The 57,671-nt window shown below is 62.0% G+C and carries 39 protein-coding genes and 1 pseudogene (1 of these 40 running past the window's edge); 9 read left to right on the top strand and 31 right to left on the bottom strand.

Annotation, left to right across the window (positions count from 1 at the left end):
• From AB6O04_RS17035 to AB6O04_RS17015, 5 genes are all read right to left on the bottom strand, one after another.
• A protein-coding gene (locus AB6O04_RS17035) for a diguanylate cyclase (protein ID WP_368565400.1) crosses the window boundary here: on the bottom strand, positions 1-1,261 show its 5' portion. It extends 299 nt beyond the left edge of the window; only the first 1,261 of its 1,560 coding nucleotides appear in the window; the start codon lies at positions 1,259-1,261; the stop codon falls past the left edge of the window.
• Positions 1,258-4,353: an ESPR-type extended signal peptide-containing protein gene (locus AB6O04_RS17030; RefSeq protein WP_368565398.1), complete on the bottom strand. Its 3,096-nt coding sequence runs from the start codon at positions 4,351-4,353 to the stop codon at positions 1,258-1,260. The genes AB6O04_RS17035 and AB6O04_RS17030 overlap by 4 nt, the downstream gene beginning before the upstream one ends.
• 682 nt (positions 4,354-5,035) lie before the next feature.
• Positions 5,036-5,731: a response regulator transcription factor gene (locus AB6O04_RS17025; RefSeq protein ID WP_368565397.1), complete on the bottom strand. Its 696-nt coding sequence runs from the start codon at positions 5,729-5,731 to the stop codon at positions 5,036-5,038.
• A 137-nt stretch (positions 5,732-5,868) separates the two neighbouring features.
• Positions 5,869-6,024: a hypothetical protein gene (locus AB6O04_RS17020; RefSeq protein WP_368565396.1), complete on the bottom strand. Its 156-nt coding sequence runs from the start codon at positions 6,022-6,024 to the stop codon at positions 5,869-5,871.
• Positions 6,025-6,161: 137 nt separating this feature from the next.
• The gene (locus AB6O04_RS17015; RefSeq protein WP_368565394.1) at positions 6,162-7,769 is read right to left on the bottom strand and encodes a hypothetical protein; all 1,608 of its coding nucleotides are present in this window, start codon (positions 7,767-7,769) and stop codon (positions 6,162-6,164) included.
• 4 nt (positions 7,770-7,773) lie between these two features.
• Between AB6O04_RS17015 and AB6O04_RS17010 the strand changes: the two genes are divergently transcribed.
• Entirely contained in the window at positions 7,774-8,523 is a 750-nt protein-coding gene (locus AB6O04_RS17010; protein ID WP_368565392.1) for a hypothetical protein, read from the top strand.
• Positions 8,524-8,565: 42 nt separating this feature from the next.
• On the opposite strand, the gene AB6O04_RS17005 is transcribed toward AB6O04_RS17010, so the two are convergent.
• From AB6O04_RS17005 to AB6O04_RS16990, 4 genes are all read right to left on the bottom strand, one after another.
• The gene (locus AB6O04_RS17005) at positions 8,566-9,330 is read right to left on the bottom strand and encodes an FkbM family methyltransferase (protein WP_368565391.1); all 765 of its coding nucleotides are present in this window, start codon (positions 9,328-9,330) and stop codon (positions 8,566-8,568) included.
• 634 nt (positions 9,331-9,964) lie between these two features.
• Positions 9,965-10,228 carry a hypothetical protein gene (locus tag AB6O04_RS17000; RefSeq protein WP_368565390.1) on the bottom strand — a complete coding sequence of 88 codons (264 nt, stop codon included), beginning with the start codon at positions 10,226-10,228 and terminating at the stop codon, positions 9,965-9,967.
• Positions 10,229-10,244: 16 nt separating this feature from the next.
• Positions 10,245-10,580 (bottom strand): hypothetical protein, encoded by a 336-nt coding sequence (locus AB6O04_RS16995; RefSeq protein ID WP_368565388.1) that lies wholly within the window; start codon positions 10,578-10,580, stop codon positions 10,245-10,247.
• Between the two features lie 405 nt (positions 10,581-10,985).
• Positions 10,986-12,044 carry a YeiH family protein gene (locus AB6O04_RS16990; protein ID WP_368565386.1) on the bottom strand — a complete coding sequence of 353 codons (1,059 nt, stop codon included), beginning with the start codon at positions 12,042-12,044 and terminating at the stop codon, positions 10,986-10,988.
• 96 nt (positions 12,045-12,140) lie between these two features.
• Between AB6O04_RS16990 and AB6O04_RS16985 the strand changes: the two genes are divergently transcribed.
• On the top strand, positions 12,141-13,034 hold the full coding sequence (locus AB6O04_RS16985; protein WP_368565384.1) for a LysR family transcriptional regulator: 894 nt from the start codon (positions 12,141-12,143) through the stop codon (positions 13,032-13,034).
• A gap of 476 nt (positions 13,035-13,510) precedes the next feature.
• Here AB6O04_RS16985 and AB6O04_RS16980 read toward each other — a convergent pair whose 3' ends face one another.
• Positions 13,511-15,100: a phosphoethanolamine transferase gene (locus AB6O04_RS16980; protein WP_368565424.1), complete on the bottom strand. Its 1,590-nt coding sequence runs from the start codon at positions 15,098-15,100 to the stop codon at positions 13,511-13,513.
• Between the two features lie 77 nt (positions 15,101-15,177).
• A complete protein-coding gene (locus AB6O04_RS16975) occupies positions 15,178-16,023 on the bottom strand; it encodes a phosphatase PAP2 family protein (protein ID WP_368565383.1) in 846 nt (281 codons plus the stop codon).
• A gap of 284 nt (positions 16,024-16,307) precedes the next feature.
• Between AB6O04_RS16975 and AB6O04_RS16970 the strand changes: the two genes are divergently transcribed.
• On the top strand, positions 16,308-17,036 hold the full coding sequence (locus AB6O04_RS16970) for a response regulator transcription factor (protein ID WP_368565382.1): 729 nt from the start codon (positions 16,308-16,310) through the stop codon (positions 17,034-17,036).
• On the top strand, positions 17,029-18,300 hold the full coding sequence (locus tag AB6O04_RS16965; RefSeq protein WP_368565381.1) for a sensor histidine kinase: 1,272 nt from the start codon (positions 17,029-17,031) through the stop codon (positions 18,298-18,300). Before AB6O04_RS16970 ends, AB6O04_RS16965 begins: the two co-directional genes overlap by 8 nt.
• 361 nt (positions 18,301-18,661) lie before the next feature.
• On the opposite strand, the gene AB6O04_RS16960 is transcribed toward AB6O04_RS16965, so the two are convergent.
• Positions 18,662-19,009 (bottom strand): hypothetical protein, encoded by a 348-nt coding sequence (locus tag AB6O04_RS16960; protein ID WP_368565380.1) that lies wholly within the window; start codon positions 19,007-19,009, stop codon positions 18,662-18,664.
• Positions 19,010-19,055: 46 nt separating this feature from the next.
• Positions 19,056-19,328, bottom strand: coding sequence for a hypothetical protein (locus tag AB6O04_RS16955; protein WP_368565378.1), 273 nt, complete (start codon positions 19,326-19,328; stop codon positions 19,056-19,058).
• 284 nt (positions 19,329-19,612) lie between these two features.
• Between AB6O04_RS16955 and AB6O04_RS16950 the strand changes: the two genes are divergently transcribed.
• From AB6O04_RS16950 to AB6O04_RS16930, 5 genes are all read left to right on the top strand, one after another.
• Positions 19,613-20,263 (top strand): methyltransferase, encoded by a 651-nt coding sequence (locus tag AB6O04_RS16950; protein WP_368565377.1) that lies wholly within the window; start codon positions 19,613-19,615, stop codon positions 20,261-20,263.
• 7 nt (positions 20,264-20,270) lie between these two features.
• Positions 20,271-20,627: a YkgJ family cysteine cluster protein gene (locus AB6O04_RS16945; protein ID WP_368565376.1), complete on the top strand. Its 357-nt coding sequence runs from the start codon at positions 20,271-20,273 to the stop codon at positions 20,625-20,627.
• Between the two features lie 23 nt (positions 20,628-20,650).
• Positions 20,651-20,875: a hypothetical protein gene (locus tag AB6O04_RS16940; RefSeq protein ID WP_368565374.1), complete on the top strand. Its 225-nt coding sequence runs from the start codon at positions 20,651-20,653 to the stop codon at positions 20,873-20,875.
• Positions 20,876-21,297: 422 nt separating this feature from the next.
• A complete protein-coding gene (locus AB6O04_RS16935) occupies positions 21,298-22,251 on the top strand; it encodes an ABC transporter ATP-binding protein (protein WP_368565372.1) in 954 nt (317 codons plus the stop codon).
• Complete coding sequence (locus AB6O04_RS16930; protein WP_368565371.1) at positions 22,248-23,009, top strand: ABC transporter permease; 762 nt, start codon at positions 22,248-22,250, stop codon at positions 23,007-23,009. The genes AB6O04_RS16935 and AB6O04_RS16930 overlap by 4 nt, the downstream gene beginning before the upstream one ends.
• Positions 23,010-23,328: 319 nt before the next feature.
• On the opposite strand, the gene AB6O04_RS16925 is transcribed toward AB6O04_RS16930, so the two are convergent.
• The 18 genes and pseudogenes from AB6O04_RS16925 to AB6O04_RS16840 all read right to left on the bottom strand — a co-directional run.
• Entirely contained in the window at positions 23,329-24,342 is a 1,014-nt protein-coding gene (locus AB6O04_RS16925) for an OmpA family protein (RefSeq protein WP_368565370.1), read from the bottom strand.
• Positions 24,343-24,354: 12 nt separating this feature from the next.
• Positions 24,355-27,756, bottom strand: a complete 3,402-nt coding sequence (locus AB6O04_RS16920) for a hypothetical protein (RefSeq protein WP_368565369.1) — start codon at positions 27,754-27,756, stop codon at positions 24,355-24,357.
• Positions 27,753-37,316 (bottom strand): SdrD B-like domain-containing protein, encoded by a 9,564-nt coding sequence (locus AB6O04_RS16915; protein WP_368565368.1) that lies wholly within the window; start codon positions 37,314-37,316, stop codon positions 27,753-27,755. Before AB6O04_RS16915 ends, AB6O04_RS16920 begins: the two co-directional genes overlap by 4 nt.
• Positions 37,317-38,053: 737 nt before the next feature.
• Entirely contained in the window at positions 38,054-38,770 is a 717-nt protein-coding gene (locus tag AB6O04_RS16910; RefSeq protein ID WP_368565367.1) for a response regulator transcription factor, read from the bottom strand.
• Between the two features lie 585 nt (positions 38,771-39,355).
• Complete coding sequence (locus AB6O04_RS16905) at positions 39,356-40,150, bottom strand: WecB/TagA/CpsF family glycosyltransferase (protein WP_368565366.1); 795 nt, start codon at positions 40,148-40,150, stop codon at positions 39,356-39,358.
• Positions 40,137-40,925, bottom strand: coding sequence for a polysaccharide pyruvyl transferase family protein (locus tag AB6O04_RS16900; protein WP_368565365.1), 789 nt, complete (start codon positions 40,923-40,925; stop codon positions 40,137-40,139). Before AB6O04_RS16900 ends, AB6O04_RS16905 begins: the two co-directional genes overlap by 14 nt.
• Before the next feature lie 197 nt (positions 40,926-41,122).
• The gene (locus AB6O04_RS16895; RefSeq protein WP_368565364.1) at positions 41,123-42,340 is read right to left on the bottom strand and encodes a glycosyltransferase family 1 protein; all 1,218 of its coding nucleotides are present in this window, start codon (positions 42,338-42,340) and stop codon (positions 41,123-41,125) included.
• Positions 42,337-43,851 carry a lipopolysaccharide biosynthesis protein gene (locus AB6O04_RS16890; RefSeq protein WP_368565363.1) on the bottom strand — a complete coding sequence of 505 codons (1,515 nt, stop codon included), beginning with the start codon at positions 43,849-43,851 and terminating at the stop codon, positions 42,337-42,339. Before AB6O04_RS16890 ends, AB6O04_RS16895 begins: the two co-directional genes overlap by 4 nt.
• On the bottom strand, positions 43,852-44,874 hold the full coding sequence (locus tag AB6O04_RS16885) for a glycosyltransferase (RefSeq protein WP_368565362.1): 1,023 nt from the start codon (positions 44,872-44,874) through the stop codon (positions 43,852-43,854). It lies immediately after the preceding gene.
• 17 nt (positions 44,875-44,891) lie between these two features.
• On the bottom strand, positions 44,892-46,028 hold the full coding sequence (locus AB6O04_RS16880; RefSeq protein WP_368565361.1) for a glycosyltransferase family 4 protein: 1,137 nt from the start codon (positions 46,026-46,028) through the stop codon (positions 44,892-44,894).
• Between the two features lie 49 nt (positions 46,029-46,077).
• Positions 46,078-47,160: an acyltransferase family protein gene (locus AB6O04_RS16875; protein WP_368565359.1), complete on the bottom strand. Its 1,083-nt coding sequence runs from the start codon at positions 47,158-47,160 to the stop codon at positions 46,078-46,080.
• 18 nt (positions 47,161-47,178) lie between these two features.
• On the bottom strand, positions 47,179-48,519 hold the full coding sequence (locus AB6O04_RS16870) for a polysaccharide biosynthesis protein GumE (protein ID WP_368565358.1): 1,341 nt from the start codon (positions 48,517-48,519) through the stop codon (positions 47,179-47,181).
• Between the two features lie 9 nt (positions 48,520-48,528).
• Positions 48,529-49,977, bottom strand: coding sequence for an undecaprenyl-phosphate glucose phosphotransferase (locus tag AB6O04_RS16865; RefSeq protein ID WP_368565357.1), 1,449 nt, complete (start codon positions 49,975-49,977; stop codon positions 48,529-48,531).
• Positions 49,978-50,547: 570 nt separating this feature from the next.
• Positions 50,548-52,002 (bottom strand): GumC family protein, encoded by a 1,455-nt coding sequence (locus tag AB6O04_RS16860; protein ID WP_368565356.1) that lies wholly within the window; start codon positions 52,000-52,002, stop codon positions 50,548-50,550.
• Entirely contained in the window at positions 51,981-52,676 is a 696-nt protein-coding gene (locus tag AB6O04_RS16855) for a polysaccharide biosynthesis/export family protein (RefSeq protein ID WP_368565355.1), read from the bottom strand. Before AB6O04_RS16855 ends, AB6O04_RS16860 begins: the two co-directional genes overlap by 22 nt.
• A gap of 500 nt (positions 52,677-53,176) precedes the next feature.
• On the bottom strand, positions 53,177-55,768 hold the full coding sequence (locus AB6O04_RS16850) for an exo 1,3/1,4-beta-D-glucan glucohydrolase (protein ID WP_368565354.1): 2,592 nt from the start codon (positions 55,766-55,768) through the stop codon (positions 53,177-53,179).
• A gap of 109 nt (positions 55,769-55,877) precedes the next feature.
• Positions 55,878-57,305, bottom strand: a complete 1,428-nt coding sequence (locus tag AB6O04_RS16845) for a sugar porter family MFS transporter (RefSeq protein ID WP_368565353.1) — start codon at positions 57,303-57,305, stop codon at positions 55,878-55,880.
• 186 nt (positions 57,306-57,491) lie between these two features.
• A pseudogene (locus AB6O04_RS16840) lies at positions 57,492-57,671 on the bottom strand (xylose isomerase); the annotation flags it as partial.

Genomic DNA, 57,671 nt, shown 5'->3' with positions numbered 1-57,671 from the left:
CCTCCATGCTCACGTCGATATGACCACCCATAGGCGTGTACTTGGAGGCGTTGTCGAGCAGATTGCTGAAGATCTGCCTTAAGCGCACCTTACTGCCTCGAACAAATATAGGTCTCGAGGACAATCTAGCGTCAATCGTTTGCGAACGCTCCATCATGCCGGGAATACCAGTTTCCACTGCCTTCTCCAGAACGGCACCTACGTCCACCTCACTGAGTTCCATACGCAGCTTACCTGTACTGATCCTCGATACATCGAGTAGATCTTCGATCAAGTAAACCAAATGCTGAACTTCATCCTCGATAATCTTCTTCAGCTTATTTGGCGGCGCTTCCTCGATATACCCTAAACTCAACATGTCCGCCGCCAATTGAATAGCGGTCAACGGACTACGCAGTTCATGGGCCACCATTGCCAAGAACTTGATCTCATTGTCGCGCGCATCATCCGCAAGATCCTTGAGTTGGTGAGCAGCAAGGGCGGTCATGACCAACTGTTCGTTGGCCTGCTTCAGCTGTGCCATGCTCGGCTGCCCCGATAGCTTAGGTCGGCTCGAGGCGATTAGTTCATGAGTTGGCTCATGGAAACCGACACGACTACCTCCGAGCCGTTTGACTACATACATGGCCTCGTCCGCGTGCTCGATCAGCTGCGGTCCTGTAGACGCATCCAAGGGGAAAATGGAGATACCGATGCTGGCGGTCAGACTCAGAACATGCCCACCCACTTGGGTAGGAATTGCCAAAGCTTCCAGCATTTTCAGCGCTATATCGGCCGCATCGCCTGGCTGAGAAAGTTCACTGAGCAAAACGACAAACTCATCGCCGCCATGCCGGCTTACCGTATCCGTGCTGCGGACCATGGATTCGAGCCGGCGCGCCGCCAGCTGCAGCGCTGCATCGCCCGCCGCATGGCCTAGCGAATCGTTTATCAATTTGAGGTGGTCGATGTCCACGAAGAGCACAGCCATCTGCGCGTTGTGACGCGTCGCCATTCCGATTGCATTCTCAAGCCGTTCCAGCGTCAGCGCGCGGTTAGGCGTGTTCGTCAAGACGTCTCTTTGACTGGAAACAATCAAGCCAGCAAGGCTTTCTTTCGCTGTCTCGGCTACCTTGCGCGCATCAAGCGCTGCAATCAACAGCTTCTCATTGGCGTTCCGCAACCCGTGGGCGTGGCTTGTGCTCTCCTCTTCGTGGAGAGCGGCCAACTCTTGTCGCAGCCTCGATAAGTCAGCGCGGACTGCCTCGGCCTGCGCGGTCAAGACCGCCAACCTGTCGGAAGCGAGTTCTTGCTCCCTCTTCGGCCGTTTGATACTGCGCGCTCAGCGGCTTGCGCACCGGCACCAAATGCCACCGCATATTCGCCTCTTGCGACCGTACTGGTGAGTGCCCAACCGCTGCTTGTCGGCTTGAGATACAAGCTGCCAACCGCAAGAGCCGATGTGCCATTGCTTGTCGTCAGCGTACCCAAGGCGATGGTGTTATTGCCGGTTACATTGGCCAGCGTGCCGATGGCAATGCCGTTGAGTCCGCTGTCGTAAACCCGCGAGGCAGCGCCGATGGCGATGCCACTCACTGCTTGGCTGACCGCATTGTGGCCGACCACCGTAGCCCTGTCCGCCTCGGCCCGGGAGCGATAGCCCATCGCGACGCTATTCACTCCGTCCGCTCGATTGTCGAAACCAATCGCTATGCCATTCTCGCCAGCAGTCGTATTACCCGATCCGATCGCCGTGCTGTCAGCACCCAGCGCGCTGTTGCCCCAACCAACGGCCGTACTGCCTTGGCCCAGCGCGGTGGCGCCGGTACCGAGCGCGGTCGCACCTTCGCCAAAGGCCAAACTGCCGCTACCTACCGCGACGCTGTAGTCGGCGTCTGCCAAGGATTGATAACCATAGGCACTGCTTTCCACGCCGTTGGCCGAACTGTAGGCGCCGGCGGCGGTGCTGGACTCGCCCGCGGCCGAACTCATCGCGCCGCTTGCCGTGGATTGATTGCCGAGCGCCGTGGCGCTGGCGCCCATTGCCACCGCGTCCACGCCAGCGGCGACCGCATCATCGCTGCCATCCTTCAGACCATTGGCTTTGAAGTATCGGCTTGCCTCCGTACCCACGTCGGCAATCGCTTCGCTCAACTGGTCGACGTTGACGGCATCGGTGCCTTCGGTGCCGGCAGCGACGTTGGCGATCTGCCTGTCGATGGCCGGGTTCACCGTACCGGCGGCGTCGGTCCAATCCTGCGCGGCGCCAACCGATACGGTATTCGGGCGATCCGCCAACGAGCCTTGGCCGAGCGTCACGCTGTTGCTCGCTTCCGATGTCGTCCAGGCATTGGCGCCCAGCACGGTCGCCTTATCGGCCTGCGCGAAGCTATTGAAGCCCAGGGCGGTCGCCGCACCGCCAACTGCCCACGCTTCCGATCCTATGGCCGTGGTGAAGTCGCCGACCAGTGTGCTGCCAGAGTAAGAACCCGCGTATGCGCCGGAACCGAGCGCCGTGCTGTAGTTGCCGTCGGCACCCGCCGAGCTTCTCGACCCGTCCGAATAACCGCCAACGGCTGTGCTGAACAAGCCTGTGGCCTTGGCGTTGCCACCGATCGCGGTGCCGGAGCCGACGAGCGTACCTTCACCGCTCCCGTCATATACCCATCGACCGGCAACTGCGCCGCGGCCGATGGCAACCGCATCATCACCGGCTTCCGCCGCCGTACCCAATGCAATGGAGTCACCACCGGCTGCTGACGCGCCGGCTCCGATCGCGATAGCCCGGCGATCACCGGTGTGGGCACCGGAGCCTATCGCAATCGAAAACGGAGCATCGGCCAACGACCTTCCACCAATGGAGATGGCGTGCAACCCATTGCTCTGCGATTCGGAACCTATCGATACGCTTTTCGTTCCGTTCGCGGTACTTCTTTCGCCTAGCGCCACACTGTTGTTGCCATTGGCCTGGGCATTGCTGCCACCGACAAAGCTGGCCAGCCCCGCTGCCGTCGCGCCGGTGCCGAATGCCACACTGCCATCGCCTTCGGCAACCGCGCCATAGCCGCCTGCATGGCTATAGTCGCCAATCGCGGCGGCGCCTGTGCCGAACGCGGAGGCGCCTTCGCCGAATGCCACACTGCCGCTACCTACCGCGACGCTGTAATCGGCGTCTGCCAAAGCCTGATAGCCATAAGCACTGCTTTCCACGCCATTGGCCGAACTGTAGGCGCCAGTGGCCGTGCTGGAATCGCTAGCGGCTGTGCTCATCGCACCGCTCGCCGTTGCGTGGTCGCCGAGCGCCACAGCACCGGCACCGAGCGCCTGCGCGCCATCGCCAAGAGCACCGGCCATGCTTCCCAACGCGATGGCGCCGTCGCCTTCGGCATAGGTCGTCTCGCCGATGTCGGGCAAGCCATCTCCGTCATGGTCGACCCACTCAGCCGAGCCGCCGATCGCTATCGCACCTTCGCTCCAGGCGGCGGCATAACGGCCAAGCGCCACGCCATGGTTGCCCACAGCGGTACTGAATGCACCCAGGCTGGTGCTACCACTTCCGATCGCCTGACTGAAGGCGCCGGCGGCCACGGCGTCAGTCAAGGCCACTGAGTAACCACCCAACGCCACGCCGAAATTCCCCGCGCCGGAAAAAGCGCCGACTGCCACGGCGGCCTCGGCATCCGTTCCGGTCCCACTCCTGTATCCGACCGCGACGCTGCCGGGGCCGTGAGTCGACGCCATCGCGCCCACCGCCGTGCCACCGTTGCCTTCGACGGAACTATCCGCGCCCAGTGCGGTGCCGGCTTGCTCGGCAACAACCTCCGATGACGCGCCAAGCGCGGTGTTCCCGAAACCAAAAGCAAGCGAGTTCGTGCCTATGGCGGTACTCGCGTCGCCGAGCGTGACCGCATTGGCACCGAACGCTGCGCTGCCGAGTCCCTCGACAACACTGCCGTTTCCGACCGTCGTGCTGTGATCTCCAACGACAGCGCTGCCAGACCCCAAGGCAATACTGTTGTCTCCGTCTATGCTGGCTTCGATCGCTCCGGATTGGCTCGGGCTGATCTTGAGGTAAAGGTCATTGTCCGGAACGGGTATTGAAGCCGTGGCCAGATTGTCCTCCACTGACATCGGACAGTCGGTCATCTCAGCCTCTCCCTCCAGCACCTCACAGGACACGCGGCTGGTTTGCGAATTCGTGAGATCCGGACTCTCCGCTGAAATCGCCGGCAATGCGAAGAACAAGCTCACTGCAGAGCACGCGATCGCTACACGACGCTTGCTGCTACTTTTTCCTTTGGCCGACGCAAATTCGGAAGCAACCACCAACTGCTGCAGCGCATTGCTCCACACAAGACGGAAAATCTTGTTCATCATCTCTCCTGGGTCGAAGAGCAAAGATCAGCTTGCGTCTGTTCGCGTTCGAACAGTCAGGGCAATGCCGCGCTTTACTCGTTTGATGGGGCTGCGGCATGCGAGAGTCGCTGCAGCAGTGAAGCAGCGAAGTTATTTCTCATTCATCAGACTGTCACGCACGCTATGTCACTGCTGCATCACCGCTATCTCACCGGCATTGCGCGTGATTGAAGCAGCAGGAAGAGTCGCTTCATTGAGACGATGGATCACGACCGTGCTCTTGTAGATGCGGCGTCCCGCCGCGAGCTCTCTCCGCGGCGGGAAGAAAAGGCAAAAGCTCGCGCCGAGACGGCGCTCCTACATGGTCTCCGTCTTGCGTGTTCGCTTCGTTCTCATAGGTGGCCTTGCTCTTGTAGGAGCGGCGTCCCGCCGCGAGCTCTTTCCGTCATTTCGCAACAATGCCAGGAGCAGTTGAGCCCGCCTGTTGTTCGCCACCCCGACGCGCTGCGGCGCGCTCTTGATCGCGCGCGCCGAACCGCCATCGGGGCGCGGAGCGGCGTCCCGCCGCGAGCTCTCCTGCGGCGGGAAGAAAAGGCAAAAAGCTCGCGCCGAGACGGCGCTCCTACATGGATTTACGGCGCTCCTGTCGGCATTCCCCTCGACTTATTTTTCAGCATGGATCTCAGCTGATACAAATCGACTACGCCGTCCAGCAGTACCCCTCTCCACGCACCGATGACAGCGGAAGCTCGACGGCACATGCTCTCATCACCTTGCGCCGCAATCGGTGGACGATGGAATCGAGCCGGTGCATGTCGTAGTCGAAGATATCGTCAGTCAACTCCTCGACCAGCTTGGTCCTGGATACCACGCTGCCCTCCGAACTGACCAGCCGCTGGACCAGACGCCGTTCGCTTCTGGTCAGGCCGATGGAACGTCCCGCGGGAGACGCCAGGCACCATCCATCACTCCGCAAATGCCATCGGCTCTCGGGCGCTGCGTATGCTTCAGATGACCGCAGTCGCCTGGCAACGCTGTGCAGCGTCGCTGCAAGCAGCGCCATGCGGATCGGCTTGGAGACGCAAGCGTCGGCTCCGCTGATCAAGGCACGCACTTCGTCGGCACATTCCGGCTGACCCGTCAGCATGATCAATCCCATCTGGGGGCGTTCCCGCCGCAGGCGTTTGGCCAGCTCAAAACCGCTGCCATCCGGCAATTCGACGTTCAACACCAGCATATCCGGCTGGCGCTTTTTCAGATGGCGGTGCAGATCGAATGTCGTCGCAAGTCCAGCAACATCGAATCCAAAGTCCGTCAGCTTTGGCAGAAGAACCTGCTCCCGAAGTACTTCATCGTCGTCCAGAATCGCAATTTGAAGCGCAGGCGCACACCGCATTGGTTCCCCTCATCTACAGGCGACATCGGCGGTATCAATACAGCGACTTATATGGAGATGAGAATGGAGATTGTTCGAAAAGTCGACTTGCGAGCTCATGGGCATGTCACTCTGGAAGTGACTTGCCTTCAAGCCTGTCACTTGATGATCTGCGTAACAAAGACCCAGGTAGGAGCGCCGTCCCCGGCGCGAGCTTTTGCTTTGTCTGGTCGTTGAGGAAAGAGCTCGCGGCGAGGACGCCGCTCCTGCAAAGGCGCCATCCCAAAGCCATAAAGGCCTTCTTCGGAAGCCATGTGGCTTCTGCTATCTCGCGTGTGAGGCGCTGGGTCCCGGCCTACGCCGGGATGACGCTTGCTACCGACCCTGGACATTCGGTGCGGATCTAGCTCACTACCCTGATTGCTGCCTCTTTCTCCGCCAAGAAAACGCGCTAGTGCCACCGCTGCAACCCACGCGGATCACGCGCGTGGCTTGGACGCATCGCTGCTTCTCGATGGGCGCTGGCGGCACGTGCATCGCCAGCACGCTCCGCGGACTCAGCAATCAGGAGGCGCGCGGCTGGATCGTGTTCGGCAACCGCGAAAAGATGCGCCGCTAACTCAGCCTCGACAGCGTTAGGGTCGCCCCCCAATCGTGCTTCCAACAGGCAATGCAGGGCGGCGTTCGACCAGTGGCTCGCCAGCAGTGGCTCGGCCAGAGCCGAAGCGGCCGCATAGTATGGCGTCGCTTCAGTCGCAGGCAGCATTGCGGCCTGCTCCAACGCAATGCGCGCGCTTTCCAGACGCAATTCAGTTGCGTCTTCGCGAGCCAGCAGAGGCGCAAGCTGGGCAGCGGCTTCGCTCAAGGTCGCCAGGCGGGTGCCGCCGCGCTCATGGTGAGCACGCATGCGTAGGAGGCGTGCATGCGTCACAGGCACACGCAGATCGCCGGGCAACGCGACCTTCAAGCGCCGTAATACGGCTGCGCCTTCTTCCAGCTTCGCGCGGGCGCCTGCGCCTCGCAGCAGCGCCGCCTCGCGACCGAGCAGCTCCACCCAGGCAAGCAGACATAACGGCGGCGCTTCATCGCCATCAAGCATCGCGTGATGCTGCTCGCGCAGTGAGCGAAGCCTAAGCAGGCGATCGGCGGCATTGGCGCGATCGGCCCAGGCCAAACCGTTTTCAATCCGGGCAGCCAGCCACAATGGACGTTGTGGTTCCGCGGCGGCAGAGGCGCCGGCCAGCAGCAGCGCATCGGCGTCCATAAGCAATGCATCGGCCTCTCGCGCCGGCAGCGTATCGGCGCGGACGCGCAGCACCTGATGCAGCAGCCAGACCGCATTGCCTGCCGATCCGTCGCCAGCAGTGACCGCCTGCCGCAGTGCCACTTCGGCGGCTTTCAACAGCTCCACGCTCCGAGATGGATATTCGGTAGCATCCATCAACGTAGCGCGCTGGAACAAGGCATCGCCCCAGTCGATCAACAGCTTGGGCCCTGGTGCGTGCTGCGCGTCGACAGCGTTCTTGAAGTTGGCGATGGCGCGATCGAGCAACGATGCACGTACCGACACAGGTTCGCCACCGGCTTGCAGCAGCAGGCAACGCGCGATGCAACTGGACATCTCGCCACGTTGTGGGTCGCGTCGCAACGCTTGCTCGAAAGCAGCGGCCGCTTCGGCATAGCTCCCCGGATCACCACCTTCCTGCGCCAACTTCCACCATGCCCAGCCAGCGACCGCCCAGACATCGGCGGGCGCATCGTCTCGCTCCATCACCGGGGCCAGTTCGCGCAACGCCTCCTGCGGCTTGCCGGCCGACAGCTTCTGCTTGGCGACCTTGAGTGCTTCATCCGCTTCCAGTGGCTTGACGACAATAGGGACCGCTGCGGAAGAAGCAGGGGCGGCGGCCGTCGTGGTTGTGAGCGTAACCGGAATGGGATCAATGCAGAGATTCGCTTCCAGTGCCGGCACCTGTGTCACCTTCGGTATCCAATGCACACCGGATAAATCCAATGCGGGCGTTACCGGATCATCTTCAGGCCGCGCTCTTTGCGATGGCACAACCATGGGCTCGACCGCCATCGGCTCCGGCGCAGCTGCTGATCTCGCCTTTTCGGCGAACGCATCTACTTCCTGCGCAAGCACCAAAGGTATCTCACCGCCAGATGCATCAGTAACGGCGGCCGCATCCATCGGCGAGGTCCGCGCCAGTTGCACGGTTTTCTTTGGGTGGAAGCTCGCCCGCTGGGTACGACGCCCTATCAAGGCACTCCAGAAGCTCGCTATTGCGACCAGCGCAAGCGCAATTGCCGCCCAGAATTCCCAACTCTTCGATGCGTATGCCGTTGCTGGCGCGGTGGCGGTGGCGGTGGCGGTGTCAACGTCGGTATTTAACACAACCTTGGCTGATGTGGACGGCTCATCCCCCTCGGCAGAAAGTGGCAGCGAGTACGAGCTCTCGCTCCCGGCCATGGATGGCTGGGAGCGAACATCGTCATTCGCCGACGTGGTTTCCTTGAACGTCGGTTCGTTCGACCTGGCTGCGCCCAATGCAATATCGATCGGCCGGATTGATTCGGCCGGCTGGGCTGAGTCGATGGCCGCGGTTGCCGCGTCCATCGATTTTCCTATCGGCATGGATCCAGACGATGGCCTCTGCGACGGCGCCTGCATCGCGCAGGCATTGATCGCAATAGCAAACACGATCAATACCGCCCACGCCGGCAGGATGCTGTTCGACGAAGACGGCATCGGCGAACCGTTGGATGGACGTTTGGACATATCCCTACGCGATCATGAGCGAAACAGGCAGTGAGGAGGGCGGCGCAAACTGGGGAATGGCCGTTCCGCCGCTTCGTCAGAGCTCGATGAGTTCTTCGAAGTCCATGGACGATTCGACCGGCGCGGCCACGACGTTCTGATGCACGCGTCCCGGGAATAGGTTGACCGCCGCGCTGCCGGCATAGTTGCGCGGGCTGTGCAGGTACGGCAGGTGCGACCAGCAGCGATAGCCGAGATCTTTCACCTGCTTGATCTCCGCCTCGGCGGCGTCTTGAGAACCCAGACGGAAATATAGGCAGGGCCGCGTGCGGCGCAGGGTTTCTCCGCCACCGTCGAGCGTCGCCGACAGCGTCCCCGGCAGGTTGATCTTCAGCAGATGGAGCGCACTCAACGCCAGGTCGTCCAACGTGGCGATGCGGATTTGTTCACCACCGGCCGCACCATGCTGGATATCGGGCATTAGCGCGGCGAGTTCGTTCCGGCCTGGCGAACGGCCCAGCCAGACGGAATGCGTATGCACGTTGCTCAGGCCGTTGAGCGCCAGATTGGCACATAACTGCTGCATGGCGAGCCGGCGCGGTTCGATTACATGCACCTCTCCTGCAGCACCGGTAGCCCGCGCGAGCCAAAGCGTATGTGCGCCGTACTCGCCGCCAAATTCGACCACGCTCTGGCCTTCCATCAGCATGGTGCTCAGGAGATCCAGTTCCTGCTCAATCCACTCCCCATACTGGCGAAGCGACCGGGCGATGGTGTCGTCCACAGGCAATGCATTGATCGTGCCGTAGCGCGTGTTCCATAGCTGCGGAGCGGAGTTGGTCGATGTGATGGCTGTGTTCATGGCTCAGTTTCCGGAAGTGAGTAAGTGCCACTGGCGTTCGGCCGTGGCATGGCGTGCTTGAATCCGGAAGCCGATACAGGCATCCGATCGCATGAGACGCACTATAGGAAACCGCTCGCAAGGGGCCCATCGAGATAGATCGAAATTTCGTCACTATCACGATCGGCTCAGTGGCGATAAAGGAATGGGAGCGAGCGTCACGGCTCCTACGCGGCTTGCCTTACCTTTCTCCCAAAAACGATTGAAGCCTATCTGTTAGCCATCCGGTCGCGCTGCGGCGCGTTCTTGATCGTGTGCACTGAACGGCTACCGGGGCGCGGAGCGGCGTCTCGCCGCGAGCTCTTCCTTCAGCGGCCGAACAAAGCAAAAGCTCACGCCGGGACGGCGCTCCTACGAAGGGTTGACGGACGTAGGTCAGCCCCCCGTTGCCGACGCATGCATATTGCGAGGCCGCCTGTTCGCCATCCTGACGCGCTGCGGTGCGTTCTTGATGGTGTGCGCACTGAATGGCTACCGCAGCGCGGAGCGGCGTATCCGCCGCGAGCTCCCCTCAACGACCAGACAAACAACACTTCGCGTCGGAGACGGCATTCCTACAGGAGCGCTCCAGCACGACGAGTTTTCCGCAATGCGGCTAGGTCTGCGGCGGTTGATCTCGCATCTTGGCCAGCAGGGCCGCGCCTGCTTCGGTCAGCCCGACTATGGCACCACTGTATGGCTTGCGCAGTTTGTCGGATGCCGACACGACATCCATCAACCCCGCCATTTGCAGTTCCTCCATTCGTGCCAGGACGTCCTGGCACGGATAGCTTTTCATTTCCAAACGCTGCAGATTCACGCCTGGAGTAACCACACTGAACTTTTCGAGCAGATGATAGGTGAGCTGACAACGCTGCATGGGAATCCAGGATGATTTATGTGCGCGCGAAGCTGGACGGCTGGCAGCTTGGAATTGACTCATCCCCATAGCGCAGCCCCTGCCTTTCGATCTCCAGGCAAACCATCAGCTGGATCTCGTCCAGGACATCGCGGATTTCCCCGTTGGCGCTTGCATCCAAGTGGTGGCTGCGCATATGCGCGGCCAGCAACTTGGCCAACAATGGGTGGAGGATTGCACCATCCTGGTGGCAGGCATCCCGCAGCAGCGCAGCGAGCTTGGCCTCGGCCTTTGTTTTTACGCCGGCCGGGCGCGCCGGAGCCGCGGATAGTCGAGGCTCGCGAAGAGAACGCAAAGCGAACACGTTGGTCATGGCGGTTTTCCTGCGGCCCATACGAGCTGTGGTGGCCGGCAGTTTGCCCAGCAGCCGGGCGCACGCCTATGCAACAAGTACGAAACTCGATTATTCGTGTCCGCGGAAGCGGCGAGTTCTAAACATCGATTTGCAAGGCCAACGGGTACGCATGAGCGCGCCCTGGCGCGACCCGTGCCTTTGTCCGATCGCGAGGAAGAGTTCGCGGCCAGGAGGCCACTCCTGCAAGAGCTGGAAAATGCCCCGACAGACTTACCCAGAGGCAACGCCAACGAACTTCACCCCGGAAGTTTCGTACCCATTCTGCCAGCGAAGGCGTCGCTCGCTTTCATCGGAGCTTTGCCGCCATGTAACTCATTGCGATGCAGTTGTTTCTCAGGTTCCAGCGCCGCCATCAAGTTCTCGCTACAGCAGCGAATTCACACCCGCATTCAATGCCCAACCTCCACCCACCAGGATGCAGAACAGCACCGCGGCCAACAGCAATGGCTTCATGCCAGCCTGGCGAATCGCGCTTACCTGGGTGCGCAGTCCGAGCGCCGCCATTGCCGTCGCCAGCAGCACTGTGTCGATCTGGACAATGCATGCTACCCAAGCCTCCGGCAGTAGATGCAGCGAATTGAATGCGCTGACTGCAATGAACAGCACGGCGAACCATGGAATGCAGATCTTTGCTGCGCCAGTCGAAGATTCATTCGCGCTGTCGGTACTGCGACGAAGGTGCGATGACAACAGCAGCAGGAACGGCGCCAGCAGCATCACCCGCAACATCTTCTCGATGACAGCGGCGGACGCGGCCGTTTCGCTGATCGCCTTGCCTGCCACCACTACCTGCGCCACTTCGTGGATCGTCGAGCCGGCGAACACGCCATACGCGTGTTCGCTGAAACCCAGATACGGATAGAGCACGGGGTACAGGAACATGCCGACCGTGCCGAACACCACCACGGTGGCAACGGCGACCGACACCTTGTGCGCCTGTGCGCGCACTACCGGCTCGGCCGCCATGACCGCCGCCGCGCCACAGATAGCGCTACCGGCGCCGATCAGCATCGAAGTCTCACGGTCCAGCTTGAATACGCGAGTGCCCAGGCCGACGGCCAAGCCGAAGATGGATGCCACCACCACCATGTCGATCACCAGCCCGGCCATGCCTACCTCGGCAATCTGCTGGAATGTGATGCGAAAACCGTACAGCACGATGCCTAGGCGAAGTAGCGTGCTCTTCGAGAAATCCACGCCAGCAGCGGTGCGATCCGCAACCGAAGGAAACAAGGTGTTGCCGAGCCCAATGCCCAACAAAATGGCCAAGGTCAGAGCGCTGAGCCCTGCTCCCTGGGCCCAAGGCATCCGTGCCAGCATCATCGCCAATGCGGCGATAGCGCCGACGGCGGCCAGTCCCCACCAGAACGGGGCGGGCCGGACAGTCCAAGGCCAGGCACGGGGCGATGAAACCGGACGCATACGTGGAGCCGACAAAACGAAGCACCCAAGTTAGCCCGAGCGCTACAATGAGTCCAAGGCATATATTTCACATATGCATGAGTTTTACTCATGGTAATGAATCTGCATCTGCTGCGAATGTTCCTGACGGTGGTAGAGCACCGGAGCTTTTCCCGCGCCGGCGACGCACTGCACGTGACCCAATCCGCGGTTTCCAAGGGCGTGCGGGAGTTGGAGAACCAGCTGGACCTGCCGCTGATCGAGCGCGGATCCGGCGCGAAGGGCCAGCGCGGCGTGCAGCTGACCGATAGCGGGCAAGCCTTGTATGAACACGCGCGCGGCATCTTCGCCATGGAACGCATCGCCATGGAAGACATCCGTGACCGCATCGAACTGCGCAAAGGCCGCCTGCGGATTGGCGCCAGCACCACCGTGGCCGGCTATTGGCTACCCGCCTGCATCGCTCAGTTCGTACGACAGCATCCAGGCATCGAGTTCGACCTGACGGTTGCCAATACCGGCGAAATCGGCCACGCGATCGTCGATGGCCGTATCGATGCGGGGTTCGTCGAAGGCGCCGTGGACGACGCGAGAATTGAAGCCAGCCGATGGAAAAGCGAAGCGCTGTTGCTGGTCGTTGCTCATGATTCGTCGTTGGGCGCCAAACGCCGTCCGACAGCAGCCGAGCTGAGCAAGCAGACCTGGCTGTTGCGCGAACCTGGATCGGGTACGCGGCAAGTGACCCAATCACTGCTCGAAGCGCACGGAATCGCCCCCCAGACGTGGGTCGAGATCGGCAGCAACGAAGCGATCGCCAGAGCAGTCGCCGCCGGTGCTGGTGTGGCGGTACTACCCGCGGTGGTGGCGGAGGACCTGATCGCCATCGGCCGTTTGCGCAAACTCAAACTGGAGGGCAATGGTGACTTGATGCGACCGCTGTTCCGCCTGGAACTTGCCAACCGTCCGCGTTCGCCAGCGTTGCAGGCGTTCCTGGATTCAGCAACTTTATAGGAAGGAGCGGCGTCCCGCCGCGAGCTCTTGCCATCAGATCGCGCGGAAAAGAAAAGGGATTGAAGCCCACCGTTCGCCATCCAGACGCGCTGCGGCGCGTTCTTGATCGTGTTCGCTGAACGGCTATCGGGGCGCGGAGCGGCGTCCCGCCGCGAGCTTTTTCCCTGGCGATTCGATAAAGCAAGAGCTCGCGCCGGGGACGGCGCTCCTACAGGTCATGGGTGTTTGCTCTTGTAGGAGCGGCGTCCCCGCCGCGAGCTTTTCGTTCCGATCGCAATAAAGCCAAAGACGATTGAAACTTCTTGTTCGCCATCCAGACGCGCTGCGGCGCGTTCTTGATCGTGTTCGCTGAACGGCTATCGGGGCGCGGAGCGGCGTCCCGCCGCGAACTCTTGCCGTCAGATCGCGATAGCAGCGAAGAACTCGCGCCCCTAAGGCTCTCCTTTGCAGGATGAATACCAAGGTGGCCGTTCGCCCTAGCCCGCCGCGCTCCTGCACTGCGCAAACAGATCCCAGGACCGATCGTAAACGGACGTTTCGACCCGCATCAGGCCTAGCAGCGACGAGAACAAATAATCGTGGCTGGCCGGCTTGGCTGCTCGCCGGCGCAGGCAGCCTACATCAAGGTGGTTGTCGCGCGCGAAATCCGGCGAGAACCACATCACCATCGGCACTCTCGTCTGTTCGCGAGGAGCGATGGCATAGGGCACGCCATGCAGATACAACCCATTCTCGCCTAGCGATTCACCATGATCGGACACATAGATCATCGCAGTGTCGTAGCCCTGCACCCCCTTGAGCCGGCCGATAGTGGTGGCAAGGAAATGGTCGGTATAGAGCAGCGCGTTGTCGTAGGCGTTGACGATCTGTTCGCGACTGCATTTTCCGAGTTCGGGCGTTTCGCAGGCAGGCGTGAACTTTCGGAAGCGTGCAGGGTAGCGTTCGAAATAGCTGGGGCCATGGTTGCCCAGTTGGTGCAGGACCACGATCCGGTCGCCGGCACCTGGGTGAATTCGCGCTTCCAAGTCCTGGATGAGAATCTCGTCCAGGCACCGCTGGTCATTGCATAGAGCCGTGTTCTTGGCGTCGGTCAGCCGGTCAAAAGGCAGCCCCTCGCATATGCCCTTACATCCCGATTGATTGTCGCGCCACAGGACAGGAATGCCGGCGCGCTGCAGCACATGCAACACGGATTGGTGGCGCTCGATCTGCTTGCGATCGTAGTTATGGCGACCGTACGGCGAAAACATGCAAGGCAACGACACCTCGGTGCTGCTGCCACAGGAGGTCACATCGGAAAAATTGATGACACCCGCTTGTGCCAGCTCCGGAGTGGTGTTGCGCTCATAACCATTCAAACCCCAGTTCTTGGCACGCGCAGTCTCGCCTATCACGACCACCAGCAGCCGCGATTTTTCGCCGGCCTTGGCGGGAAGCAGGCGCGCATCGGTTCCTATCGGTAGCCGTGGCGGCTTCAGGCCCGGCGGATCGGCCAGCAGCACCTGCAACAGTGAAACAAGATAGTTGGCGGGAGTAACCAGGTAGCGCACTTCCCGCTGATTGCGTATCAGCGAGGAAAGGTCCTGAAACGACAACAATGCCCCCGCGGCACCCGACAGTAGTAGACCGCAGAGGAACGCGATGCGGATTCCCAGCGCCCGGATTATTTTCCGCCGGCGGATACGGACACGCCACAACAACGCGATCGGCACCATGGCCGACAAGATTGGCAGCATCAAACCCGCCGATAGCAGTTCGCTGGATTCCCGGCCGTCGGTCTGCAACACATTGCGCATCATGTCCGTATCCAGATAGATGCCGTATGCGTGCATGTAGTACGCGGCGACGGATGTGACCAACAGCAGCAGCGACAGCAATGGCTTGGCGATCCAGCGGTTCGCCACCAGTCCCAGCAGAAAGGCGTGCAGAGAGGTCACCACCAGGAACAGGGAAAGAGCGAACTTCCATGCCGCCACTGGATCGGGTACTGCCCGCTGCCAGAAAGACAGATTGCTGAAAACGCTGAAGAACACGCTGGTCAACAGAATCAGCGATTCCAAGCTCATTTCCGGGCGGAAGCTCCGCCACGCCTGCCAATGGTTGGCAACGTACCGTCGGGCTTGCGCGGATGCCGGCCAGGCGCTCATCGCGCGTTTCCCGGCGCAGCCGGGCCCGACGCGGGAATAGTCGACGTTTCGGATGCGTTATCAATGACTGCAACAACGCCGGCACGGCCTGACGCGCCCGTGCCTACCTGCAGCATGCCCACATGGAGCAGGAGCGCCGTAGACCAGCAGATCATCAGCGTCCACAGATCATGGGAAAAGAAATGTGCACCTCGCAGCTGTTGCGCGATACCGAAAGTCGCGCCGGCAATCAGGCCTATCGCCAGTCCTCGCCAGCGCCAGGCAGGTCGTCGGTCCAGGAAAAAGAAGTACAGCGCGATCCACGCATAGCCCGCGCCCGCATGTCCGGCCGGAAAGCAGGACGCAGGCGGCATCCACGCTGGACGTGTGGAGAACCAGCCGAAGTACGGGCGATCACCGCCATAGCGCAGCAGGTCCCAGGGACAGTCCAGGCCTGATTCCCTCTTGATCACGCTGACCAGTGCGGTCGACAACAACACCGATACCCACAAGTACAGCAGCGGTTTCCGCCATGGGCGCAGCGCTGGCGCACGCCACGACGCCATCCACGCAAGCAGGACGCCCAACCAGACAACCGCACTCAAATGCCTTCCGCCGACATGGAGCAGATGCTCGGTGACAAAGTGGCTATGCAACGACCATGCATGTCCTTCGGTGGTATAGAGCTGATCGGCAAACCATAGATCGCCATGCAACGGACCCAGCCACGTGACCGCCACGGCAAAGGCCAGTCCCGGGTACAGCAGATGATTCGCCAGCCACCGGAGCTGATTAGCTGTCGTCGGTATGCCGCCACTTTCGCCATCGTTGACCAACATCTCCGAAACGCTTCGCAGGGCCATCGCTTCGCACCTCGACGGCGGCCACATCGGCTCCGTTTCATCGACGCGGCATGCTCCAGGCGCGTCTGTCGGAGAGCGGTCGGAGCGAAGTTGGCGATGCGTTAAATCGGATCGACGTTTATCCGAGAGCAGAATTCGGGCAGTGCCTGGCTAAAAACTTACCCGCATCTTGGCGTTGGCGACGTGGGAGAATCCCGGGAAACGTCCCGTCAGGTTCGGCCGGGTTCCGACAGGTTTCCGACGTGACCATTGCCATGCTGTCGAGTCAACATTGGATCTTTGCCATGCGGCTGCTCGTCGTTGAAGACAACCGGAATCTGGTCGCCAATCTCTTCGACTATTTCGAAGCACGCGGCCATACGCTCGATGCCGCGCCAGACGGCATCACCGGCCTGCACTTGGCCACTATGCAAACCTACGATGCCGTCGTGCTGGATTGGATGCTGCCGCGCATGGACGGCCCGGAAGTGCTGCGCAAACTACGCGAAGAACATGTCTCCGATGTGCCGGTGATCATGCTTACCGCGCGCGACGAATTGCCCGACAAGATCGCCGGCTTTCGCGCGGGAGCCGACGATTATCTGACCAAGCCCTTTGCATTGCCCGAGCTGGAAGTACGGCTGGAAGCGCTGGTCACACGCGCCAAAGGCCGCGGCCGTGCACGCGTGCTGGAAGTGCATGACCTGCGCCTGGATCTGGCCACACTGGAAGCCAGTCGTGCGGGCAAGCCGCTGCATCTGTATCCCGCCTGCCGCAAATTGCTGGAAGTGCTGATGCAGGCTAGTCCGGGCGCGGTCACCCGTGAGCGTCTGGAATATGCGTTGTGGGGCGACAGTCCGCCGGACGGCGACATGCTGCGCTCGCATATCTACGAACTACGCCGCAGCGTGGATGGCCCCTTCCCAGTCAAGCTGATCCAGACGTTGCCGCGCGTGGGCTACCGGCTCGCCACGCACGCCGAGGGCACTCACTCCGACGGCACACACGCCGAGGCCAAGCACGGCGATGCGTAAGCTCAGCCTAAAGAACCGCCTGTTGTTCTGGCTGCTGGGTTATGTCGCCGCGTTGTCGCTCACGCTGTTTTTTGGCGGCATGGCCGTCAATGAATATGCCGAGCGCATGGTCTGGCAATCGCTGCTGAAGACCGAAATGGACTATTACCTGCACCGCGCATCGGACGATTCCAGTTATCGCTGGAAGGACACCGACACGCTCAGGCTGTTCACGTTGAATTGCGAAAGCGCTGTGCCGCCCACCTTGGAAGGCCTGGGTCCTGGCTTGCACGACGATGTTCCTGTGGAAGGCGTGTTGAGCGTCGTCCTGGTTGACGACACGCCACGTGGACGAATCGCGCTGGCGATGGACATCACGGAGTTCGAAGGATTCGAGGAGGTCATCGTCCATAACATGCTGTTGGGCGCGGCCGGCCTGGTGCTAATCCTGGGCGCTGTTTTCGCCTGGGGCCTGGGCCGGGCGGTCAAACCGCTAAGCGATCTTTCCGGCGGCATCATGGCATTGCAGCCGGACCGGAAAGGCCAGACGTTGGCGTTGGATACTCATGCCAGTTCCGAACTGGTGGTCATCGCCGATGCCTTGAATGATTATCTTCGGCGCAATGAACGCTTCGTGGAACGCGAACGCGCCTTCATCGACAGCGCCAGCCACGAACTACGAACGCCTATCGCGGTGATCGCCGGCGCCGCCGAACTGGCGCTCGAACAACCCGGCCTGGGTGCTACCGCACGCGCGCAAATGACAAGGGTGAAGCGGACCACGCAAGACGTCGAACAGTTGATCGGGCTGCTGTTGGTACTCGCCAAGGATCCTTCGCGGCTGGCCAATATCAGCGATCAGGTGCCACTGGATCAGCTACTTCCGGAGATCGTCGAGGACCATCGCTATCTGACCCGCGACAAGGTGCTGGTACTGAGACTGGACGAACTGCCGGCTTGCGGAATCTTCGCGCCGATGATGATCGTACAGGCGGCCATCGGAAACCTGCTGCGCAACGCCATCGAGCATAGCGACCGTGGTGAAATCCGGATTCGCCTGGAGACGCCGGCAAAGGTGATCATCGAAGATCCGGGCCATGGCATGTCGCCGGAAGAGATCAGCGCTATCTACACGCGCCTGGCGCGCGGCGAAGGGCGCGGCGGCGGCGGTATCGGGCTGGAACTGATTTCCCGATTGTGCAATCACCTCGGTTGGGCGCTGGATATTTCAGCGCAAGCTGGAACCGGCACACGTACTACGCTGGATTTTGTGCCCGACGCTTAATGTCCGTAGCGGACCAAGCACAGGTCGCTGGGTCCCGGCGTTCGCCGGGATGATGAAGCTATTTTCTCTGCGGATCGTTTAAACGGATGAAAGCAAGCGAACCTGAAGCGCGTCGCAGAGATGTTGCGTGAGATATGACATCGTCATCCCGGCGAACGCGGGACCCAGCGACTTTGCTCCAAAGCATCTTGGTCAGAGTGCAGAGTAGGCGCGGCGTCTCGCCGCGAGCTTTTGATGTTTGTCGCAGCGTGCGCTGCGCGCACGGGCCGTTCCACCTACACCTACAGCCGTGTTGCTCCCTGCATGGCATGCGTCGGCCGCGTGAGGCCGACCTACCGAACTTTCCGATGCGGAGCGCGGCTTACCAGCGCGAAGAACGCGGTTTGACGCCAGGCGGATTCATGGCGCGTGGATCGAGATCCTTGACGAGGGCCATCAGTTCAACTGACGCGAAGTTGCCGTCGCCATGCAGGTCCAACGAACCTTTCTGGCTTTTCGCAAGCACTTCCTGCGGCAGATACACCTCATCCCCCACGACTGGCGGCCTTTTCTGACTGCACAGGCGCAACGGCAAACGCAGCGTACTGGAGCCCGATTTGCGCCAACCCTGGGTGGGAATCAACCGGCTGACCATCGCGCTGTCAAGGCTGACATCAACGTAGCCATCCGCGATTCCACAGCACTTACCGATACCGATATCGAAGCTCATTACCTTCTCCCGTTTACGGCCGGGAGGGCTCGGCCCGGCGCCGTGTTCAATGGTGGATCACCGTCATGGAGAAGGCGTAGTTGGAAGATTCCAGCAACTTTCTCATGCGCAGTTCGACGACTTTAGGATTAGGCAGCCGCGGCGACGCGCACAGTGAATAGGTAACGGTGGTGTGCCCGGCGATGCTGTGCATCTGCCGATTCACGCTGATGTCGAAAGAATCGCAAGCGTCGGACCACAGCGCACGCAATGTGGCCGGCCCAATGCTCTGACGATTCCCCAGATGGAATTTGAACCACTCGATATGGCTTCTCATCATGGGCTTGCTCCGGTCGGTTTTAGCGAGTATGCGCTTTTCGGAGTCGATGCGGGGTCAACCCGTCCATTTAGGCGCAAATAAGCGGACTTCCGGTGCAGGTGGGGCGGCGTGAATGAGCGTTCACAATCAGGCCAAAAGCAGGAATTTCTCGCATGACCAGCCATTAGGGCGTACGATGCCCTAGCAACATATTCATTATGCGTTTCGCCCGGCCGGTTTCCGTCGCCGTTTCGCTCCTTTCCGCATCATCGCCGTGCAGTACGCCGATGCACCCGGGAGCGCCGATGTCGGCCTATCTCACTCGTTTGCTCGATATTCGTATCGGCGGACACGATTTCCAAATCCGCGCACTGAAAGACCTGCAACAGTTTTCCGATCCGGACGGCGCGGCGGATCAAGCGGGTATTTCCTCGGCATTGTGGTCGTTGTTCGGCCAAGCGTGGCCGGCGGGCAGGATCATGGCCGACGAGATGTCGCATCACGACATAGCCGGCAAGCGCGTTTTGGAAATCGGCTGCGGACTGGGACTTGCCAGCCTGGTTTTGCAGCGGCGCGGTGCGGACATCACCGCCAGCGATCATCACCCGCTGGCGGAGTCGTTTCTCATGGATAACGCGGAGTTGAACGGCCTTCCTGCGATTCCGTACTGCGATTTGCGTTGGGAAAGGCCGGACGAAGCGCTGGGTTTGTTCGACCTGATCATCGGCAGCGACGTGCTTTACGAACGCGGGCATGCGCGTCTGTTGGCCGCATTGGTGCGGCGCCATGGGCAGCCGAGCATGGAAGTGCTTATCACCGATCCTGGCAGAGGCAACAGCGGCGCGTTCTCGCGCGCAATGTCGGATCTTGGTTTCGTCTCCACCGAGCAGCGGCTGCGATTCAAGGAAGAGGACACGCTCCCCTTTCGCGGCCGCCTCTTGAAATATCTACGTTGAGTTATGTATGACCGAAGTTTCCGATCCCCGCCTCAGCATCGACGAAAGCGATGATGACCAACGCGTCGATACAGCAGTGTCATGCTCGCATTGCGATGCGGTCTGCTGCCGGCTGACGGTGGTGGTGATGCCTGACGACAAAGTTCCACGTCATCTGGTCGAGCGCACCGCCGCGGGATTGGACACCATGGCGCACGGCGAGGATGGCTGGTGCGTTGCCGTCGACCCGATCCACATGCATTGCACCATCTACGATCAACGCCCGGCGATCTGCCGCAAGTTCGCCATGGGCAGCGCCTATTGCCGCGATGAACGCAGCAAGTACCGTGACCGCAGTTACGAGATACCACTGACGCTGCGCTGAGATCTCCCTGACTGGAGTTCGCCATGAACGTTCGTACTCAAAGCATCGATGTCGTTTCGGATGCCGGGATTCCGGCCAAGATTCTGCAGCAGACGCGCCATGCAATCCGGCGGGGCGGCAACGAAGTGGAACCCGCCTACGAGCCCGCGCCGATTTACTCGACAGAGGACGGCGAAGGCGTGGAGCGACTGTCAGATGAGCATTTCACCGCCGTTCTCTCGCGCCGGTCGTTTCGGCTTTTGAAGTAGGCGCTGCCCCGTTAGGGCGCGCGCTGCTCACGCTTGGCGCTGGAGCTGTGCCTGGCTTTGCCACTATCGAGAACCAACCATCAGCCACATAGCGGGAAGTACGTAAGACGCCTATTCGGGCCGACGTCATCAATACCGCCCCGTATCGTCATTGGAAACCTGGGAGTCAGGAAGAAAGCGGCGTCCCAGCCGGCAATCGTGGTGCCGCTCTACGAAGAGCGGGCTACTACGGTGCAACCGCGTAGGCCGTGCGGGCCGACCCACGTAGGCGGGGCCATGCCCCCGACCGTAGGAGTGTCTTCGCGGCCGCACCGCAGCGCGTCTGTACACGCACAGGGATTCATATTCCCGCATCCGGGACAACGGCAGCGGCCTGGCTCCGGTAGGATTCACGCGGTTCATCGCACCCAAGCAGGAGCGCCGTGCAATCCATTATTTCCGTCAACCAGCTAAGCAAAACTTACGCGTCCGGTTTCCAGGCGCTCAAGCGTGTCGATCTGGATATCCGCCGCGGCGAGATCTTCGCCCTGCTCGGCCCTAATGGCGCCGGCAAGACCACGCTGATCAGCATCATCTGCGGCATCGTCAATCCCAGCGAGGGGACGGTGCTGGCCGACGGCCACGATGTCGTTCGCGACTATCGCGCGGCGCGCAGCAAGATCGGCCTGGTGCCGCAGGAACTGTCCACCGATGCGTTCGAAACCGTCTGGGCCACGGTGAGATTCAGCCGCGGCCTGTTCGGCAAGCCGCCCAATCCGGCCCACCTGGAAAAAGTGCTGCGCGACCTGTCGCTGTGGGACAAGAAGGACAGCAAGATCATGGCGCTGTCAGGCGGCATGAAGCGGCGTGTGCTGATCGCCAAGGCGTTGGCGCATGAACCGCAGATCCTGTTCCTGGACGAGCCCACCGCCGGCGTCGACGTCGAGTTGCGGCGCGACATGTGGCAGATGGTACGCCAGCTGCGCGAGAACGGCGTGACCATCATCCTGACCACGCACTACATCGAAGAGGCCGAGGAAATGGCCGACCGCATTGGTGTGATCAACAAGGGCGAGCTGATCGTGGTCGAAGACAAGCATGTACTGATGCGCAAGCTGGGCAAGAAGCAGCTGACGCTGCAGCTGCACAACCCGCTGCAAGACATCCCCGGCGAATTGTCCGCGCTACCGCTGGAGCTGACCGACGACGGCCATGCACTGGTCTACACCTTCGATGCGCAGAGTGAAGAAACCGGCATTGCCGCGTTGCTGAAGCGGCTGGGCGAACTGGGCATCGACTTCAAGGATCTGCATTCCAGCGAAAGCTCGCTGGAGGAAATCTTCGTCAACCTGGTTCATAACGGCAATGCCCACAACGGCAAGGAGGCGCGCGCATGAACTGGTATGCGATCCAGGCCATCTACCGTTTCGAGATGGCGCGCACCTTCCGCACCATCACCCAGTCGATCGCCTCGCCTGTACTTTCGACGTCGCTGTACTTCGTGGTGTTCGGCGCGGCGATCGGTTCGCGGATGGGTGACATCGGTGGCGTCAGCTACGGCGCTTTCATCATCCCGGGCCTGATCATGCTGTCGCTGCTCAACGAGAGCATTTCCAATGCCTCGTTCGGCATCTACATGCCCAAGTGGGCCGGCACCATCTATGAGCTGTTGTCGGCGCCGGTGTCGTATGTGGAAGTGGTAGTCGGCTATGTGGGCGCCGCGGCGACCAAGTCGTTGATGCTGGGCGTGCTGATCCTGGTCACCGCCCGGATATTCGTGCCCTACGAGATCGCGCATCCATTCTGGATGTTGTGCTTCCTGCTGCTGACCGCGGTGACCTTCAGCCTGTTCGGTTTCATCATTGGCCTGTGGGCCGACGATTTTCAGAAGTTGCAGGTCATCCCGCTGATGATCGTGACGCCGCTGACGTTCCTAGGCGGCGCGTTCTATTCGATCAACATGCTGCCGCCGGTGTGGCAGAAGATCACCCTGTTCAATCCGGTGGTGTACCTGATCAGCGGCTTCCGCTGGAGCTTCTACGGCGTGTCCGATGTCAATGTCGTGATCAGCCTGGCGGCGATCATTGGGTTCTTGATTCTCTGCCTGATCGCGGTGTGGTGGATTTTCAGGACGGGGTACAAGCTGAAGAGTTGAGTGGCGGCGCGAGGTAATTCCCTGTGGGAGCGACGTGAGTCGCGACGTGGATGTTCCCGGTCGCGACTCACGTCGCTCCCACAAGGGCTGCATTGCATCGCGTAGAGCGGAGCTTGCTCCGCTGCTCTTCGATTCGGTGCAAGAAGAAGCAAAGGCAAAAGCAGCGGAGCAAGCTCCGCTCTACGTTATAGCGGCACCTGTAGGAATGGTGCCGGCATGCCGGCACCATTCCTACAAAGAGCGGAAGCAAATCCCCCTCAATTCCCCTTTATTAAAGAGGGAGGCAAAAGCGGAACCTTTCTCGCTCACCGCTTCTATCTCAACGCGTAACGTTGAACTTCACTTCCACCCGGCGGTTCGGGATCAGGCATTCGCGCAGGGCCGCTTGAGGCTTGACGCCTTCGCAGCGCTGCACCTGCTCGGTGTCGCCACGGTACGCGTTGGTGATCAGGCTCTCGGACACGCCGCGGGCGATCAGCAACTCACGCACGGTACGGGCGCGGCGTTCTGACAAACCCTGGTTGTAGTCGTGGCCGCGTCCTTGCAGACGGTCGGCATGACCGATCAGCTCAATGCCGGTCAGCGTCAGGCCTTCTTCGCGGATGCGTGCAAGTGCCTGATCCAGGCTCTGCAGCGAGTAAGCGCGAATGTCGCCTTTCTGGTCGCGGTCGAATTCGAACAGCACGTTGGCGGTCAGCGCGAGCGGTGGCTGCGGACCGGCGGCGGGAACGGCGCCGCACTGGCGCGCCAGCGCTTCGGCGTCGTTGACCCAATCCTCGGCGATCTGGATATAGGGCTTGGAATGCCGCCACTGCTGCTGGTTCAACTCGTTGCCGGCATGCACCAGTTCCACTTCACCGCAAGCCACGGCCTGCTGCGCACATTCGAAACCGGGCGTGCCGTGGATGGCGCCCAGGCGCTTCCACAAATCCTCGCGTACGCGTGCGGCACCGTTGACCAGTGGCGTGTCGGTGGGCAGTGGCGTAACGCCCTGCTCCATGCCCACGATCAGCTTTTCCGACTCGGTCAACGCCTCCTGCGGGAAGTCGCTGCGGTCGTTGCGGGTGTATTCGTGGAAGGACACGTCCAGCCAGCACTGCGCCTTGGAAAGGTGATAGTCGCGCACCGGGCGGCCACCGTCGTTCAGCGCCTGGATGCGGCCCTGCGTCTGTCCATAATCGGACAGGTCGGCATGGATCGCTTCGTCGGTGATGCGCGCCTCCTGCGGAGCCAGCGTGGTCTGTTGGCCGTTGGCGGCGGCTACTACGGCGAGTGAGGCAGCGATGGCGATGCCGAGAATTTTCTTGGCATTCTTCATATTGGTATTTTTCATGGTCTGCATTCCTCAGCGCACCGGATCGCGGTAGCGGGCATCGTCTCTACGGAAAAGGTCTTCATCGAACTTGAAGCGCAGGCGGATAAAGCCGCCCTGTTGGGTGTACTCGTAACCGGTCAGGTCTTCGTCGCCACGGAAACCGGTGGCGTTGTAGCCCACCGACAACCACAGGTTCTGCCGCAGCAACCGACCGACTTCCACACCAAACGCATACTGGTTGGCGCCGTCCTGGCCACGGAAGGTCGAAGCCAGCACGCCGATGTCCCAGTTCTCGGTGATGTCGTAGACCACGCGGCCCGACAGCAGCACCGCGTTGAAGTCGTCGTTCACGCGCCCGGTATCGGCGTAGAAGAAGCTGTCCTTCTGCCACTTCGCCGCCACGCGGCCGGTCAGCCACCATGGCCGCGACGGATGCCAGTCGGCATGCGCGGAGATGATGTGCGCGCTGGTGCGGATGTCCTGGCCGGTGTCGGAACCGAAGCCGGAGCCGTCCATGCCGCTCTCGTCCTTCTCCAGCTTGTACTCGTAACGGGCCAGCGCGTTGACGCGGTTGGTATCGGTGTCGCGATACGCCGCGCCGATCTGGAACCGGTCCTGCAGCACGTCGCCGCGTGCGGCGTATTCGGTACGCAACAAGTAGTTGCGCGCCAGTACGGTCCAGTCGCGGTTGAGCTTGCGGGCAGCGAGGAACTGCAGCAGCGTGGTGTTGTAGCCCTCGTCGGTCGGCGTTTCGGTCACATCGTCCGAGATGCGGTGCTCCACGCGAATGGTGCCGCGCCACAGCGGGTTGGCGCTGTAGTCCAACGCCAGTCCGGCGCCGGTGGAGTCGCCGACATCGCCGGAGATGACGTTGGTGTGTTCGAACGACGAACTCAGGCGCACGCCTTCGCGGATGTCCCAGTTGTTGCGCACGCCCGACGCCGCCTGTATATCGCGACCGCTGATGGCGTCGCGAAGGCGATACTCGGAGAACAACTGCGTGTCCTTGACGAAGCTGGTGTCCACACCGAACGCCATCGTGTCGGCTTCGCGTCCGTCCTGGGTCAGCCCGTTGACGCCGCTGATACCGGTCTGCTTTTCGTAGCGGCCGTACAAGCGGCTGCGTTCGCGCAGCTGATAGTCCGCACCCAAAGCGATGCGGTTGCGGTCTTCGCCGTGGATGTCCTGCTCCACTTCACCGCCGAGGCTCAGGCGATCGTTGGCGCGGTAGCCGACGCCGAAGCGCAGCATGTCCGACGATAACTCGGTACCCACTGGCAAACCGCTGCCCACGTCATTGGGATTGCCGCTGCTGATGATCGGCAGGCCGGTCAGCGGATCCAATGGTTGCTGGCCATAGCCCAGCACACCCCCGCCGGCGCCGGTGGCGTAGCCGCCGGACAGTCCGCCGAGATTTCCGTAGCCGCTATTGGTCGCCCAGGTGTAATAGGCCCCCACGGTTTCGCGAATAGCGCGGTAGCCGAAGTCCAGCGTCAGCTTGTCGGTTGCCTTGAAACGCGTTCCCACACTGCCGGCGTCGCGTTCACCGCCTTCGGGATTGCGGTCTTCGCTGCGCAGCCCTTCCGCATAGACCTCGAAGCGCTCGTTGATGCGATAGCGCGTGTTCAAGCTGTATTCGCCGCGGCCACCGTACAGCGGCGAAGCCGGATTGTTGAATTCCGGATCGGAACGGCCCGCGAACAACTTGAAGTCCAGGTCCTTGCCGGCATGGCCGAACTCCACCCGCCAGGCGTCGCCTTCCACCAGGCCGCTGAGGCCTTCCAGCGCGGGCGTGCCGTACTGGTTGATGGAGTTGGTGTTCACTTCGCTGCGCGTGCGCGCGGCTTCGGCGACCAGCCAGGTGTTCGGCCCGAAGCGGTAGCCGACATTCGCGCTGCCCATTTCGAAGGCGGCGAACGGATTGCGGTCATCGACATAGGAGCCGCCGATCTCGCCGTTCTCGCCCACGCGCAACTGCGCGTCCGCGCCCAGCACCAGGAATTTCTCCGTGCCCTGGTCCAGTTCGTAGGTGATGCGCAGCGAGACCGGATTCAGATCGCTGTCGAACGAAGGCAGGAAGCTGTTGAGCAGGATGCGACCGGAGAACGGTTCGAAGCTGTAGTCCACCAGCCGGCCCAGCGGCCGCACCGAGACGATGCGCGAAGGCTGGTTGCGATCGCGCACCACCACTTCCACGCGCTCGCTGCCTTCCAGCACCGCGTTGTTGCGCAAACCATATGGACCGCTGCCGGACGCCGGCAGTTCTTCGATCACCTGGCGCAGCGAATCCTCGATGGCGAAGACATTGCCGCGCACGCGCTCGTTTTCGAAATGCCAACCCAGGCCGGTGGCGGTGCGGTTGTAGGTGCCCAATACACGCTGCGAAGCGCGCTCACCGAAATCAACCCCGGTCTGCGTGCTGATGCTGTCGCCGGTCTGGAAGTCGCCGTACAACAGATAGCTGCGATCCTTGTCCACGCGCACGTACAGGCGTTCGGCCGAACGCGCGTCGAAGCCCCGCAGCGACGCATCGCCATAGACCGGGTAGAACTCTTCCGGCTGGATGTCGCGCAGCAAGCGGGCGCGGACTTCCTTGTCCGAATCGTACGCTGCCGTCAGCAGGTACTCGCCCTTGATCTGGCCTTTGACGAAGAATGCAGCGCGCGCGGCACCGTTCGCCTTGCCGTTGTTGAACTGCTTTTCCCAACGGCGGATTTCGCGCTCGAAACCATCACCTTGCTGGGTTCCGTTGATCAGGTTGCCTTTGCGGCGGAAGTTGATGACGCCTTCGATCAAACCGGTGGCGATCATCTCGCGCATTTCCGGTACGAAGCCGACCACGCCTTCGGCACTCTGTCCGCCCGAGGTCACGCGCAGCAGCACGTCTTGCGGATCGTGCGGGGCCAGCAGATCGAATTCCGCACGGCCATTGCGCACCGGCAACTGCACGCCGGGCGTGACCTTGTCGGCATCGAGGTGGCCTGGGCCGAGTTCGTCGGTGCGGCCGTCGGGCAGCTTGATGCGGCCGCCGGAGTTTTCGATGGTGGCGAACGCTTCGCCCGTCATCGGCTTGCCGTCGGCGCCGAACAACTGCACCACCACGTGCACCGGCGACTGGCCGTCGGCGGGTGCGCCGTCACGATCGACTTCCACCACCACACGATCGACGCCAGCGTTGACGCGATAGTCGACGTTGCCCGGCTGCGCATACAGCGCTTGCGAGCCGGTGTTCTGAGTTTGCGGCGATTGCGGGAACAGCGGCGTGCCCTGCCCCAGCACCGGCGTGAAGCGTTGATCGCCGGAGACGTTCTGCGCGGCAACCGGCGTCATCGCCAGCGACAGTGCCAACGCAAGCGGTGTGACGGAAAGACGAAGTGCACGCATGGGCTTGGCTTTGGTCAGGGAAGGAGTCGTCGTGGAGATGCGGCTCATGGCTGCACCTCCTTGTTGCCTTCCTGTTCGGTGCCGGTCGGCCTCGGGTCCACGATGGGACGCTGGTTGGCCGAGTCGGTGCCTTGCTGCGGTGCGCGCGGCGCCTTGCTTTCGAAGCGCAACGGCTTCTGCCCCGCTTCGGTTTCCGGCGCGCGTATCTCTCCCTGCGTACGGCGTGCCTTGACCTGTTCAATGACCGGGTTGGAACAACTGCCCTCGATGAAGTCGGCGCGGTGCAGCTCGCCGTTCTTCAAGTCGATGAAGAGACTGTCGGCGTCGCCCAAGTTGCGGTTGCTGCTGGTGGTCAGGCGCGAGCCGACCGGCAGCGTGGATGCATCCACCTTCAGCGTGTGGCTCTTCGGCGGCAGACCGCAGTAGCTGTACTTGCCTTCCGAGTCGCTGATCAGCCAGGTGCCATCCTCGAAGTACATGCGCACGCCGGGGATGCCGAGCTCCTCGCTGTCCTGCACGTGGTTGACGTTGCAGTCCACGAAGATCTTGCCCAGCACGCAACCTTCATCGGTGAACACGCCGCCGCTGACGATCACGCGGTACTGGGCCGGGTTGGACGCCACCACGCCGCCGTTGGTGTACGGAAGCAGCGTGTTGGGATCCACGCAGCCGCCGGTGATCGAACAGCCATGCGCGCGAGCGCGGTTGATGCCGTCGCCTTGCTGGCTACCCACGCCAACACGGACGCGGTAGTTCAGTACCTTCTGACCGCCGACGGCGAGCGAGCCGACGTCGAACACCAGCGTCGGACCGGGCTTGCCGATCGGGTCGGCGATACCGGCGCCATCCACGCGCGCGGTGCCTTCGATGAAGGTGAAGCCGTGCGGCAGGCGATCGATCACGTTCACCGTGCCCAGCGCCGCGCCCGCGGTCTGCCGGATGGTGATGGTGTAGACCATGCTGTCGCCCACTTCCACCGTCTTGCGGTCGCCGGTCTTGGTGATGACCAGCCCTGGCGCAACCTGCGGATCCAGCGGGATGTGGTTATGGATGGGTGCGGCAATCGCCGAACCCAGCGTCACTTCCAGGTAGTAAGCGGTGGCAGTACCGACCGGTGCGGTCGGCGCGGTCGCATTCGTCTGCACCGGGTGACTCACACCCGGTGTGGACGGCGGCGTCAGCGGCGAGGTTTCCGCCGGAATCATCCCGGACTGGAAGCTGTAGCCGGCTGGCGGCGTGACCGCGATCTGGAACCGGCACGAAGCCGGTGCCGAAGGCGACATAAGGAACTGATAGAAGCCTTCGGTGCCCACCGTCATCGACGCGGAAGTGCCTTCGATGCTGTAGCCACCCAGACCGGCATTGAGCAGATGCGCTTCCGGCGAATAGCCCGCGCAGGTGCCTACCGGCGTCAAGGTGACGCGCGAACCCGGCACCGGATTACGGGTGACGGCGTCGTACACCACGCCGCCCGGACTCAGCGGCAAGCTCTGCTGCGGCAGGTTGGCACCCGGCGCCAGGATCACCGCCAAGTGCGTGCTGCCGTCGTCGCCGCTGCGGCAGGAACTTGCGGTGCCATTGTTGATGGCGTTGGTACCGTCGCAAGGGGCCGGCGCGCCGCCAGCGGTTTCGCCGCTGACCGGCCAGCCCCAGATCACGCCGGAAGACGGATCACGGAAACGGATATCCAGCGGCACGCCGGGAATCAAATCCGGCACCGAGTAGCTGCCGTCCGGTGCCGTGGTGGTGGTCGCCACGACCTGGCCGTTGGCATCCACGATTTCCACGGTCCAATTGGGCAGGCGGCGGTCGCCACCGTCGATCAGGCCGATATCGCTGCCCTGGTCGAACCACACCGTGCCGGATACCGAAGCGGCCAGCTGCACGGGCGTGGGTAGACGACAGGCGTTCTGAGTGATCGCCGGATCGCAGACCGGCAGGTCGCCCGGGTTGCCTTCGAAGTCGGAGCGTTCCTGCGGCGTCGGCCGGCGGAACTCGTTCTCGCCGCCGCCTTCCACCAGCACGGCGTTGTCGACCGGCGAAGCCGCCGCCGTCGATGCGGCAACCCGCACGCGCGCCACGATGGAGTCGGCAAGCGTTGCACCGGCGGCGATCACGCTGCTGGTGGCGCAACGGAAGCGGCTCTCGCCTATCGCACCGGTGCAGATCCAACCGTTCCCCGCAGGCGTTTCCGCCAGCGTCAGGCCCGCGGGCAGACGATCTTCCACCACGTACTCGCCGCTGCTCGGCTGCTGGCCGATGTTGCGCACGTGGATCGTGTAGGTGCCGATGTTGTTGACGGTGAATGTGGTCGGCGTGGCGGTCTTGCTGACCACCAGATCCGGCGAATCGCCGATCTCGCCGAAGTTGTTCTCCACCGACTCGCCACCAATGGGCAGCACGATGCCGCTGATCGCCGAAGGCGTGGTGTCCACCGGCGTGGCAGTGCCGGTGGTGGTACCACCGATGTTGCCTGCCGTGGTGATGCCGTTGAGCGTATGCGTCGGCTGCGTGGGTTCGGTCACGGTGTAGGTGCCCGGGCGCAGATTCTCGAAGCGGTAACGGCCTTCGGCATCGGTGGGCACTGTTACGCTCACCGTTTCACCAAGATCGTTGGTGCCCGTCAGTACGACATCGACCGTCGCGATACCCGGCTCGTTCGAATCGATGACGCCGTTGTTGTTGGCATCGTTGTAGACACGGCCCGCAATCGAACCGACAGGAATCTCGCCGAAGTTGTTGTTGCTGGCTTCCTCGCCCACGCCCAGCGTGACGCTGCTGATCACCGAAGGCGTGGTGGTGGGCGAAGTGACGTTGCCGCCACCGGTGCCCGCCACCGTGATGCCGTTAAGCGTACCGGTCGGCTGCTCAGGCTCGGTGATGGTGTAGTTGCCTGGCGGCAGCTCGGTGAACGCGTAGTTGCCATCGGGCTGCGTGGTGGTTTCGCGCGTGATCGTATTGCCGGCCAGGTCGGTGCCGGTCAGGCGGACCACGACGCTGCCGATGCCTACTTCGGTCGGATCGATCACGCCATCGTTGTCGAGATCGCGCCACACGCGGCCGCTGATGGCACTGTTGAGCGGAATTTCGCCGAACAGGTTCTCCACCGAAGCACTGCCCGGCGTGGTCAGATCAATGGTGCTGATGACGCTGGGCACCGTGGTGATCGGCGTGGCAGTGCCGGACGGCGTGCCCCCAACGTTGCCAGGCGTGGTGATGCCGTTGCTGGTGCCGGTCGGCTGCGTCGGTTCGGTCACCGTATAGGTGCCCGGACGCAGGCCTTCGAATTCGAAGTCACCGTTGGCGTCGGTGGTGGTGCTCAGCGATACCGATGCGCCGGTGTCGTCCGTGCCCGTCAAGTTGATGGTCACACCGGCGATGCCGGTTTCGCTGACGCCGGATTGTGCACCGTCGTTATTGCCGTCGAAGAACACACGACCGGAGACGGATACACCCAGCGTTTCGCCGAAGTTGTTCTGTACCGATGCTTCTCCCGCCGGCAGCACGATGCCCGATACCGCACTGGGTACCGTGGCGACAGGCGTGGCGGTTCCGGTGGACGTGCCACCGATGTTGCCAACCAGTGTGGTGCCGTTGAGCGTGGTCACGCCGCCAACCACCGGCTGCGCGGTCTGCTCGGTGACGGTGTAGTTGCCGGCCAACAGATCGACGAAGCGATAGTCGCCGTTAGCATCGGTGACCGCCGCGGTGACCGGGTTGCCCAGCGCATTGACCGTGCCCGCAGGCAGGCTGACGCTGACGCCGGCAATGCCGTTCTCGCCTGCATCGCGCACGCCGTCGTTGTCGGCATCCAGCCAGACATTACCGGCGATAGAAGCAGCGAGTTCGCCGAAGTTGTTTTCGGTGGAACCGCTAGCCGGCAGGTTGGTGACCGTGATGGTGTTGCTGGTGTTTTCCTGGCCATTGGCCAAGCCGGTCGGCTGGGTTTCGACGATGCGGTAATCCTGGCCGGTGATCGCACCGCCATAGCTGTAGTCGCCGTTGGCATCGGTGGTCAGCGTGACCGGCGGCAGATCGTCGCCGGTGCCGAACACGCCATCCGGGCCTGCACCTTGGATGACGACTGTCACGCCAGGAATGCCGGGTTCGCCGCCGTCCTGGTCACCATCATCATTACGGTCCAGGTAGACCGTGCCGCTGATGTTGGTGTTGGCCAGTTCGCCGAACAGATAGCCGGTGGCCCGCTGGCCTGCGCTGATGGCGATGCCGTCGATGATGTTCGACGTGGTCGCCGTACCCGGCGTGCTTGCATTGCCCGGCGTATGGCGGCCGTCGATGTAGCCGACCGGTTGGGTTTCGGTGATGGTGTAGAACGTGCCCGTCTGCGGTGGCAGCAGATCGTTGAACGCATAGGCGCCAGCGGCGTTGGTCTGCACCGCGACGTTCACTGGATTGCCAAGTGCATCGGTACCGGTCAGCGTTACCGTCGCATTCGCGATGGAGTTCTCGCCCGTGTCGAATGCGCCGTTGTTGTTGTTCGCCGCGGTCGTGGAGAAATCCTCGAACACCGCACCGGCAATCGAACCCAGGACTTCGCCGAAGTCGTGCCCAGTCGAACCCGCTACCGGCAGGTTGGCGACGTCGATGACGTTGGAAGTGTTCTCCGTACCGTTGGCATAACCATCCGGCTGCGCCTCGGTGACGCGGTAGTTCTGGCCGACCACCAGGTCGGGGAACTGATACGCACCGTTGGCGTCGGTTTGGATGGTGACCGGAGCCGGATCATCGCCATCGCCGAAAGTACCGTTGGCACCCGCGCCGGCCAGCGTGACGCTGACACCTTGCAAGGCACCGTTCGGCTGCGAGTTGACGCTGCCGGCGTCGGCGCCGTCGAAATCACCATTGCGATTGCGATCCAGGTAGACGCTGCCGGAGATAGCGGAAATAGCGTCTTCGCCGAAATTGAAGACGGTGCCGTCCAGGCCCGCACCCAGATCGATGCTGGAGATGCGATCGGTGGTGGCGGCATCGCCACTCACGCCTGTGCCCGGTGTACAGCCAGTGGCGCAAGCCGCGCCGCCGATCTGGCCCGGATTCACCGCCGTCGGCCGGTTCCGGTAGTTGCCGGTCGGCAGTACTTCGCGCAGCGTGTAGAGGATCAGCGGGTCAAGATTGGTGAAGCTGTAGGCACCGCTCGCATCGGTGGTGTCAGTGGCCACCACGGTGCCGGTGGTGGCGTTCAGCAGCTCGACCGTGGCGCCGGCGATGGCGGCATCCGTACCGGCATCGCGCACATTGTTGAAGTTGCCGTCGACGTAGACAAAACCCGACAACGAAGGATTGCGCACTTCCGGGAAGTTGTAGCGCACGCCGGCATCGGCGGTGCCCACCGGGATGGCGCTGTACACCGAATTCGGCGAGCCCACCGCATAGGTGCCGCCCAAGGAGGGCGCATCGCCACCGGCGGCCGGCGGATCGACCGGACCATTGCGGTAAACAGCCGGTTGCGTTTCCGTCAGCGTGTAGCCGGACGCGTTCGCTGGCGACAGATTGTTGAAGCTGTAGGTGCCGTCCGCAGCGGTGGTCGTCGTGCGATTCACCGTGTTGCCGTAGGCGTCGGTACCCGTCAGCGTGATGGTCACGCCGGCGATGCCGGGTTCGGCCGCGGCGGACTGGCGGATACCGCCATTGGCGCCCGTGCGGTCACGATCCTCGAACACCACGCCCGCGATGGACGACCGGGTCACGGTCAGCGGCACCGTCACGGTGTTGTTGGGCGGAGTAGGATCGACCTGCTCGGTGGTCACTGCAGCGGTGTTGTTGCTGGTGCCGCCGCTGGGATACGTATTCCAGACTGCCGGCACGATGATGCGCACGCGTCCGGTAACGGTGACGTCGCCCAGGTTGCAGGTCACGGTGCTGCCCGCTTGGGTACAAGCGCCGGTGCCATTGGGTACTTCGTCGCCACCCGGGTCAGGACCGACTTTCCGCCAGCTGATCGGACCGGTGATGACCACACCGGCCGGCAGCGTATCGGTGACGACAGTACCCGTGCCGTTGAGCGGACCATTGCCGCTGCGGTCGCGCGACAGGCTGGCACCGGGACCGTTGTTGATACCGTCGATGACGTAATAGAACGGCTGGCGCAGCGCTACGCTGGTCACGGTAGTCGGCAATGCCGCGTTGGGATCGCTGTCAGGCGCCACTACCACCATGGTCTTGGCCACGCCCATATCGGCGCGAGCACGGATGGTGGTTTCCTGGTTGGCGATGTTGTTGGCGGCGTTGGTATCGGTTTCCGCCGAGCTGGCGGTAACCGAATTGGCCAACGTATCGCCTGAGGCACCCGGCGCCGTCTCGTATTGGAAGCGCAGGTACAGCGTGCTGGTCTGTCCGGAGGCCACCATGCCCGGCTGGTTGGGCGAAAATCCCGCGCCCGGCATTTGGCAGTCCAACGTCATCGGCGCGCCGACAGTGGGATTGCTGCCGGCATTGACGGTACAAGCGGCCTCCACGAATGGACCGCCCGTCGTCGCCGATGCGCCGACATAGCGCACCGTGCGCCCGGCAAACGGCGTGATGGTGTCGCTGATGCGTACGTTGCTGGCGACCGACGGACCGTTGTTGAGCACGGTCACCCGGTAGGTGATCGCATTGAGCGACAAGTTGGTGGCGTCGTAGCCCAGCGGATCCACGCCGCCTGCAAATCCGGTATCCACCTTGTTGGTGATCAGGTCCACGCTACCGCTGCCGAACGGCAGCGACGCGCTGCGCTGGTCGTCTGCGGCGCTGGTGTCGGAGTTGTAGTCGAAATCGCCGTTGGCGTCGCTGCCGATGGCCGGATCAGCGGTGCCGTCGTTGTTGCGATCGAAGAAGAAGTCGGCGGTGTTGTTGAATACGCGGCCGGTGTTGCCCGAGTTGACGTTCGGGCGGATCACCACGGTCAGGCTTTCGGTTTGATCATTCGTCAGCGATAGCGGCGTGCAGGTGATCGTCACCTGTGCCGTTCCCGCGGTCGGATTGGCGTACGAAGTGCCGCCAGCCGCTGGCGAGGTGGTCACACCGGCACCGGGAGTCGCGGTACAAGCGGCGGTGCCACCGCCCGTGCGGTTCGCCGAGATCAACACGAAGCCGGTATCGTCCGCAGGCAGAGTGAACACATCGCGGAACACCACGCCAGGCACGGTGGACGGACCCTGGTTGCGGAACGACATCTGATAGGTGGTGTTGACGCCGGCCTGACCGGTAGCGCCAGAGGTGATGTTCTTCGCCGTGGTCTGCACGTTGGCGACGCGGTCAATCCGCACCCAGTCCGATGCACTGTTGTTAGCCGTATTGATCTCGCCGACCGAACCCGCCACTGCGGCATCGATACCGACGCCTGCGGTATTACAGAAAGCGTTGCTGGTGGCGACTCCGCCGCAGGTACCTGTCTGGCCGGCACTGTCGAACAGCGGGTGGTTGACGGTCAGCACGATGGTGACGCTGGCGCCGCTAGCCAGCGGCGTGGTACCGGAGCGGCAGATGACCGAACCATCGCCGGAGCAAGTCCAGCCTGCGGGCACGGTGCTGACGGTAACGGTCGTGCGTCCGGCGACGTAGCCGGGAACGGTATCGTTGACCACCACGCCTGTGGTGCTGTCCGGACCGTTGTTGGTGACGGTCAGTGTGTAGTTCACCGCAGTATCGCTGGGACTCAGCACATTGTCGGCCGTGCCGGCGCCATTTGTCTGTTTGGCGATGGAAAGATCGGCGCGTTCGTCGGTGGTGCGGGTGCCGTCGCCGTTGCAGTCGTTGTCGGTTTCCGGATCGCTGTTGAGACCACCGGCCGTCAGGGGTTCGATGGAACCGCCGCTACCGCCGGTGCAGGCGGTGTTGGTCAGAGCGCCGGCCGCGCGTGCGCGAGAGATGATCTGCAACTGCGGCGCATTGCTGTTCACCGCCAACGGCAGTGAACCCGCGTTGAGATCGCAGGTGACGCGCTGGCGCGCTGGCGGTACGGCGTAGGGATTGTTGACCGTACAGGTCCAAGGCCCGGAAGAGGAAACGAACTCCTCGCCCGCGGCGAGTTCGTCGACCACTTGTACCTGGCCACTGGCCGCGCGCGGCCCGAGGTTGCGCACGACGATCGTCGAGGTCATGCGGCTGTCGGCATCGCTGCCGATGCCGTCCCACACTGCTATCAGGTCCGGTGTCTTGGACTTGGTCAACGACAGATCGGCGCCGTCGGCCAATACAGTGAAAGTGACGCTGCCGTTGTTGTTGTTGGTACCCAGCGTCGGACCATTGGGGTCCGGCGTGGTCGAAGTGATGGTGGCGGTGTTGGTGACGTCGCCACTGCTGTTGGCGCCCGATGCGGGCACGGTTGCCACGATGGTGAACGTGTCCACCGCACCATTGGCGAAGGCCGTGCTACGCGAACACGTACGCGCCGTATCGGTGCCATTGTTGGTACAGGTCCAGCCAGCCGGCTGCGTGCCGCCGGTGATGACGAAGCCGGCCGGCAGCGTGTCGGTGAAGCTGGCGTCCTGGGCGTTGCTGGGCCCCAGGTTGCGCGCGACCAAAGTAAACGTCACCGGCTGGCCGGAGACGGCCGGTGCCGGTGCCGCAGATTTGCTCAAGGTCAGATCGGCGCCTGCGGTCACCGCGGTGGTGACCTGGGCGCTGTCGTTGGCGGGATTCGGATCTGCGGTGCCGATGCCCGACACCGTCGCCCCATTGATGACATTGCCCGTACCAGCGTTGACCCGCGCGCGGAAGGTGAAGCTGCTGCTGGCGCCAACCGCCAGGGTGCCAACATGCGTCGCGGTCATCGTGCCGCTGTTGAGCGTCCAACCGCTGCCGGAAAAGCTGTTGGCCACGTACGAAGTGGCAGCCGGCAGCGTGTCCACTACCTGGAAGTTGGTCGATACGCTGGGACCGGCATTGGTAACGGTCAGCGTATAGGTGATTTCCGCGCCACCCACCACAGGATTTGGCGTGCCGGTCTTTTCCAGGCGCAGGTCGCCCGCGTTGGTCAGCGTGGTCGCTTCGACGCGGGTGTTGTTGGCGGTGTTGGTGTCGCCAGCGAAGAACGGATCGGCGGGAGTCAGGCTGGCGATCGGCGTGGAAGCGGGCGGAATTGCGTTGCCGAATCCAATGGCGCCGCGCACGGTAACGGTCGCCGGCGTCTGGCCGGCGGTGTTGACGCCGATCTGGAAAGTGGACGAATTGCCGGTAGGCGACGTGCCGTCCAACGTGCCGTTGTTACAGACGATGCGTGTAGGAGTGCCGACATCGGCCGCGCAGTATCCCGGCAGTGTGCCGGCGGTAGTGCCCGCCGGCAGATCGAAGATGGTCACCGTGTTGTTGACGACGTCGACCGCACCGTTTTCGATGGTGATGCTGTAGATCACCTGGCCGCCCGCGGGCGTGGGATCGTAACCGGTGTCGGACAGGTCGGTGATCTGCAGGTCCGCGGCGAGCGCCAGCGAAGGCGCTACCAGCAGCAATGCGGACGCGGTCAATCGCCGCAGCGTCGTACGCCAATCGTGCCGAATGTCCCCTACGGTGCAACGCGTCGGCGGCATGCCGGGTGCAGCGTTTTTCTTTCGGCCAAGCGAAAACGAACGAACCTTGCCGGCGATGGTCGCCGACTCAACTTGCATGCACACTGGACTTTCCCCTGTTCCCGTATCGCGGTCCAACACAGACCGCGCAGCTGCTTTGATGCAGGCTTTTCCCCACCGCGGTGGTTACCGCGGATGAGGACCATTCGTGAGCCAATGCACAGTGCACACCGTGGTATGCATGTACGATCGACTACAGGAACGGCCCCAGCCTGCTAACAGCGGGCGGGATTATGGGAGTCGCAGTACGAAAGTGCAGTTCCGGACGCTCTCGAAAACTCTCACTTGCTTACGGGCGTCACTTCAGCCGATAGCTTTTTTCGCATCAACCGTTTATATGCGGCGTCAAAAAACCGTCGCTATCTCAGTGCATGCCGATGCTCTTCAACAGTCATATGGCTGGCATTGATCAACTTGCCGTCTTCGCTAGTGCAAGGCACTGAATATCGGCGTACGCCCGAGGTGCTTTGACCCACGGTCGATCTGTTAAACGTTTTAGCGGTTGATCTGTTTAAGCGTTTTATACGTTCGGATCCGTATCAACAGTTCGCAGCGTCAAAAATCCGTCGCCACTTCTGCGCCGGCCGAAGGCGCTTCTTCAACGGTCGAACGGCAGGCCGCAAAGCTTTTGTCTTAAGAGCAAAAGCAAATCCCCCTCAGATGCTTTTCAACCGCCGAATGGCGGGTCATCCCCCTTTAATAAGGGGGGAGGTAAAGCAAGGCGCCTTTTCCACTCACCGCTCACCGCTTTTGGCTACGGGTTACCGGTTGCGACGCTACTGCGAGCCATCGCCATCAGTAAACAGATATCCCACTCCACGCACGGCGCGTATCGGCAGTGTCAAGCCGGTGGCGGTTTTTACCCGCGTGCGTAGCCGGTGCACCAGCACTTCCAGACGATGCGGATCAAATTCCCAGGGCTTGTCGGTGAGTTCGTTGATCAACGTTTCGCGTGCGACAGGTTGCCCGGGATTGGCGAATAGAGGTTGGAGAAACGCACGTTCGGCTTCCGCCAGCGCGATCTCTTCTCCGTGCGGCGGGCTCAAGGTCCATCCGCTGGCCACCAGCGACCAGCTGCCGTTCTTCTTGCTGGGGGCCGGGGCCTTGGTCGAGGCAAGCCGGCGCTGCAGGCTGGTGACCGCCGACGCCAGCACATCCAGGTCCACGGGCTTGATCAGATAGAGATCGGCACCGGTATCGAAGCCGCGCGCCATGTCCCCGGCATCCCCGCGAGCGGTCAGCATGATGATGCCGACGGAAGACATCTGCCGCAGGTGACGGGCCACCGAATAGCCGTCTTCGCCGGGCAAGCCGACGTCCAATACCACGATATGGCACCGCCGTATCGACAGGTACCGATAGAGCGCTTCGGCACTGTCCATTCCCACTACCGCAAAGCCGCGGCTGGAAAGATCGGAGACCATCAGTTCCCGGAACTCGTCATCGTCCTCGACGACGGCGATCTGATCGAGTTCCGATCGCGTTGCCTGCATCAATTTTTCAACCTTCGGTGGGGGAATCCAACCGCGCAAACAATTCCATGCGCACTGTGACGACAGTAACAGTCTACCTATCTCAGGGGTGGGTGAATCAAGACGCCTGACATCAGACTTTGCAGAACAAGGACACGCCGACGGCTGGCAGACGATCCGTCATGGGATGTACTGCGGCAACGTTAAGGGTTATCCCTGTGAGACGGTACCCTTCTCTTGCGAAGGGACCGTGAATTTCGGCGGGTAAAGCACTGATGGGATTACGCCTGTGTTCTGGTAGGGCGTTACATCGCGTTACATGGCGGGCCCTCTCACTTGCTCTCGCGCCCCGCAGCTCTGCCCCGCGGTGCAATAAGGCCGTTGCAACGGCAGGCGATAGCGAATAGCCGCTTAAGGCCTTTTCGTAGAGCGGAGCTTGCTCCGCTGCTCTTTGCCGGGTCTAGACGGAACAAGAGCAGCCGAGCAAGCTCGGCTCTACGAAGGCGCGGATGATTCCTTGTGGGAGCGGTGCCGGCATGCCGGCACCGGCGCACAGCCAACATTGGACCTCGGCTCTACGTGAAATGCTGGGCCGCGATAGCAGTCCTAGGCCCGCCTACCCGCCCGCAGGCATATCCCGAAGAACCGGATCAGATCCCAGCTGTAGCGCTTCAGCAGGCGGCGCGGTTCGCGCGATAGCCGGAACAGCCATTCCAGGTGCAGGGTCCGCACCCATTCGGGCGCCCGCTTCGCGCTTCCTGACAGAAAATCCAGCAGCGCGCCGACCCCGAACATCACCGGCGCCTCCACCGCATCGCAGTGGTCCAGAATCCAGGCTTCCTGCTTTGGGTTGCCGAACGCAACCAGCACGATATCCGCGTGAGATTCGTTGATCTGCCGCGCCAGGTTGTCTCCTGCAGCGGCAAATTCGGCGTACCCATCGCAGGTTCCCACGACTTGCTGACCCAATCCATCGATCAACTGCAGTGCGGCTTTTTCCGCGACGCCAGCCCGGCCACCCAGCAGAAAGAACCGCAGCGGCCGCCAACTGCGGCCGCAAAGATAGGGAATGAAATCGGTGCCGTTGAGATTCTCGGCAAACCGGCGCTGATGAACCAGCAACGCCGCCAAGTCCATGCCGATGCCATCGTTCACGATACACACCGAGGGCCGCCGCAAGCGCGGAATCAAAGGCCTGCATTCGACGATGAAATTGGTGTTGGCGAAGAACACCTGCAGCTTGCTGCGTTGATCGCAGGCATCCATCACCCGGGCTTCCAGCGTTTCGCGCGGGAGCGAATAGACGCTGTAACCGCCCAGGAAAAGCGCCTGCCCGGCGTCAGGCACATGGCTCACCACGCGCGACTCAGGCGTGTCCGATGAAACATCACCATAGGTCATAAGGAAACGCCTGCATCAGCGACGCCTGGATATTCTCCAGATCGAAACGCGCATTGCCACCCAGGTCCAGGCACTCTTCGACGGAACGGCCCGCGTGCCATTTCTCCCGCCCGGTGCCCTGGTAGTAATCGTCGTACTTGAACTGGTGTTCGCCATTTCCACTGTCCAGGTACACCGCCGGAATGCCATAGGCTTCGGCCAGGATCACGCCGTGCAAGGAGCTGGACACCACTTTCTCCGCACCCAGCAAGGCCGCCACGAATGCCAGTGGCTTGGCGGTCGGCAAAACCAGCTGATGCCGGTAGGCCGCATATTTCTCCGGGGCCTCATTGAAATGCGGTATGACAACGAAAGGATGCCGCTTCGCTGTGTCGATCAGTTCCTTGCGAAAGAGCAACGGCATCAGCAATGCGGGATCGCCGTACACCTCCGGCACCTGGATACCACGCTCCATCAACGTCCGCCGGGTCAGCGGTCCACGTACGGCGCGCACATCGAGATCGCGAAAGCGGTGCTGCGCCTGGGGAATCTTGCCGTTGATGCCGCTCCCCCAGACGGTTTCGCCGTCAAGAGCGTTGTGCAGCACCGAACCGATGGCGAACAGCCGCCGGCTCTTGTCGCGCTTTTCCAGCAGGTCAAGATCGCGCAAGGCGAGCATCGCCACGACGGTTACCTTGGACAAATAATCGCCGACGTTGACTTCGCCGTTCTTCGGCTGCCACCAATACAGCGCACGCCGCTGCTCGCGCTCTAGCCAAGATTCGAGTAAGGACAAGAACTTTCTCCTAATAGATGCGGCACTCAACGAGCTGGGTGGCTTCCTTTTCCCCTCGCATTGCGGGGGGTGAGGATGGGCTGCTTGCGCGGCACTGCCGCGCGGGCCATCCGAACGCTCGGCGTGCTGCGCCGAGCCGGACGGGCAAGGTTGGGGAATTGATTCGGTCAATTTCAAACTATGTTGTTCCGAATCAATTAGGCAATCGCGCCGGCGGGCGCGGTCGATGGTCGTCGTATGCCGGTATCCGGCACGATGCGGGTTTCCGGATAACGTTCCGGTGCGAGCAGGCGGTCCACAGTCTCGGACCAGCTCAAACATTGACGCGAGCGGATCCGCGGCGCGGCCAGGGCACTCTGAATCGCAGTGATGACCGAGTCCTCATCGCCCGGCGTGTAACCGAACCGCGACGCATAGCGGCCAACGATAACGTGCGGGCAGATGGCCGGCAGCGCGAAGAAATCGTACTGCAGCAACTTGAGCGAACTATCGGCCAGGTACGCCGGTATGTTGGCGGACGCGTACGGGGCAATGCCGAAGCTGGCGTGCTTGATGTAGCGCAATGTCTGCGCATGCGGCATCTCGCCATACACCTTCACGTTGTCGCCATATTCGGGCATCGTCCCACGCCCCGAACCGATCACATGGAACGTCACCTGCGGAAACGCCCGGCTGGCGGTGGCAATGGCACGGGGGTCGAACAGCATCGATCCCACCGATACCGCATGCAGCCCAGCGCCATAGGGCGAGGGATCGGCAAGCGTATCGATCGACGGATCGATGCCATGTCCGATGTGGTACAGGTTGTGCCGGCTCGCCACTTCATCGGCCATGGCCGGCGATACCAGCGCGATCGCATCCATGCTGGCGGCCACGCGCGCGAAACTGCGTTCAACGTACGCGGCGGTGTCGATGGCACTCAGGCTGTCGGAAGCGCGGTAGATCAGCCGCGCGGATGGATTGAGCTTTCTGGCGAGTTCCACGAAGACCACGGCGGTGCCGCTTTCGAAGATGATCACCTCCGCTTCGCGCATCCATTTGATCAACGCTGGCGGCGCTTGCCGTACGTACCACGCGAACATCAGCTGCTCCAGCGGACGCAGCCAGCGACGGCGGGTATTGAAAGGATGCAGCGGCGCCTTCCACAGGAAGCACTCGACGCCGCCATGACGCTCCATCGTGTTGGCCCGGGGATCCAGGAAAAGCCGATTGTCTTTCTTCCAGTGCGACAAGCGGCTGTAGCGGAGCGAGAAGAACCGCGTCTGCCCGCGCTTGACCAATTCGTCGGTAATGAAATGGATATTGGCGCGTCGCGGCGTACGGTAGTCGTGCGCCGACAGCACCAGGAAGCGACTGGGTTCCGCGCCGCTGCGCGCGGAAGTACCGAAAGCTTGCGCCTGCGAATGTTCGATCATCGTTTCAACTCCATCGCTTTCGCGCTCCTGAAAAACGTGCGGGTGTGCAGGATGTCGACAACATCACGACGGAACGCCGGCCATACCGCGCAAAGCACTGCGAACGCGACAACGGCGGTGGCAATCCCGACGCCCAACTGCATCGACAGCGACGCCGCGGCGAACTGCGCGGACGCCATATACGAGGCGAATGCACACAACCCATACCCGGCCATGGCGCGCAAACCGTTGACCAGCATCTGGCGTACCGGCGCATCCGAAACGCGAGACAGCCACCACAGCACCAACGGCCACGAGAGCGCTAATCCGCAGGCATAGCCGGTGGCGACGCCCAGCACGCCCCATTGCGATCCGATGGCGATACAGGCGATCACCAGCGTGCGGCTGACAATCGCGTAATACAGCTGCGCGCCGGTCAGGCCTTTGGAAAGGAATACCCAGTAAGCAGCGTAGCCCGCTGCCTGAAACACACCGCCGACAACCAGTATCTGGAAGATCGGCACCGTCATCTGCCAGCGTTGGCCCAACACCAGCAGGATGAGCGGCCCAGCCTGCGCGCAGGCCATGGCGAAGATGGCGATGATGAAATGCATCAGCGTGGCTTGCCCGCGCAGCAGGAACGCCGAGTAGCGTTCGCGATCTCCCTGCAGGCGCGACAGGATCGGCAGCGCCACGGTGGTGGCCGGCGCGTTGAGCTGAGTCAGCGGCATCATCAGCAAGGCGAATGCGCGGTTGTAGTGGCCCAGCGGCGCAGGCCCCAGGCGGCTGCCGATGATGATCTGCCCGATGTTGGTACTGAGATAGTTCAACAGCTGCGACGCCATCAGGTTGCCGCCGAAGCGCAGCAAGCCACCCATGCCCGCGGAGCGCCGCGGCAGGCCTGGCAACCAGCGTGTCGCCACCGCCATCAAGACCAGGATCACCAACGCCTGCACCAGCGCCTGCACGACCAGCGCCCAATAGCCCCACCCCAATAGCGCCGTCGCCACGGCAGCAGCCAGGCCCAGCAGCTGACCGCCGACATCCGCCAAGGCCAGTGGCCCGAAGCGCATGTCGCGATTGAGGTGTGCACGGAACTGCGTGGTCAGGCCGTTGAGCAGCAGCGTGACGGAAATCGCTTGGGAGATCGCGCGCAGCAACGGTTCGCGATAGAAATCGGCGATGGCGCCGGCACCCAGGAAAACAGCGGCGGCCAGCAGCAGGCCGATGCCGGAGTTGATCCAGAACAGGTTGTCGCGTTGCTCGCGGCTGAGATTCTTGGCCTGGATGGCGGCAGAGGAAAGCCCGAAATCGCGCAGCACCTCGCCTACGCCGATGATCGCCACCACCATCGCTACCAATCCGTAATCGCGTGGCGTCAGCAGCCGTGCCAACAGCACGATGCCGCCGAACTGCACCGCTATCTTCGCCACCTGGCTGCCCATGGTCACCAGCGCGCCACTCGCCGCCAAGCGGGCCAGCGACGGCGGTGGCGTGCCGCGTGCGATCTCGTTCGGATTCTCCACAGCCATTTAGGCCTTGTCCCCATCCGCCATGGTGCGCAACGCTGACAGGTAGGTGTGGTAGTGCCGTTCTCCGAGTGCGGGCCAATCGCGCCGGGACAGATCGGGCGCGATGGCCGTGCTCTCGAATCGGGTACCCAGTACGTCCGACAGAAGTCCTGCATCCAGGCTTCCGTCGAACATGCGCACCCATTCCGATCCGACTTCTTCGGCAATGGCGAGGTTTGCGTCGGTACGTGGCACCAGCACCGGTCGCGATAGCGACAGCGCAAGCAGCAACGCGCCGGAGTTCTGCATCTCGCGGTACGGCAATACGATCCACTGGGCCTCGCCGATCTCGCGCGCCAGCACATCGTCGCCCACGTATTCCAAGCGCGCGCTGATGCGTGGATCCGCCTGGCACGCTTGCTCCACTGCTTCACGCATGGCGGGCGTGGCCGGATTGCCGACGATGCGCAACGTGGCGGAAGATTCGGGCATGCCGCGAAACGCTTCGATCAGGGTTTCAACGCCCTTGTAGGGGCGGATCAATCCGAAATAGAGCAGCCGCCCCGGCACGCTGGAGGGTACCGATTGCGCTGCGAACCAGTCCCGGTAATGGCCATGCAGGATCGTGTCGGTCGCGGGGTCGGCATCGCGCGCGGCGGCGTTGATCCTTATCCGCCGCGTGGTCAGGCGGTCCAGCCAACCTAGCAGGAAGCGCTCGATCGGACCGCCCTGCTCATGCGGGCGAACGTTGTGCAGCGTCCTGACGATCGGGACACGCGCGATCCACAGGCGCAACAGCAACAAAAACAGGCAGAACTTCTTGGCGTAGGTTCCCAGCACCGTGGGATGGCGGATCAGATACTCCGGCCAATGCACATGGAAAAGATCGTAGCGCGACAGCAGCGCATCGCGTACAGAGAAATACCTGATGTCCACGGTGTCAGGCAAAGCGCGCAACAACTGCACCAGATAGGGATTGGTGGTTTCATCCGGGCGGCCGGTGGATTGCAACACGATGAAACGCTGCTGAGATTTCTCTGCCATGGCGGAAGCGGCCGGCATCATTGGGCATGCCTGCGAGTGTCGGCGAATGCTTGCTGGTACTCATCGACATAACAGTCCACTACTTCGCGCCAGTCGTAGCGCTCGACGTGGCGCATGGCGTGTTCACGCTGCGACAAGAAGACATCCGGACTAACCTTCGCTAACCGGAGGATCGCCTGGACCGCGGCGCCAGGAGCATTAGCGTCGACCAGCACGCCCAGTTTCGATTCCGCATGCAGCTTGGCATAGGGCGGAATGGTGCTGAGGATGGGAACCAGGCCTGCGCTCATGGCTTCTATCGCGGCAATTCCAAACCCCTCGTGATGCGACAGCGAGACAAAATACTGGGCACGCGACAGCAACCGCGCCAGCTCGGCCTGCGATGGCGCGCTCTCGACGTCCACGTGCGCCTGCAGGCCGCGCGTGGCTATTGCCTTCGCAATGTCGGCGCGGGTGAGGTCGAATTCGCGACCGGCAATGATCAATCGCCACGCCTTGTCCTGCGCAACAAGCTGCTGAAGCAGGTCCAGCGTCTCGGGGATGCCTTTGTTCACCGACCAGCGGCCGATGCTGATAATGGTCTTGCCCGGCTCAAGCGAGCCCTTGCCTGCGAATTTCTGGATGTCTACACCGTTCTCGATCACGCGCAAACGCTTGGCCGCGACCACTTCGGCAAACGTGTCGCCGTCGTTCTGGCTGGTGGCCACGATGCGCCGGTACGCGCGTGCCGATGCGCGGGTAATGCTGCCGAACCAGAGCTTCTTCAACTTCGATGCATACGCGGTGTGAAAGAAGCCGCCATGGGTGGAGGCGATCATCGGCTTGCCGTGTAGCAAACGCGTCATGGCCAGGTAGTCGTAGAAGAAATCGATGCCATGCACGTGCACGACGTCGGCACCCTGCAGCGCACCCAGCACCTGTGGACACAGGGGATAACGCGTGGACCCCGTGTACGGCAAACGGCGTACCGGCACGCCTTCATGGACTTCCCTCGCGTCCAGGCGTTTTCCGTCCTCGCGGAAAACCCGGTCCAACGTCAGCACTTCCACCTGGTCGCGGCCGGCTTCCAGATGCCGGCGGGCGATGTTCAGCACCACCTCTTCCATGCCGCCCACGGAAGGGTGGAACTGACGGACGACATGCACCACCTTCATGCGCAGCCTCCGGGTGATTTGGAAGCCGCCGGTACGAGCGGCAGTCTGCTCATGCCGCCGCCCCCACCGTCTCGTTGCGAAGACCAAGTGCCCACGGCGCGTAGCGCAGCAGCACCCAGCGCATGGGTACGCACAGCGCGATCGAGAATATTGAGACCGTAACCGCCCACTCGGCGCCAGGTTTGGTGCCTGCCGGGAAAAGGCCCGCCAGTGCCGCGACGCCGGACAGGGCGAAGAAAACCAGAATATGCGTGCATAGAATCAAGAGTGTGTTGCGGCCGATCCATCGCAGTACCGCCGATTGCGCCGCCAGAGGACTGGCCAATAGGACCACCGATGTGCCGAGCAGGCTTGCGATGAGAAACTTCCACGCCGTGGCGCCAAACCGCAGCTGATTGATATCGACCCGGCCGTTGCTCCACGCCAACAACAGCCACGGCACGGCAATGAGAAGCGCTGCCGTGCAGCCCACCCACATGGATCGGGGCAAGGAAGCGCTTCTGCCCGCGACCGCGCCAACGGCGTAGTAAAGCAGCGCCACCGGCAGGACGTCCAGCGCGAACGGCAGCCGCAGTCCGGCACCTGGAAACGCCAGGATCCAGGCCAGCGCCGGCGGCAGCGATAGCAGTGCGATCATCTCCGGCTGCAGCACCCGGCGTAGCAACTGATACGCCAACGCGGTAACGAACAGCGCCGGCAGGAACCACAGCGCGGGATGCACGTACAACTGCGGCCCGATTCCGCTCAGCAATCCGATAAGCGGATCCCACCAGGGCAACTGGCCCCAACGCAGTGCCTTTTCGCCGATGTTGCGGGTAAGCAACCAGTAGGCGTACGCGACAAGGAAGAAGAAGACATACGGCACCAGCAGGGTCCGTACCAAGGTGTCCAGCAACTGCCGCAAGCTGTAGGCATCGCGTCGATCGGACAGCCAGCCAGACAGCACGAAGAACAGCGGCACGTGGAAGCTGTATGCCAGCACCGTGAACCAGGACGGTATGCCCTTGGCATGCCCCAGCACCACCAGTACGATCGCCACGCCCTTGGCGGCATCGATGCGTGGATCCCGTTCGGGCATCACCGGCGCGATGGCGCGTTGGCGCTGCAGGACGGCTTCTGTATTCGACGCCATGTCGTTTCCTCACTCCCTTCATGTAGCGGCTGCAATGGCGTGCGTACGGCCAGGCATCGGCGGTACCTGCGAATCGCTGGCAATGGGTGTTGCGGATATGGCCTGCAGCCGCCACAGGTAGCCGCAGGCGAACCACCACAGCCCCGCGGTCTTGATCGAAAAATACGAGTTGGAGACCAGCAGGCTCAGCGCGAACGCCAGCATGAAAAGATTCTTGAACAGCTGACCGTTGCTGGTGGGCATCCTGAGCAGGAACGAGTAGCCCAACAGGAACGCGAACACGATGACGATCGATTGCGCCGCGATGAAATAGGCAATGCCACTGTCGGAGTACCGATAAGGAGCCGCGAGATCGAGCCCGAACCATTCGCGCGGGCTCAGATTGACGATGGCATCGACCGACACGAATACGCGCCCCAGCAATGTGTCCTGGTAAGCGTCGACGCCCAGCGCCCACACCGCGAACCCGCCGACCAGCAGCACGCCGATGAAGATCGATGCCGCGAGCCATTGATCGATTCGCCGCAGCAACGGCGCGAGCAACAGCATCAACAGGCACGTCGCACTGGCCAGCCGCCCATCGGACGCAATCAACAGGAACAGGATCAGCATCAGCGAGAACAACATGCCGCCCAAACGCAGAGAACGCCAGAAAGTGACCACCACCGCGCAGAAGAAGATGATGAAGTTTCCCATCGTCACGGGCTCGACGAAGATCGAGGAAACCCGCGGCAGCTCGAATCCGGCCAGCCAGTTGCGCTCACCGGGACGCGTGGCGCTTACGTACAGCTTGCTGTCGTTCCAGAAATCTTCCTCGACATTGCCGCGCGTGTTGACGAAATAGCTGCGAGGATTGACCAGATCGCCGTACAGATTTGGCAACGCCATTTCGAACACGGCCACCAGCGAGACGATGATCGCCAGCCACAACACCAGTTTGCGCAGCGAGCCGCGGTAGGCGGTACCCAATGCGAGAAAAGCGAACGGGATGATCGCGTCGCGCGCGAGCTTCAGATCAAAGCGCCAGGTATCCAGGAAGCGGATCAGATTGAACGCGAGTACCAGCCCAAGCCCGGTCAGCACCAGCAAGATGCCTTCGCGCCCCAGTGTGCGCAGACCGAACAGGAAGCAACCGGCATATACCACCAGTTCGACCGCATAGGCGGCGGACGGACCTATGGAAAAAATGTTGGCGTTGAATGCCGCCAGCGCGAAGTTGTAGCCCACACCAAGCAGCAGCAGCGCCGCTACGGCCTGATTCCTCAGGCGATCACCCCGCGTGCGCGCGTCATCGATCCGCGCGCCGCCGGTACGCGCCGTCACCCGCGGATCTGTCCATGGCAGCGCGTGCGATTGCATCCGGCCAACTCAGTACGCTTGTTTCTGACCAAGTACCTTCACCACCGTCAGGACCATGATCTTCATATCCAGCCAAAGCGACCAGCGGCGGATGTAGTCCATGTCGTATTGAACGCGCTTCTTCATGTCGCGCAGCCTGGGCGTTTCGCCACGGAATCCGTTAACCTGGGCCCATCCGGTGATGCCCGGCTTCACATAGTGGCGGTGCATGTAGCAGTTGATCAGCCGGCCGTAGTGACTGTTGTGCTGGACCGCATGCGGACGCGGACCGACGATCGACATGCTGCCGCCCAGCACGTTGAACAGCTGCGGCAACTCGTCCAAGCTGCTGCGTCGCAGGAAGGCACCGATTCGCGTCACCCGCGGGTCGGAGCGCGTGGCCTGCTTCAGTTCTGCGCTGGGTTCCTGGTCTGTGCGCATCGAGCGGAACTTGAGCATCTGGAAAATCTTGCCGCCGCGGCCGTGTCGGTTCTGCCGGAACAGCACCGGGCCGGGGGAACTCAGCTTCACCGCGATGGCAATGCCGATCATGAGCGGCGACAGGATGATCAACGCGATGAGTGCCAGCACCCGGTCGACCACGCCTTTGGTGACGAAGAACGAATTGTCCGGAGCGCCGCTGCCTTGGCGAAGATTGATCACCGGCACGCTGCCCAGCTGCTCGCTGGACTGGTTGAGCACGGCCAGATCGGAGATATCGGGAATCAACTTGATCTTGATCGGCGTCTGCTCAAGCTTGGCGAGCACCGATTTGATCTGGTCCAGCTTGCCCAGCGGGAGCGATATCCACACCTCTTCCACGCTGTCGGTAGCCAGGTACTCGATCAGATGGTCCGCATCGCCCAGGCATTGCAGCTCAGTGCGCTCAGCGATAACGATATCTTCGCGGGTACTGAAGTAACCCACCATCTGCATACCTACCCAGGCGTTCTGGCGCAGATAGCGATGAATCTTGACCACCGGCGGGCGCAGCCCCACGACGACCACGCGTTGAACATCGATGCCTTGGCTGCGAATCCAGTACAGCACGCTGCGCGCGATCGTCCGCGACATGCCCAGCAGCGCGAATCCGATCACGAACCACAAGCCTACCCAAAGACGCGAGGTGTCCTGCCCAAGCTGCAAGCTCCAGGTGTGCACGGTGAACAGCAGGAACACGCCGGTCCAGGCCATGCCCAACATGGCGACCTCGCGGAGTACGCCACGCCCGCGCCAGCTGCGATACAGCGGAAACACGTTGAAGCAGATCATCGCGAACAGCAGCGATGTACTGATGGGAATCCGGTACTCGATGGCGGGTATCCATTCCCCGAAACGAAGCCGGTAGGCGATCAGGGCGGAAGCCAACACGACCGACAAATCCGCGAACCTGAGACACAGATCCGCGGCAGTGGAGTATTTGGACAGCAAACGGGGGGAAGACGCCGAAGTATCGGCGCTGATATTTGCCAGAAGCATTTTGAGTATTCCGCAACATGCTCGGTGCAGGCTTGACGCGGGGGGACGTCAAAGCGCGAACCGTGCTGTTTAGTCACCTTGTCGTCGCCTTCCTCGATGCCCTCCCGCATCGACCCCGGGTCTAACGACAAGCTCGCTTACTGGTGGAAAAAGCTGTTGGAAACTCCGCCGACTCCATCCGTTGTCTTTACTATTCCATTCATTCAAAAACCCTTGTTCTCGAGCGTACGATTGTTTTCGCTGCACTGCAACATAGTTCAATAGTGCGTGAAGGAAGTGTGAGCCACTGTGATTTTTGGTGGACCCGATCAAGCCGAGCATGGTCAAACGTGATTCGTCGCCCAAAACGAATGGGGAGTTGGACTGAACCTCACGACACGCGTCACTTACGGACTGCGATCTGTGCGGGATTTCCGAAACTCGTCCGCGAATTTTTTGAATCACGCATACGTACGATTTTGATCGTTGTCGCGATCCCGGAAAATTCTGTAGGCGAGAAGCGCACTCGAACTGCGTTCACTCATGCACCCAACCGGTGCGTGCGTGTGGTCATCAATTGGTAATGTTCAATCACGAAACTGGCCTATGGCTTGGTCGTAGGACATGCAGAAGCAACGCCACGATCAAGCCGAGGAAAACACCGAAGACGGCGGCCAGCGCCAGGTTGAACCCGATGCGTGGCGAGTACTTTTTAGTGGGCACGTCCGCGTTGTCGACCACGGAGATATTGTTGGCGCCAACATTGCCTGCCACGCCGATCTCTTTGAAGCGCTGCAACAAGCCGTCGTACAGCTGGCGATTGGTATCCGCTTCGCGCTTGAGCATGTTGTAGCGGATGCTGCGGTCCTGCAGATCCAGTTCGTCGCCCTTCAACTGTTCGATACGCTGTTCCAGCATCTGCTCATGCAGCAAAGCTGCATCGTATTGCGCCTTGATCGAGGCACGGATATGGGTGGCCTGCATGTTGATCTGGCGATCGATGTCGCTGATCTGGCTGTTCAAGCGCAACATCTCGGGATAATCCGCCTTGAACGTGCTCAGTTTCTGCTGGTACTCGGCGGACAGCTGCCCTCGCGTCTGCAGCATGTTCTGGATAAGGGGATTGGATACGACTTGAGGCAGCGCCAGGCCACTCGCGTTTCTCGCCTGGCTCCAGGCAGCCTCGCTTTGAATGCGCGCGTCCTGCGCTGTCGCCAGCAGTGCATTGAGTTCCGTCAGATTCTGCGCGGGCAATGAGGGTTTGCCGTCTCCCAAGGAGACGATCTTCTCCTGGCCTGCGAAGACAACGAAGTTCCGCTCCGAATCTTCCAGCCTTTGCTTGAGCTGGGCCAGGCGTTCGGACAGGTACTTGGTGGCGAATGTGGACGCTTCCAACCGGCGCTCCAGGCCGCTGGCAATGAATTCCTCGGCATAGGTATTGGCGACGCGTGCAGAAAGTTCGGGATCCGGCGAGTCGAAATTCACCTTCACCAGACGGGAGTTGCGCACCGGCTCGACCTTCAACGAAGCGAGCACCGAGCCGGTGAGCGCACGTTCGATCAGCGCCTGCTTCGACGTGTTGAGCTTGTCGGACACGCGCTCATCGGAAGCGCGCTTGCTGGCTGCGGCCTCCTCGTATTTCTCAAGCGCGGCCTCGACGTTTTCCTTGTAAAGCGGATGACTCGCCAACCCGGCCTTGGTGATCACCCGGCGCGCCAACGAACGGCTCATCAGCAGCTCGTACTGCGTTTGATAGAAGTCGCGATCCATCGGAGATTCGGTCGGCATCAGGTCGTCCATGTTCACGACCTTCATCGCCTCGCGCTCGATTTGCAGCGTGGTGGTCGCCCGGTACTGCGGCGTCATCGCCAGGCTTGCCGCCAGCGCCGCCAGCACCACGATCGTGGCGATCCCGGCGACCACCCACCATCGGCGAAGGATGGCGTGGCCAAACTCGGCCAAGGTGGCGGTGATGGGGGCGTCGTAGTCGGACTGGCGCAATGAGTCGGCTCGGACATTCGCGTTCATCGGTTGTAGGCCCGCCATACCGCGACGAAAGGCGTGAGCTCAACCAATGTGCGCAGCCACACTCGCGTATCGGAGCGGTCGACGATGATGATGTCGCCGCCGTAGATATCGGGATCGCGCAGCTTGCCCTCCTGGATCTGGATCAAATCGAACCGGGCGAATATGCGTTCGCCGCCCACCGTGCGGAATACGATAACGTTGTGCTGATTGGCGACATTGCTGACACCTCTGGCCAACGACACCGCTTGTTGCAGCGTCAGGTGCGGAGCACCCATCGCATAGATGCCGGTCTGTTCCACCGCACCGCTGACGGTCACTTTTTGATTGGGCGATTCCATCAGGGAAACCGTGACCTGCGGATCTTGCAGATAGCGGTCGCGATAACGCGCGGCTACCAGGTCCTGTATCTGGCTGATGGTCAAACCCGCTGTGTCGACCGCACCAATAAGGGGCAATGAGATCTTGCCGGCATTGTCGACCCGTACGTCGCGCTCGAGGTCTTCGACCTGGAAAACCTGCACTTTAAGCAGATCGCCCGGCCCGATCTTGTATTCGGGCCTGCCTAGCGCTTCGCTGACAGGATCCGCCGGCGGCAGTTCTCGGGTAGGCCCTCCAGCGCTACAGCCGAACAACGCCAACAGGCAGCTCCCCATCACCCAAGTACGCACCCATGTACGGTCGATCTTTCTCAAGCATGCCACCTTCGGATTCTGGGCCGCCATATCCGATGGCCGGCCTAAGGGTTATCGACACCTTGCCAAATCCTGGCGGTATTGATCAATCGCGTTTTGCAGTCCACTTCGGCCATTCATGCGGCGCCGATGGGTTATTCGAACCAAATTTGTGCAAGCGTGATCCGCTTGCACCAGCCAAACATATCCGGAGTTCGAAGACACATCTATCCCGGCAGCGCACTAACCTGCCATGAATATCGCAAAGTGTGGAATGGCCTGCATTACAGGCAATGGACTGCATTGCAACCCTGCATTCTGGGCTGCGGCTGGAGAAGATGGTGTGAAGGCGTTGGGTTCGCCGCCCTTGTAGGAGCGACGTAAGTCGCTCCTACAAGGGATTCTTCCGTGCTTTCGTAGAGCCGAGCTTGCTCGGCTGCTCTTCGATGTGTGCACACGGAACTCAAAAGCAGCGGAGCAAGCTCCGCTCTACGAAAAAGCTGCGACGCTGCATTTATTGCTTACTGCACAGCACACTTCACCACATGCTGTGCTTCATTCATCGCTCCCAGCGCAACGCGCGACAACGACAACTCGGTCTTGCCGGCCGTCTCCAACCGCAGCAACTGATCAAGCTTGCTTACGTCGGCACCGGCGGTGGCGAAGCATTTCAGCGGTATGCCCACCGTGGTCCATTCGCCCTTCGGCAATGCGGCCAAGCTGTCGCGCAACGGCAACTGCGCGGCGCAGCCGGAACCACAGCTCACGCCTACGTTGATGTCACCGGCTGGCAACGTTTCCGGCCGCACGGTCAGTACCAGCAAAACATCGCCATTGCTTTCGCGCGACAGGTCCAGCGGTGTGGACGACAGCAGTGCGACGCTGGCCTTGCCATCGCCGGACCACGACAAGCGACGCGCATCTTCCTGGGCGTTGTGATCCACCGCGGTGACGCGCAGGCTGCCGTCATGCAGGGCCGCTGGCAACGCGGCGACCTGACTGGCATGGCCTTCCGCGTTTTCCATCCGCAGCGTCATTCCCGGAGCCACTTGCCCCCGGGCGAAATAAACCCCTGCCACGGCTTGTTCGCCGGACACGCCGGAGTCTTCCGGCAGCGGTGCAACATCGCCTTTATCGGCATAGGTCAGGCCATAACCGAACGCGAACTGCGGGTTGTAGTCTTTCTGCCCCACGTTGTTGGCGTACTGCGTCGCCGTGCGCGGCCAGGAGTAGCTCAGCTTGCCCTTGAAGTCGTGCGCGACGCTGCCGTCGGCCTTGCGCAGCAGCACGTCGGCGATACCGCCGCCTTCCGAACCCGGCAGCCATGCGGCGACGAACGCATCGGACGCATTGATTTCGCGATTGACCCACAGCGGCCGTCCGCTCAGGAACACCGCCACCACCGGAATGCCTTCGGCCTTCAGGCGCTTGATCAGTTCCAGGTCGCTGTCGTCGCCGGGTTTGTACGCCAGCGTAGCGATATCGCCCTGGAATTCGGCGTAGGGATTCTCACCGAACACCACCACGGCAACATCGGGCTTCTGCGTGTAACGACCATCGACCGCCAGCACCGCTTTGCCGCCAGCCGCTTTCGCCTGCTGCTCGATACCTTCGAAAATCGAATCGGCGTTCGGATAATCCTTGCGCTTGGTGCCGGTGCCCTGCCAGTTCAACGTCCAACCGCCGGACTGCTTGCCGACGTCGTTGGCGCCATCGCCGGCCACCAGGATTGTCTTCTTCGGATCCAGCGGCAGTACGCCGTCCTGGTTCTTCAGCAGCACCAGCGATTCACGCACCGCTTGGCGTGCAACCGCACGGTGCTCAGGCGCGCCCAGCAATTCGAACTTGCCGCCCAGCGGACGCTTGGAAGGCTTGCCGGCTTCGAACAGACCCAGGCGGAACTTTACCCGCAGGATGCGCCGCACGGCGTCGTCCAGTCGTTCCATCGGCAGCGTGCCGGCTTTCACCGCCGCCAGCGCGGACTCGTAGAAACCCTTCCAGCTGTCCGGCGCCATCGCCATGTCCAGGCCGGCCGTGATCGTCGCCGGGCAGTTGTCGTTGGTGCAGCCCTTGATCTGGCCATGCCCGTTCCAATCGCCGACGACGAAACCGCCGAAATGCATCTGGCCTTTCAGCACGTCGGTCAGCAGATGCTGGTTGCCATGCATCTTTTCGCCGTTGACGCTGTTGAAGGACGCCATGACCGTCTGCGCGCCCGCCGCGATCGCAGGCGGATAACCCGCGCCATGGATGCGCGCCAGCTCGGCTTCGTCGACTTTGGTATCGCCTTGGTCCTTGCCGCCGGTGGTGCCGCCGTCGCCGAGGAAATGCTTCACCGATGCGATCACGTGCGAACCGTCCAGGAAGTCCGGCGAGCCGACCTTGCCCTGCAGACCTTCAACCACCTTGCCGGAGAAGCTGGCCACCACATCCGGCGATTCCGAATAGCCTTCATAGGTGCGGCCCCAGCGATCGTCCTGCGGCACCGCCACGGTCGGCGCGAACGCCCACTCCATGCCGGTGGTGCGCGTCTCGGTAGCGGTCACTTTGCCGATCTGCAGCATCAGGTCTGGGTTGCGGGTCGCGCCCAGGCCAATGTTGTGCGGGAACAAGGTCGCGCCCACGATATTGCTCTGGCCGTGCACGGCATCGATACCGAAGATGATCGGGACCGCCTTGCCGCCCGTACTGGTATCCATCGACGCGTCGTAGAACGCATCGGCCAATGCCAGCCATTCGGCGGGAGTGGCGTCGTATCGGCCGTCCGGATCGGAATTACCGCCGGCCAGCACCGAACCCAGCCGGTACTTGCGTACGTCTTCCGGCGTCAGGCTGGCGATGTCGCCCTGCACGATCTGGCCGACCTTTTCTTCCACCGTCATCTTCGCCAGCAGTTCGTCGATGCGCTTTTCGATAGCGGGATCTTCCGGCACCGGCCAGGCCACGGAGGGCCACGGCGAAGCGGACGTGGCGGACGCGGGCTTGTTTGCATCGTCGGTTTTGTTTCCGTCGCGGCAGCCTGACACCAACAACGCCAGCGCTACGGGAATGGCCAACAGCAAACTCGTCCGCAATGCGGGACGAAGACGGGAAGGCAAAGCAGGTGTGTTCAAGATCGTGGCTCCATCAAGCGTTGAACGATGAGATGCGGAAGATGAGGTTTGGACGTCATAGCAGAACGGCGGGAGCGGCAACTGCGCGCCCCCAACCGCATGGATCGCGTCAACCTTCCATCTGTTCCAATTCCTTGCCTTTGGTCTCGTGCACGTACTTGAGCACGAAGAAGACCGAGATGAACGCTGCCAGCGCGTACAGCCCGTACGCACCCGCCAGACCGATGCCCGCCAGCAACATCGGGAACGTCCAGGTGATCAGGAAGTTGCTGCCCCACTGGAACAGCCCCGCCACCGCCAGCCCCGAACCGCGGATCTGGTTCGGGAACATCTCGCCCAGCATCACCCACATCACCGGGCCCCAGGACATGTTGAAGAAGATCACGTAGACGTTGGCGGCGACCAGCGCCAGCATGCCCATGTTGTCGCTCAGCACCAGCTTGCCGTTTTCCAAGTTGCCACTGGCGAACGCCAGCGTCACCAGGCCCAACGTCACCGCCATGCCCGCGGAGCCGACCCACAGCAGCGGCTTGCGCCCGATCCGGTCGATCAGCGCCACCGTCACCAGGCATGCGCCGATGCTCAGCGCGCCGGACAACACATTGATCAGCAGCGCATCGTTTTCCGAGAAGCCGACCGCCTGCCACAGCACCGCGCCGTAGTAGAACACCACGTTGATGCCCACCAGTTGCTGGAACGTGGCCAGGCCGACACCGACCCATACGATCGGACGGACCCGGCCGCGCACCTTGTCGATCAGGTCCGACAGCCGCGGCCGGTGATGGTCGGTCGCCAGCGAGGCGTCGATCTCCGCCAACTTGCGCGTGCCGGATTCGTTGCCGTACAGCTTCACCAAGACCACCTGCGCTTTCTCGCGGCGACCGCGCGCCACCAGGTAGCGCGGGCTCTCTGGAATGAACAGCAGCGCGACCAGGAACAGCACCGCCGGGAACAGTTCGATCCAGAACATCCAGCGCCAGGCCTCGAACCCCAACCATAGTTCGGCCAGCGATGAACTGGCGATCTTGGCCAGCAGATAATTGCTGAGGAATGCGGCGAACAGACCGCCGATGATCGCGATCTGTTGCACCGTGGCCAGCCGGCCGCGGTACTGCGCCGCCGACACTTCGCTGATGTACGCCGGCGCCATCACGCTGGCTGCGCCGACCGCCAGGCCGCCGAGCACACGATAGATCACGAACTCGAACGACGACGTGGCGATGCCCGAACCCCAGGCCGACACGATGAAGAACACCGCCGCCGCGATCAGCATCGCGCGGCGGCCGTACAAATCCGCCATCCGTCCCGCGAAGAACGCACCGACGGCGCAGCCCAGCAGCATCGAGGCCACGTTGAATCCGGTGACCGCCGCATCCGAGCCGAATGCCTGCTTCAGCCCATCCACGGTGCCGTTGATGACGCCGCTGTCGAAGCCGAACAGAAAGCCACCGATGGTGGCGACGCAACTGATCAGGATGATGAACTTGGTGTTTTCCCCGTCCGCCGTGGAGGCTTTGGGGAGCGATACGCTGGTCATGTGGACACCTTATGAATGCGGCACTCAAATAATTTGAGTGCCTTCGATTTTCCCTCCCCTGCATCGCGGGGGAGGGCAAGGGTGGGGGGAACGGAGCCGGTCAATTTCAGTGAATTGTTCCAAATCAACAAGTAGTTTGGGTCGCGTTGAACGACGGCGCGCGGTGACGCGTGGCGAGAACTTGCGTCAGCGGAGCAGGTATTGATTCAACAGATTCTCATAAGCTTCCTGGCGACCGCTACGCTGGGTGGGTTCGCCAGTCTTGACGGCATACTCGCGCAGATCCGCCAGGCTGCTCTTGCCGGCTTCGAAGTCGCGGCCGGCGCCGGCATCGAAGCTGGCGTAGCGATCCTTGCGCCAGGTTTC

The sequence above is a fragment of the Pseudoxanthomonas sp. UTMC 1351 genome (genome assembly GCF_040948865.1).
In the GTDB taxonomy this organism is placed as follows: domain Bacteria; phylum Pseudomonadota; class Gammaproteobacteria; order Xanthomonadales; family Xanthomonadaceae; genus Pseudoxanthomonas_A.
Note: the sequence above shows the minus strand (reverse complement) of the source record. Positions and strands in the feature narration are given on the sequence as shown.

Excerpts from the sequence above, each read along its gene's own strand:
- AB6O04_RS17030 (WP_368565398.1), bottom strand. The coding sequence starts at position 4,353 with ATGAACAAGATTTTCCGTCTTGTGTGGAGCAATGCGCTGCAGCAGTTG.
- AB6O04_RS17025 (WP_368565397.1), bottom strand. The coding sequence starts at position 5,731 with ATGCGGTGTGCGCCTGCGCTTCAAATTGCGATTCTGGACGACGATGAA.
- AB6O04_RS17020 (WP_368565396.1), bottom strand. The coding sequence starts at position 6,024 with ATGGCTTCCGAAGAAGGCCTTTATGGCTTTGGGATGGCGCCTTTGCAG.
- AB6O04_RS17010 (WP_368565392.1), top strand. The coding sequence starts at position 7,774 with ATGGGCTCGACCGCCATCGGCTCCGGCGCAGCTGCTGATCTCGCCTTT.
- AB6O04_RS17005 (WP_368565391.1), bottom strand. The coding sequence starts at position 9,330 with ATGAACACAGCCATCACATCGACCAACTCCGCTCCGCAGCTATGGAAC.
- AB6O04_RS17000 (WP_368565390.1), bottom strand. The coding sequence starts at position 10,228 with ATGCAGCGTTGTCAGCTCACCTATCATCTGCTCGAAAAGTTCAGTGTG.
- AB6O04_RS16995 (WP_368565388.1), bottom strand. The coding sequence starts at position 10,580 with ATGACCAACGTGTTCGCTTTGCGTTCTCTTCGCGAGCCTCGACTATCC.
- AB6O04_RS16990 (WP_368565386.1), bottom strand. The coding sequence starts at position 12,044 with ATGCGTCCGGTTTCATCGCCCCGTGCCTGGCCTTGGACTGTCCGGCCC.
- AB6O04_RS16985 (WP_368565384.1), top strand. The coding sequence starts at position 12,141 with ATGAATCTGCATCTGCTGCGAATGTTCCTGACGGTGGTAGAGCACCGG.
- AB6O04_RS16980 (WP_368565424.1), bottom strand. The coding sequence starts at position 15,100 with ATGAGCTTGGAATCGCTGATTCTGTTGACCAGCGTGTTCTTCAGCGTT.
- AB6O04_RS16975 (WP_368565383.1), bottom strand. The coding sequence starts at position 16,023 with ATGGCCCTGCGAAGCGTTTCGGAGATGTTGGTCAACGATGGCGAAAGT.
- AB6O04_RS16970 (WP_368565382.1), top strand. The coding sequence starts at position 16,308 with ATGCGGCTGCTCGTCGTTGAAGACAACCGGAATCTGGTCGCCAATCTC.
- AB6O04_RS16965 (WP_368565381.1), top strand. The coding sequence starts at position 17,029 with ATGCGTAAGCTCAGCCTAAAGAACCGCCTGTTGTTCTGGCTGCTGGGT.
- AB6O04_RS16960 (WP_368565380.1), bottom strand. The coding sequence starts at position 19,009 with ATGAGCTTCGATATCGGTATCGGTAAGTGCTGTGGAATCGCGGATGGC.
- AB6O04_RS16955 (WP_368565378.1), bottom strand. The coding sequence starts at position 19,328 with ATGATGAGAAGCCATATCGAGTGGTTCAAATTCCATCTGGGGAATCGT.
- AB6O04_RS16950 (WP_368565377.1), top strand. The coding sequence starts at position 19,613 with ATGTCGGCCTATCTCACTCGTTTGCTCGATATTCGTATCGGCGGACAC.
- AB6O04_RS16945 (WP_368565376.1), top strand. The coding sequence starts at position 20,271 with ATGACCGAAGTTTCCGATCCCCGCCTCAGCATCGACGAAAGCGATGAT.
- AB6O04_RS16940 (WP_368565374.1), top strand. The coding sequence starts at position 20,651 with ATGAACGTTCGTACTCAAAGCATCGATGTCGTTTCGGATGCCGGGATT.
- AB6O04_RS16930 (WP_368565371.1), top strand. The coding sequence starts at position 22,248 with ATGAACTGGTATGCGATCCAGGCCATCTACCGTTTCGAGATGGCGCGC.
- AB6O04_RS16925 (WP_368565370.1), bottom strand. The coding sequence starts at position 24,342 with ATGAAAAATACCAATATGAAGAATGCCAAGAAAATTCTCGGCATCGCC.
- AB6O04_RS16920 (WP_368565369.1), bottom strand. The coding sequence starts at position 27,756 with ATGAGCCGCATCTCCACGACGACTCCTTCCCTGACCAAAGCCAAGCCC.
- AB6O04_RS16915 (WP_368565368.1), bottom strand. The coding sequence starts at position 37,316 with ATGCAAGTTGAGTCGGCGACCATCGCCGGCAAGGTTCGTTCGTTTTCG.
- AB6O04_RS16910 (WP_368565367.1), bottom strand. The coding sequence starts at position 38,770 with ATGCAGGCAACGCGATCGGAACTCGATCAGATCGCCGTCGTCGAGGAC.
- AB6O04_RS16905 (WP_368565366.1), bottom strand. The coding sequence starts at position 40,150 with ATGACCTATGGTGATGTTTCATCGGACACGCCTGAGTCGCGCGTGGTG.
- AB6O04_RS16895 (WP_368565364.1), bottom strand. The coding sequence starts at position 42,340 with ATGATCGAACATTCGCAGGCGCAAGCTTTCGGTACTTCCGCGCGCAGC.
- AB6O04_RS16890 (WP_368565363.1), bottom strand. The coding sequence starts at position 43,851 with ATGGCTGTGGAGAATCCGAACGAGATCGCACGCGGCACGCCACCGCCG.
- AB6O04_RS16885 (WP_368565362.1), bottom strand. The coding sequence starts at position 44,874 with ATGGCAGAGAAATCTCAGCAGCGTTTCATCGTGTTGCAATCCACCGGC.
- AB6O04_RS16880 (WP_368565361.1), bottom strand. The coding sequence starts at position 46,028 with ATGAAGGTGGTGCATGTCGTCCGTCAGTTCCACCCTTCCGTGGGCGGC.
- AB6O04_RS16875 (WP_368565359.1), bottom strand. The coding sequence starts at position 47,160 with ATGGCGTCGAATACAGAAGCCGTCCTGCAGCGCCAACGCGCCATCGCG.
- AB6O04_RS16870 (WP_368565358.1), bottom strand. The coding sequence starts at position 48,519 with ATGCAATCGCACGCGCTGCCATGGACAGATCCGCGGGTGACGGCGCGT.
- AB6O04_RS16865 (WP_368565357.1), bottom strand. The coding sequence starts at position 49,977 with ATGCTTCTGGCAAATATCAGCGCCGATACTTCGGCGTCTTCCCCCCGT.
- AB6O04_RS16860 (WP_368565356.1), bottom strand. The coding sequence starts at position 52,002 with ATGGCGGGCCTACAACCGATGAACGCGAATGTCCGAGCCGACTCATTG.
- AB6O04_RS16845 (WP_368565353.1), bottom strand. The coding sequence starts at position 57,305 with ATGACCAGCGTATCGCTCCCCAAAGCCTCCACGGCGGACGGGGAAAAC.